Below are 55,971 nucleotides of genomic sequence, written 5' to 3'. Positions count from 1 at the left end.
GTGCGCATTGGGCCGAACCATCTCTTCCAGACCACCTTGCAGCCACCAGGTACCCACGACCATCAGCAACACCCAGAACAGCAGCATCATTCCCAGCCCGCTGCGGCGAAGCCTACGATTGGACATGGCTCACCTCATTCAATGGGTCTCAATTGGAAGAGCGTTCCTGTGGTTTCCATTCGCAGGCCGCCCGGCGTCCTCGGGTTTCATTCACTTGCGTACATATCAACATAGCCGTAATAAACAAGGCAGCACATAATAGGATGGAGGCTTGAAGACCGATAAATGCCTGTAATGTACCCAGCATGACAATACCGAACACACTCGCCAGCTTGTTGGCCAGGCCCCAAAAGCCAAAAAATTCTGCCGCTTTGGGTAAGGGCGTGAAAAGCCCCACCAGCACGCGGCTGGCAGATTGGCTCGACCCCAGGCTGGTACCCGCCAGGCAACCCACCACCAGAAATACATGTTGTGCTTCCAGTGTCAGGCCCAGGTAAGTATTCAGTAATACCGTGAGTTGTGGCGTGGCCCAGATAGCCAGGATGGAGCTCACCCATAACCCCAAGGTGATCTGATAGGTGAGTTTGGCCCCCAGGTGATCCTGTATCCAGCCGAAGCCAAGCGCTCCGGCGGCGGCGGTAATCTGCACGATAATGAACATCACGTTGCGAATAGCGCCATCCCACTGGATAACCTGGGCACCGTAGATAAACGCGAAGGAAATAATGATGTAAATGCCTGCCATGGAGAACAGCAGCGATACCAGGAATATTCCCAGATCCTGAAAATAGCGCAGGTCTTCCAAGGTCGTCCTGACCCGCTCCTTGGCGATCACCCGGTAGGGGACGCCCGGTGGTTGAGGCGTGCCACGCTCCTTAAGCCACATGAAAGTGGGAATGGCGGCCACCAGAAAAAAGCCGGCGGCAAACGGCCCGACCCAACGGATACGCTCGAAATTCTCGGCAGTGGTCTCGCCCAATGCCACCAGGGTAAAGCCTGCGGCAAACAACCCGCCAATGTAGCCCAGCGCCCAACCGAACCCTGAAATCTTGCCCATTGCCTCCGGTGGGCCGAGATCCGGCAGGAATGAGGCGATAAAGGCTTCTCCCATCGAATAGGCGTAATTCGACAGCACGATCAGCAAGAAGCCCAGCATCACATACCCCGGCGCGACAAAATACAGCATCGCCGTGGTAGCCACGGTCGCCAGGTAGCTAAGGAACAAAAAGCGTTTCTTCTCGGCACGATAATCCATCACCGCGCCGCACAATGGCGCGGTGAGCACCACCATCAACGAACTGAGCGCGAGCGCCAGGCTCCACAGAAAATTCGCAAAGCGATAATTGTCGCCACGCTCACCCACGATCACGGTAGTGAATAACTCGCCGAACACCACGGTAATGATCAGCAGCGTATACGCCTGGTTAGCAAAGTCGAACATTGCCCAGCCAAAGATTTCACGGCGTGAGGTCCGGCGCGGAAGGGAAGGCAGCTCTACCAATGACACGATAAGTAGTCTCTCAGGGGCAAGCGCAGAGCCTAACAGCTTGGGGTTTGAAGACGCCACGAAGAAAACACTGCAAAATATAAGGACACGCTAAAATGATAGGCTCGCTGTTTTTCCTTAAGCTTACAGCAGCCAATGAGCGACCACCGCTGCCAGTCCGACGATCAGTGCCGTTATCACGGCAACCGACACCACTCGGTCCAGCCAACGATCAAAGGTGGCCCATCGCGGTCGGCGTCGCGTGGCACCTTGGCGGTGCTGCCGGCTCATGAGACTTTCTTGTTCATGCTGAAGACCTTATTTGCTGAAGCAACGAAACTGCATTGTGCATCCCTTAGCATGATAATAAACAACGCAAAAGTGAACTCGCCACTCACAGTATGTTCGAATGGGTTGAGATTTCACTTTCGGAGCAGCGCAATGTCTCATTCCAATCGAGACCCGCGAAACAACGCCGCCTGGCAGGCAGCAAGTCAATGGCGAGCGCGGGCTAGCCGGACCCGCCCTAACGGGATTATGGATAGCCTCAAGCTGCTACTTATCTGGTTGGTTCTGGGTGCGCTGATGATCGTCGGCGTTATTCTGGGGCTATTCTTCCTGTTGGTTGGCTGGGCGATGATGCCCTTGGTGCGTTACCGGTTGAAAAAGCGCATGGAGCAGATGCGGGCCAACCAAGCCGAAGATATTGGCGGCGACACGTCTGCATACGATAAGAATCGTTCAGGCTCGCAGGACGTACTCGAAGGTAGCTATGAGGTGAAGGACCAGGTGAAAGACAACCCTAGAGACTCCTCGCGCTAACCTCTCAGCCGGGTGCGTACACCCAGGTGAACACTGCCGCCAAGGTCAATGGCATCACCACCAGACTACCCAAGTTGCCGATCAGCACCAACGATGCCACTTTTTGCGGTGAGAGGCGGTATTGTTCGGCCACCAGGTAATTGAGCACCGCCGGGGGCAGTGCGGAAAATACCAGCAGAACCGCCGTCTGGAGAGGGTTCAGTGGCAATAGCCAGATTAACGGCAACGCAATCACCAAGCCGGAAAGTGGGCATAACAGCGCTCCCAGCAAGCCGGTTCGCCAATCACTGAAATCAATCTCCAGCAACCGCACGCCAAGCGCAAACAACATTAACGGAATACAGACGCCTCCCAGCATGTGCATGGCTTCCAGCAACCAGGCGGGTAACGGCAAACCGCTGACGTTCACTCCCAGCCCGGCCAGGCTCGAAAACACGATCGGCATGCGCAGCATGCGCCATAGGGATGTGCGCGGGTCGAGCATGTAAAGCCCCACCGAAAAATGCAGCAGCATCTCCACGATGAACACCACCACCGCCGCAGGTAATGCCTCCGGACCGAAGGCCAGCACCAGCAACGGCACCCCCATGTTGCCGGAATTGTTGAACATCATCGGGGGCAAAAATACCTTGGGGTCGAGCTTCAGCCATTTAACCAACGGCCATAGCACAAGCCCCGCGCCCAGCACCACGACCACGGCCGCTGTCGCCAACCAGGCATAGTCCGCCAACGGCGCCTGACGGTCGGCCAGTACCGCAAATACCAACAGTGGAACGAACAGCTCCATATTGAGGGTGTTGAGGCTGCGAATGTCGGGGGTACGAAAGCGGCCATACAGGACGCCGCTGCCGGCGATCAAGAACACCGGCAGCAAGGTAGCCAGAATATGTCCGATCATGCCATCCCCCTGCGGCCCACCCAGGAGATGGGTCGCGGCTGTCTATCATCCATGTTGAGAAACCCTTGTCGATTCACGCAGAACACCGCTTGATTGACGCTCAGGCAGCGTCGGGCTCGAGAAAACGTTGCCATAGGGTGATGACGGCCTGACGGTGTGCCTCGAAGTCTCGCTTGTTGCCCTTGGCAAGTTCTCCGGTCAAGGCCGCGCGGTGAACCCGGCTGCGATAGGCCAGATAAGCCTCGCGCAGCCGCTCGGCTTCGTCATGATTCAGGTGGCCAGCGTCGGCCAACGTCTCCAGAATCCGGCTGTTATCGCTGTAGTTCAGCAGCGCCGGTGTTTCGTGAGCAAGGGAAAGCACGGCGTACTGGCAGAGAAACTCGATATCCACCATGCCGCCCGGGTCATGCTTGAGATCGAAAGTATCGCCGTCTTGTTGTTTGCTGGCCAGATGTTCCCGCATCTTATGGCGCATCTTGACCACTTCGTCGCGGAGCGTCTTTTCATCCCGCGCCTGCGCCAGAATATCGCCACGCAGCGCCGAGAAACGCTCGGCCAGGGCCGGGTCTCCCGCCACCACCCGGGCACGTACCAGCGCCTGATGCTCCCAGGTCCAGGCATGCTGGCGCTGGTAGTCGATAAACCCATCCAGAGATGTCACCAGTAGCCCGGCGTTTCCCGAAGGCCGCAACCGCATGTCCACTTCATACAGGCTTCCGGCCGGGGTGACAGCGGTTAAAAGATGAATGATGCGCTGGCCAAGCCGGGTGAAAAAGACCGGCGTATCGATCGACCGGGGGCCGTCGGTGCTGCCCTTGCCGTCGCTGTCGTGCAGAAACACCAGGTCCAGATCGGAGCGATACCCCAGCTCGATCCCCCCTAGCTTGCCGTAGCCCACAATCAGAAAAGCCGGCTCGCCTACCGCCGCCAGGCCCTCAGGCGTTCCGTACTTGCGGGTGACGTGCTTCCAGGCCATGGCCAGGACGGCATCGAGAATCACTTCCGCGATATAGGTCAGGTAATCGCTGACTTTCATCAGATGGCGGGTGCCGGCGATATCGGACGCGGCCACGTGCAGCACCTGAGCATGCTTGAACACGCGCAGCGCCTCCAGCTGGGCCTCTTCATCGTCTTCGGGAATGCGATTGAGCGACTGGCGCAATTCATCGGCCAACCGCGTCTTGTCCGCCGGGGTATAAAGCGTTTCCGGCGTCAGCAATTCATCCAGCAGCAGGGGGTAGCGTGCCAGTTGCTCGGCAATCCAGGGGCTGGGGCCGCACAGGTGCATCAAATGCTCGAGTGCCTGGGGGTTCTCCCGCAGCAGTGCCAGGTAGGCAGTGCGGCGTAATACCGCTTCTATCAGCGGCAGCACCCGTGCCAGCGCCAGGTCGGGAGTCTGGCTTTCGGACAATGCATCCAGCAACAACGGCATCAACGCATCCAGGCGTTCAAAGCCGATACGCTGCATGCTCTGTACCTGGCGCGAATGATAGAGTCCGTGCAGGCGTTTGAGCGACTTGGTGGGATCTTCGAACCCGGCCTGGGCCAGCAGCGCCTGGGCTTCCTCCTGATCCAGCTCCCCCCGCCAGACCAGGCGCCATTGGGCCAGGCTCAGGCCTTCACCGCTCACGCCGGTATCGTCGATTTCATCTTCCGGGTCGGCGATCACTGCATCGAAATGCCCGCGCACCCGCTCGCGCACCTCGTCGAGCTGGGCCATCAGCGACGGCCAGCCGTCATGGTCAAGGGCCAGCGCCACGCGTTCACGATCGTGTTCCTCCACCGGCAGGGTTTGAGTCTGGCGGTCTTCGAGTGCCTGGAGAGCATGCTCTAGATCGCGCAGAAAAGCGTAATCCGGCAATAACTCATCCACGACCTCTTGCGGCAACAAACCCAGTGCCGGGAGGCGTTTGAGTGCCGTTTGCAGGGAGGTGACCTGAAGTTCGGTGTCGCGTCCGCCGCGAATCAACTGGAAGGCCTGTACCACGAACTCGACTTCGCGAATGCCGCCCGGCCCGAGCTTGATATTGCTTTGCATGCCGCGCCGTCTCACTTCGCGGTTGATCATGCCCTTGAGTTCGCGCAGCGATTCGATCGCCCCGAAATCCAGGTACTTGCGATACACGAAGGGTCTCAAGCCGGCCAGGAGTTCCGCTCCTGCGTCACGGTTACCGGCTACCGGGCGCGCCTTGAGCATGGCGTAACGCTCCCATTCCCGACCCTGGTCCTGATAGTAGCTCGAGAGCATGGCGAAGCTGCCCACCAGAGGGCCCCCATCGCCCAGCGGGCGCAGGCGCATGTCCACGCGAAAGGCAAAACCGTCCGCCGTCACCGCATCCAGGGCGGTAATCAGGCGCTGGCCCAGTTTGGTAAAATATTCCTGATGATCCAGGGGCTTGCGTCCGCCCTGGGTCTCGCCTTTTTCGGGAAATGCGAAGATCAGATCAATGTCCGAGGAAAGGTTGAGCTCACCGGCGCCCAGCTTGCCCATTCCCAGGATGACCAGGCGCTGAGCGCTGCCGTCGTTACGCACTGCGGGGTATCCCCAGCGTGGCGCCAGGAAGGCTTCCAACCAACCCAGGGCGGCATCCAGACACACTTCGGCCAGGCGTGACACCGCCGCCGCGGTGTCCCACATCTCCATACCTTGCTTGCGATTGAGATCACGCCAGACGATACCCAGCATGCGCGCTCGGCGGAATTGACGAACCACCTTGTGCATGGCTTCTTCGTCAGCGGCACCTTCCAGCGTTTCGTCGAGCCATTGGCGTAGAGTATCGGCGGCGGGCGCCTCATCCAGCTCACCCACGGCATCCAGCTCGGCAAGCCAGCTCGGGTAACGCGCCAGGGTATCCAGGGCAAACGTGGAGATGCTCACCACCCGCGCCAGCGCCCGGCGACGGCTGTCACTCAATGCCTGCCAGCTTTCCGACGGTAGCTCCTGTTTATTCATGGAGGCCAGATTGTCCGCCTGCTCCAAGGACTCCTGCAAACGTTGCCAGGCTTGGGCTAGCGGTTCTTGCAGCGGAGTGGGAATTTCATCCCGTGGCAGAAAATCTTCGGCAAAGCCCATGTGTACCTCACGAATTCAAGAGTCAACGAAACGATGGAGAAAACAGCGCGAGGCTTCTCAGCCCCACATCTTTTGGCCCAACAGCAGCAACCAGACGAGCCCCGCCAGTAGTAGCGCCAGCATCACCGCCGCGGAGCTGATGTCCTTGGCCCGCCCGGAAAGTTCATGATGCTCGATACCGATACGGTCCACCACGCTTTCGATGGCGCTATTGAGCAGTTCCACAATCAGCACCAGCACAGCGCTGCCAATCAATAGAATCCAGCTTACCGGATCCTCGCCTACCCACCACGCCAGTGGCAACAACAGCAGGCAAATGCCGATTTCCTGACGAAAAGCGGTTTCGTGGCGAAAAGCGGCGCGTAACCCCCTGAGTGAATAATGCGTCGACTTGACCAGATGGCGCCAACCAGTATGTCTGGGTTTCATGAATGATCCTTGTGCGAGCGGCTAAAAAGCGTCTTCCTGTCAGATTAATGTGCCAGGATAAACGTCTCAAGATCCTGAGACAGGGGGTCGAGCACAAGCGACCAGTTTAGGTACGGTGTCGAACCAGTTCCATTGACCAGCACGCTGAACACGCCCCAACGCCCTGAAACGGTACGGAAATAGCCCCCCACCGCGCGCACCGCCACCGGCTGGTTCAAGGTGCCGGTCTTGAGCATGACATTATTCTGGAACACCTCCGGGCCGCGTCGGATAAAGCGCATCACCCCGTTGGAAGGCGACTGAAACGCCGCGACGAAGCTGGGAAACAGCGCCCCTTGATGAAACATGTTTTCGAACATGACATTGATGCCATGGGCGGAGGTACGGTTTTCCGTGGTCAGCCCACTACCACTGAGCAACTCCAGCGGCCCATGCCCCGGCAGGCTTGCCGCGAAGCTTTCCAAGGCCGCCCCAGCCTGATCCAGCTCTGCTCGGGGCGTCTCTACCAGGGAAAGCGCCAGCACATCGGCCATGAAATTATTGGAATAGTTCATGGTACGCAGCAGTAACTCCTGCAGTGGCAAGCCTTCGACCACTGCCAGGCTGGTGGCATTACTCGGTGGAGGCTCAGTGGTGGTACGCGCAGGTGCGGCCAGCCTTATTCCTGCCTGTTGCAGCATGGCGGCAAGGGTCTGGGCGGTCTGCAAGGCGGGGTCACTCGCCGCCCGGTAGATGTCCCTTGGATGGGCGTTGGTGGAAATCTGGCCGCTCACCCTCATCACATCCCCGCTCTCGCTGCTGATTCGTTCGGCATTGAGCTCTGTACCGCTGTTGTCCGGTCGGGTCACCACGCGATTGTCGATCCGCGTGAGTGGCACCGGGCTATCGCAACTGGTGACCCTTGCGAGCTCCCCCGGCGTGCCGGCCGGTGCCACATTGATACACCAGTTGCCGTAATTGACCCCCGCCGAGGACAACAGCGCACTGTAGGAATTGGCCACTCGCGACTGCGCCTCGCAGCGATCGGTGGTCAGGCAGTTAACCGGGCCGAAACGCCATTGGCTGATCACCAAAGCGCCATTCACATCACGCACACCGGTCTGTTGCAAACGCTGCACCAGACGCCACAGATTTTCCGTGGTCAGGTTCGGGTCGCCGCCGCCTTCGAACACCAGGTCGCCGTGCAAGATGCCATCAGCATCCACCACGCCGCTACTCACCAGGCGTGAGGTAAACCGATGCTGCGGACCGAAGCGCTCAAGCATCGCCGCCGCCAGGTAAGCCTTGGTCACCGAGGCTGGCGACAACTGGCGCAGGGGATCGATTTGGCCCAGCATTTTATCCGGCACAGCGCCCCCGCCCAGCAAACGCGCTTCGGCACTGATTGAAAAGCCCTTCTCGCTGAGTTGGCCCAACCGCGAAAAATCCGCTTGCAGGCTGTGGCTGACCAACAAAAAAGCCAGCGCACCACTGGCCATCAGGGTGCAGCGGGATAGTCGACCGGCAGCCCACTTGATTATTTTCACGTTACTTTCACCTTCTAATGCACTGTCATGTTGGAAAACAGCTGCAGGGTAACCACCCCCACCACAATAAAGCCAATGCCGATCACCGCCGGCAAGTCCGGCTTTTCGCCGTACACTACCATTCCCACCACTGTCACCAGCACAATGCCCAGCCCAGCCCAGATGGCATAGGCCAACCCCACCGGCAGGCTGCGCAGCACCAGGCTCAACAAATAAAAAGCCAGGCCATAGCCCACGACGACAACCAGAGTAGGCATCGGCTGGGTAAACCCCGACGAGGCCTTTAGCGCACTGGTGGCGACAACTTCCGCGATGATCGCCAGGATCAGGTAAACAAAGGCCATTTTCGCTCCAGCTCCACTACTGAGCGCCACAATGCCTGGCCACTCTGGTTGTATTTGGCTTCAAAGGGTGTCAGATAATCATCCCCCGGGTAAAACCGTTCGGTGGTTACCGCCTTGCCGGTTACCTGGGTAACCGCCTGGGCAAACTCTTCCACGTAAATCTGCCAGTTGGAGCGCAGTTCCAGGCGTCCGCCCAACGCCAGGAGCGTGGGAAATACCGGCTGCCCATGCCAGCGCATCTTCAGGTGTCCCGATTTGGGGTAAGGGTTGGGGTACAGCAGGTAATGGTAGGCAAGCGGCCATTCGGCCTGATACAGAAGGCGCCAGAAATCCACCAGGTCGGCCCTGACCAACAAGGCGTTGGAGGGCAAATGGCCATGCTCACGGCTCAGGCGGTCGGCGCTGCGGTCCACGCCGATTACCGCATGATCGGGAAATTGCTGCGCCAGGTGCCGTGTCGACACGCCCACCCCGCACCCGGCATCCACGATCAGCGGCAGTTCATGTCGCTGCGCGTACCACTGTTCAGCCAACACAAACGCTTGGCGGGTATGCTCGGCAATCGGTTTTTGCATCGGATGAGCTAGGGCGCGACTGACGCGGCGCGGCAAGTCCTGATGCGGCCCAGTTTGATTGGACACTACCTGGCGTGAATTGTGTTGCATCCCGGCCTCTTGGCGATATAAAGCCCGGATTCTACCAGTCTCACGGCGCTGCGGCATGACGCCGTCACATCGCCGGTGCTATCATCACAGGCCTGATACTGATAACCACCGTTCAACGAGGAACCCGGCTTGTCACACTTACCGGTGATTGTCGGCATGGGCGGCATCAATCCCGCCGGCAGAACCTCGGGCCACCAGGCCTTTCGCCGCACCGTGCTTGATGCCCTTCCCGCTGACCAACAGCGCCAGACGCTAGACGGCCTGGCGGCCCTGATGCGTCTTGTGAAAGCCACTGAAACTGGCTGGCAAGACGCCTCGGGCAACCGCGTCGAGGCGCCTTCGGAGCAGTTTCACGACCAGGTACTCAACCATACGCTGGTACGCCGCAACGAAGACCCGCGCTTTCAGGCACCGGGCCTGGCGACCAATCGACAGGCCAGCATGGGGTTCGACGCGCCTCTGCGTTTTCGCCTGCCCAGACGCCAATTGCCCGAGCATATTCCGCCTAGCTGGGAAGTGCGCCCCCTGGATGCCCGTCAGGTGGAAGTCACGGTGCCGGCCGGAAGCCTGGATGTGCTGCTGCCGGATGCCCAGACGTCCAAGGTATCCACCGCGGCACAACTGCCAAGCGGTTTCGACCCGGCCGGCCTTTATCGCAGCGTGCACCATCCACGCGGCTTGTCCATGGCAATCTTCGCTGCCAGTGACTGCCTGGGCGCCAGCGGCCTTCATTGGGAGAGCTTGCGCCAACGCCTCGACCCGGACCTGATCGCGGTATATGCCGGCAATTCCATCGGCCAGATGGATGACCAAGGGTGGGGTGGCCTGCTCAAGAACCTGGTCAGCGGCAATCGCGCCACCTCCAAGCAAATGCCACTGGGTTACGGCCAGATGCCGGCCGATTTTCTCAATGCCTATGTGCTGGGCAGTGTTGGCGGTACCGGTGCGGCCTTGGGCGCCTGCGCCAGCTTTCTGTATAACCTGCGCCTGGGAATCGACGATATTCGCGCCGGCCGGCGTCGCGTTGTCATGGTGGGCACCGCAGATGCACCGATCACCCCGGAAATCATCGAAGGTTTCCGCGCCATGGGCGCCCTGGCCGACGATCTCAGCTTGAAAGCGCTGGATGCGTTGACCCTGCTGACCGACAGCGACTACCAGCGCGCCTGCCGCCCTTTCGCTCGCAACTGTGGCTTCACCATGGCTGAGGCTAGCCAATTTGTATTACTGATGGATGACAGCCTGGCCATGGAAATCGGTGCCGATATCCTGGGCTCGGTGCCGGATGTATTCGTCAATGCCGATGGTTACAAGCGTTCGATCTCTGCACCGGGTATCGGCAATTACATTACCTTGGGCAAGGCCGTCTCCCTAGCACGCGACATCCTCGGAGAAAAAGCCTTGCGGGAACGCACTTTTGTGCATGCCCACGGCACCAGCACGCCGAAGAACCGCACCACCGAATCGCATGTATTCGACCAGGTGGCGCGCGCCAACGGGCTATTCGACTGGCCGTTGGTGGCGGTCAAGGCGTTTGTCGGCCATTCGCAAGGCTCGGCAGCAGGCGATCAGCTAACCAGTGCCTTGAGCAGCTTCGCTCATGGCCTGCTTCCCGGCATTCCCACCCTGGATGCCGTGGCCGACGATGTTCATGGCGAACGCCTGCGCCTGTTTGCTGAACCGCAAGCTTTCACGGCGGATGCCGCCTTCATCAATGCCAAGGGCTTTGGTGGCAACAACGCCACAGGCGTGGTGCTTTCGCCCCAGGTGACCGAAAAGCTGCTGCTTCAGCGTCATGGAAGCCGGGCACTAGCGGCATGGAAATCACGACGTGAAGCTGTCCGCGAGCAGGCCCAGGCCTACCTCGACCAAGCTGACCTTGGTCACTATCAGCCCCGCTATCAGTTTGGTGAAGCAGTGCTCGAAGGTCCCGAACTTACCGTTCACGCCGACAGCATCACGATTCCCGGCTATGCCCATTCGGTGTCTCTCAAGGTGCCCAACCCCTTTGGCCATGTTGAAGACGAAGGAGGCGAAAATTCATGAATACCGCGGTCTATCCCGGCACTTTCGACCCCATTACCCATGGCCATTTCGATTTGATAGAGCGGGCCGCCCGCATGTGGGACAGGGTAGTGGTGGCGATTGCCGCAAGTCCTGGGAAAAGTCCGACGCTCTCATTAGATACCCGTATCGAGCTGGCAAGAACGGTATGTGCCGACTTGCCCAACGTGGAAGTCATCGGCTTTTCCGGCCTTCTGACCACCTTGATGAAGGACCAGGATGCCACCATCATCCTGCGTGGCTTGCGCGCCGCCTCGGATTTTGAATACGAGCTGCAACTGGCCAACATGAACCGCGCCCAGAACCCGGAGTTGGAAAGCGTGTTTCTGACCCCGGCGGTGGAAAATTCCTACATTTCCTCGACGCTGGTGCGTGAAATTTCCAAGCTCGGCGGCGATATTGGCTCTCTGGTGCATCCTCAGGTCGCACAAGCGCTGCGCAACCACTACACTACGTGACTGTCGTCTTTACCTGACCAAAACACTCGGCTATTTGCTGACTGTGTCACGCTAGCCATTCGCGAGGTATGCCCATGGCCCTGATTATCACCGACGAGTGCATCAACTGCGACGTCTGCGAACCGGAATGCCCCAACGATGCCATTTCCGCCGGGGAGGAGATCTATGTGATCGATCCCAATCTGTGTACGGAATGCGTCGGCCATTACGACGAACCGCAGTGTCAGCAGGTCTGCCCCGTAGACTGCATCCCGCTCGACCCGAACCGCCCAGAAGACCACGACCAGCTGATGCAAAAATATAACCGCATCACCGCGGCCTGAATTCTTGTAAATATGGGCCTGTAGATAGCTCAGTGCTGACGCCCCGCCTGCCAACGGGGCGTTTTTGTTCCCCTTCGCCAGACGAGACATCGCCTTGCCGGTAACCACCTTTTCCCGCCCCCGCATCTGGACGCTGGCTTGGCCGATCATCATCTCCAACATTACCGTGCCCCTGTTAGGGCTGGTAGATACTGCCGTGGTCGGCCATTTGCCGGATTCAAGCTACCTGGCCGGGGTTACCTTGGGCGCGACACTGTTCAGCTTCCTTTACTGGGGATTTGGTTTCCTGCGTATGGGCACCACAGGCCTAGTGGCCCAGGCGGTCGGCCGCGAAAGCGATGACGATGTACGCAATCTGCTGGGACAGTCGTTACTGCTGGCGGGCGTCATCGGAGTGCTGTTGATCGTCTTCTCGCAGCCCCTGATTCAACTGGGATTATGGCTGTTGGGCGGCAGTGAAACTGCCACCACCTTGGCCCGCAACTATGCCCAGATCCGACTTCTTTCGGCACCTGCGGTGCTGGCCAACTATGCCATCATCGGCTGGTTTCTGGGTCAGCAGAATTCCCGGGTGATATTGATTCTGCTGGTACTCACCAACAGCGTGAACATTCTTCTCGACCTGCTGTTCGTGGTCGGGCTGGGCATGACCAGCAACGGCGTGGCCTGGGCCAGCGTTATCGCCGACTATACGGCGCTGGTAGCCGGGGGCTGGTTGATCGTTAGTCGGCTCAAGCGGCTGGAGGGGCGATTTCTGCGCGAACGTCTCGCCCGCTTGTCGGCTTACCGAGAGCTTTTTCAGGTCAATGCCAATCTCTTCGTGCGTACCTTGGGACTTCTGTTCGCCATGGCGTTCTTCACCGCTCAGGGGGCAAGCCAGGGCGATACCATCCTGGCAGCCAATGCGGTGTTGATGCAGTTCATCATGCTCATTTCCTATGCCCTGGATGGCTTTGCCCATGCAGCGGAGTCGCTGGTCGGACGTGCCTACGGCCGCCGTCACTGGCAGGAGTTTTCGGTCACCGTGCGCGCGGCGGCACGCTTTTCGCTGCTCACGGCGGTCGGGGCCGCCATCGCCTTCGCCTTGGGAGGCAATGCACTGATTGCCCTGCTCACCGGCTTGCCCGAGGTGCGCGCCACAGCAGCCATCTACTTACCCTGGATGGTAGCCATGCCGCTGATTGCGGTATGGAGCTATTTACTCGACGGAGTGTTCATCGGCGCGACCGCCGTACGTGAAATGCGTAACAGTATCTTCATCGGGCTGGCGGTCTACCTACCGGTCTGGTGGTTGACTGCAGGCCTTGGCAATCACGGCCTATGGCTCGCCTTCACACTTTTCACACTGGTGCGCTCGGTAGTATTGGTGAGTTATTACCTGCATTATCGTCGCTCGTGCTGGCGACCCAACGAAGCTGGGTTATAGGAGAGCTCTAAAAACTGAGCTAACGTTAGTCGAGCATGGCATCAACTACCCTGAAACCTCCACTAACCGGGTGAAACACCCTCTGATCATCCGTATATTAGCGACGCGTCTTCTATAACCCAATAAAAGTGAGCATTTCATGCTTAAAATGATCTCGAAACCTGCGGTCAAGTTGGTGGAGCGCTACCTGCCTGACCCTTATATCTTCGTGTTGCTACTTACCTTGGTTGCCGCCGTGGCGGCGATCGCCGTCGAGCGTCAAACGCCGCTCGCTGTATTACGTTTTTGGGGTGACGGCTTCTGGAACCTCTTGACCTTCTCGATGCAGATGCTGCTGGTGTTGATCACCGGCTTCATGCTCGCCAGCTCCCCGCCAATCAAGCGTATTCTTCAGCGCATTGCCGGCAAGGCCACCAATGCAGGTAACGCCATCTTGCTGGTGACGCTGGTGTCGCTGGCTGCCAGCTGGATCAACTGGGGGTTCGGTCTGGTGGTAGGTGCCCTGTTCGCCAAGGAACTGGCTCGCCTGGTACGTGTGGATTATCGCCTGCTGGTGGCGAGCGCCTATTCCGGCTTTGTGGTGTGGCATGGCGGGCTTGCAGGCTCCATTCCGCTGGTGATTGCGACCGACGGCCACTTCACCGCCGACCAGATCGGCATTATCAGCACCGGCTCGACCATCTTCGCCTTCTTCAACCTGGCCATCGTGGTGTGCTTGTTTATCGCCATCCCCCTGGTCAACCGGATGATGCTGCCCGACGAGAAAGATAGCGTCTATATCGACCCCAAGCTCCTCGACGACCAGATCGAAGTCCCAGGACGCGCTACTCGCCCGGCGGAAAAGCTTGAAAACAGCGTGCCGCTGGCATGGATGATCGGGATACCGGGGCTCTTGTTCCTGCTCGATCATTTTCTGCTGCGTGGCGGCGGCTTGAACTTGAACATCGTCAACTTTCTCTTCCTGTTCCTGGCCCTTGTGCTGCACCGTACCCCACGCAGCCTGCTCAATAGTCTCAACGAGGCGATCAAGGGCGGTGCCGGCATCGTCATCCAGTTCCCTTTTTACGCCGGCATCATGGCGATCATGGTTCAATCCGGCTTGGCCCAGAGCATGTCGGAATGGCTGATTTCCTTCGCTACCGAGACGTCACTGCCGTTCTGGTCGTTCTTGAGTGCCGGTATCGTCAATCTGTTCGTGCCTTCCGGTGGCGGCCAATGGGCGGTGCAAGCCCCGGTTATGCTCCCTGCCGCTGAAGCCTTGGGTGCCGATATCCCCCGCATCGCCATGGCAGTGGCTTGGGGCGATGCCTGGACCAACCTGCTGCAGCCTTTCTGGGCATTGCCGGTACTTGCTATTGCCGGCCTCAAGGCCAAGGACATCATGGGTTTCTGTCTGATTCAGCTATTCATTACCGGAGCGATTATCAGTATCGGTCTGACCTGGTTCTAAATTTCTTCTTTGCATGGTTACGCTCGTCTCAGGTGTTGTAACCTTGGACGAGCGTTTTGCTGAAATTATGAAAGTGATACCCCTCACGTCTGGAGCCCATGGCCGTGTATAACAATGACCTCCTATGTCAGCACGAACTGAGCATGACCGTATTGATGACGCCGGATATGGCTAATTTCAGCGGCAAGGTGCATGGTGGCGCCATTCTCAAGAAGCTCGATGAAGTTGCCTACGCCTGTGCCAGTCGCTACTCGGGCAGTTATGTGGTCACGCTTTCAGTGGACCAGGTATTGTTCAAGCAACCGATTCACGTTGGCGAGCTGGTCACCTTTCTGGCCTCGGTCAACCATGTGGGGCGCTCGTCGATGGAAATCGGCATCAAGGTGCTTGCTGAAGACATCCGTAACAAGGTGATACGCCATACCAATAGCTGTTATTTGAGCATGGTCGCTGTGGATGAGAATGGTACTCCTGCTGAAGTCCCTCCGCTCAAATTGGAAACATCGCTGCAAAAGCTACGTTTCGACAAGGCCACCCTTCGCAAGAAACTACGCAAACAGGCCGAAGTAGAGGCCCGCCGCACGCATGAACAGCATTATGAAACGCAGCGTCTTGCCAAGGAGTAGCCTTCTCCATAAACGCTAGCACCTGAAAAATGTAGTATCTGAAATAATATTGATCATTCCGGCTGCGGCCGGATATTTTGCTGAATACGGCAAACATCGCCATTCTGTTAAATGAGTTTGTTTCAATCACTCAAAGGCGAGACATGCATGGAACATTTCATCACCATCATCGACTTCGTTGCCTTGGGCGTAGAAGTGGCCGGGGTAGTGGTTATCGTGGCCGGTTTTATTTTCGCCACCTACCGCTTCCTGCGAAACCCCAAGGTAAAAGGCAGTACCCACCAGGCTTATCTTGGCTATCGCCATGCAGTGGGAAGGTCGCTTCTGATAGGCCTGGACTTTCTGATCGCAGGCGATCTAATCAAGACGGTGATCATCGCCAACACCGGTTCGCAAGTGGCGACGTTGGCAGCGGTCGTTCTGGTGCGTGCCTTCCTGGGTTTCACCTTGCATATCGAGATAGAAGGCCAGTTGCCGTGGCACGCCAGTAAAACCAAACCGGCTCACCACGACGATAACAAGCCTTCCCACACTCATCAGGAGTAATGCCAATGGCAGTTAACCACTCGCCTTGCGCTGCGCGCGAAAGTTCCTATTACCTGGACGAGAAGCATCCATGACGGCTCCAGCCACGTCGCGTAGGCTCCCCAAGAACGTGGAATATGTTCATCTGGCCTGGGATATGCTGATCCTGGCCGCGGTCGTGATCAACCTGTGCCTACTTCTGTTTGATTCATTATTTTTGTTGGATTACGTGAGTGATGGACTGGAACGTATGGCGCCTGATTTTCATGCCTTCTATGCCCAAAACATCCATGCCAATTTCATGCGTATCGACTTGGCATTCGTGGCCATTTTCGTTGCCGACGTACTGTTGGGCTGGGCAGTTGCCATCGTCGAACGGCGCTATCACCGTTGGTTTTTTTACCCCTTCGTTCACTGGTACGACGTCCTGGGCTGTATCCCCTTGGGCGGTTTTCGCCTGTTGCGTATCTTGCGGGTGGTATCGCTGCTCTATCGCTTACAGCGGCTGGGATGGATCCACGTCGAACAGTGGGGCATTTACGCCTTTCTTGCCAAGTATTACGAGATACTGCTGGAAGAACTTTCCGACCGTATCGCCCTGCGCCTGCTCGACGATGTGAAACATCAGGTGCAAGCCAGCGATTCTCTGACCGAACAGCTCATCGAACGTGTGGTGAGGCCTCGCAAACAGCAGCTCATCCATGAAATTGCCCAGCGACTTGAAGACATGGTGGGTGGCACCTATCAGCGCAATCGCCAGGACATCATGACCTACATCACTGAAGTGGTCGGGCGTACCCTGCGCGAGAGTCCGGAAATTCAGCGTCTGAGCCGCTTGCCCATGGGGCATCAAATCACCCAGGCAATGAATGAATCGTTGAGCGGTATCGCCCGCCGGCTGGTCGATGAAATAGCGCTCGGGATTCATTCTCGCGAGTTCAACGCCCTTGTCGAAGGCGTGGCGGACAACGGCTTCGACACCTGGCTGCGGGTCAATGACCATAGCGCCAAGGTATCCGAACAGGTGGTGGTTGAGGTACTGGAAATGCTCAAGGATCAGGTTCGCCGCCAGCGCTGGAAGGAACGCTACGACTGAAACCAGACCTTGCAGCTAGAGCGTTGCGATAGGCGGCCACCATCCAACCCTGAGCACTAAGCAAGGAAACGCACCTGAGTACAATGTTCATTTATCGGCGAAGCTAGCCACAGCGCAGTTGGATTATCTCGTCTCGCTCGTTGAGATGAATATTAAGGCGGTCGGGGCGATGGTCCATGGTAGCGGCCTCGCCTGGACGCAGCACCCGCACTTGATTGGCACCGCTTTGCTGCTTGATCCCTTGTGCATCGTTCTCGCTGAAGGTGCGGCCTATCTCGTCCTGTACCGCCTCGGTATCACATGGCTCCTGCTCTGCTGCGGCGCTCTCCTCAAGCGGGGCGGGCTTGGGTGCCGAAGGTGCCGGAGGCATTTGCGCTGTCGTGCAAGCAGTCAGTATCAGCGCCAACCCTGCTCCGGCGGTTTGTAACGCGACCTTGCGTGGAATGACCATCGGGCAGCTCCCTTTTCGAGACGTTAAAGGCAACGGGGCAAGCATTTCTGCTTACCCCGTCTTATCTTTTAATCAATTTTTGCCAGGCATATCGTATTACTCGGCCGCTTCTTCCAAAGCTTGTCCACCTTCTTGCACATCCTGTCCCGCCCCTTCAATGGTGTTGCAACCTGTCAGAACACCGGCGGACAACAATAAGATAAAGCTCATTGCGAGTAGCTTTTTCATTGTGATTCTCCTTAACCATAGAACAAGACATAAGGAAACTTATGTGCTTCAGCGTAACAGCATTTCGCGGTTTTGCTTAGCTTTCTCAACCGCTTTTATCCAGCCTACTCCCGTGTTGCAGCAAGCCTGCTATGATAAAAATCATCTTCTCGCGATAAGGAACCTCCATGAACGATCTGGAACTGGATGAACGCCTGCAAGCCGATACATTCCCCGTGACCGAGCTTCCGCTGTGTCGGGTATTACTGATGGATGATGTCCGCTTTCCATGGATTATCCTAGTACCCCGGCGCCCCGCTGTCAGGGAAGTCTTCGAGCTTTGTGAAGAGGATCAGCGCCAACTGTGGCGTGAAGCCACCGCCATCGGCGAAGTCATGAAGGCCGATTGTCACGGGGATAAACTCAATATCGCCACCCTGGGTAATGTCGTCGAGCAACTGCATGTGCATGTGGTCATACGGCGCAAGGATGACGCTGCCTGGCCCGCCCCGGTATGGGGGCAGGGTAGCGCGGAACCTTACGGCAAGAACGGACTGGCCGCCATGCGCGACCATCTACTGGCTCAGATCGAAGGATTGCAGCTCGACTCTCAACCGTCCTGACCGCTAAGCAGGCTAGTACGGGGCTGCGGCTCATTGAGCAAGGGCCCACCACCGGCGGGTTGCGTGACGCCCGCAACGCTCAAGGAAATTCCCAAGGCGGCAATGATTAGTCCGCCGCTCAAGGCGGCCCAGCCAGTGATCTGCTGAAGCCCTTGTTGACTGCTCTGACGTGCCAAGCGTTTTTGTGCCCAGCCCCGCGCCACCACACTGGCTAATGCCAAGGCGGAAACGGTCAGGGCAGTCCCCAGCGACATGACCAACACCGCCGCAACTCCCACCGCAAACTGCCCAAGCAAGCTTGCCGCCCCCAGCATCAGTACCGCTCCCGAGCAAGGCCGCATGCCGATGGCACCCACCGTCATCAGGGCGGTACGCCAGTCCAACGCCTGGGAAGGCTCGATATGGTGCGCCCCGCCACAGCAATGGCTATTGTCGTCGTGGTCGTGGTCGTGGTCGTGGTCGTGAGTATCAGCTGAGTGGCGATAGGCCCGGTGCAATTGCCTGACGGCACGCCAGCATAACCACAAGCCAAGCCCCGCTACCAACAGAAAACTTCCCTGCTCGACCCAGGCGACACTTCCCATGGCCTGGCGCGTCACCCAGCCGAGTCCATGTACCAGCACCATTACCAGGGCGATGGCGGTGACACCCTGAAGCAGGGAAGCAGCGAATGACAACCCCAGTGCTCTACGCACCGCACCGCCATGCGTGGCCAGGTATGTTGCCAGCACTGCCTTGCCGTGCCCCGGCCCTGCCGCATGAAAGACACCATAGCCGAAGCTCACTCCCAACAACGTCGTCCAAGCCGCACTTGAAGGCTCTCGGGAAAGCTCGGTGATAGCCAACGTCAAGCCACGGTGAAGTTCACGCTGCCAGGCCAGAAGCTGATAACTGGACGTCTGGAAACCACCTTGGGTCACCCAATAAACCAGCGTTCCCAGTACAGCCACCAGGACGATGAGCACGAGAGCTTGATGACGGTTCACGGACATGCCACCTCGCCGGTTTCCGCAAAGTGGCGCCCCAGCCCCGGTGTCGCCTGCTCATCGGCATCCAGCATGGCTGCCTTCATGACGCGTTCCGGATCAGGGTCGGCGGGAAGAATATCTAGCCGGCACTGCTGTTCACCGTTCAGGACCAGGGCGCTCTCCAACGGTTCACCTTGATCGGCTTCATGCACCACTTCCAGGTAATAGCTCGGGTCAAACACCTGGTAGCGCAGGACGCTTCCGGTTAGGGGCTGCGACGTCTGTAACGGCAGGATGAACATGAAACTGACCCGCCCGTCGCGCTCCATCACGGTATAATCGGTGACCTCACCCAACCCTTGCAGCTCGTCATTGAGATAAACCTCGGTGAAGTAGCCCTGGGTTGCCAGATTGTCGCGAATCTCATGCCCGAGTTGATCCAGGGCGGCATCCAGGTTGTCGCCTTCTACCTGCTGAAGTTCTTCGAGTACCACCAAGCTATAAAAAGGGTCCATCCGCCAGGTTTGACGCAGCCCTTCCACCCGGCCTTGTTCATCGGTCATCACCCGCACGCTCAGGTCTATCCACCCATGAGGGTGAGCGCTTACATTGGCGCTCAGCATGCCCAACAGCAATAACGCAGCGCCTTTCCACCCACCGACACGCAAAGGTCTTGTTAGCCTCATCTTACGATCAGCCTCACCTGGTTGTTTGTTAGTTAATCTCATTGCAGCGATAAAATTCAGTGAGCCAGCCCCATCTTGGCCTGAAGGCTGGCTAACCAAGGGTCAAGCAAGTAGGCGGGCAGAGGCTTTCCACCCCGTTGCGCCATTACCCGGATGAGGCTAGCATTCTCGCCTTGTTCGATCACCTGAAGTGTCACGCGATATTCCGGCCAGCGTGCCAACGACGCTTCCGCGCGCCCCAGTGCAAGGTCGGCATGCCGAATCACGTAGCCCTGTTCCACCAGCAGCTCAACCGCCTGACGCAATGTCGTTTCGGCGGGTGCCGAAAGTGTCATTTCACTCGGAGGCACAGGCGATGTGGCGGCACAGCCCGCCAACATGACCAGCAATAAACCACCCGCTAGCAGACGGCAACTCATGGCGCAGCTTCCTGTTTTTGAGAAGGCTCTTGAGAAAGCCCTTGGGAAGGCTCTTGAGAAAACGCTGCCATGGCTTGATCCAGACGCTGACAGAAACCAGCATCGCTGGCACTGCGCGCTTCGCGCAGCTCCCCAAGCTGATCGAAGCGGCGAATATCGCGTGACACCCGCACCTCATTTTCATCGACCAGTAGCGTTACCCGCTCCACTTCCGTGGGCTGCTGTCCGATACCTCCGTAGCCCAGCATGACCCCTGTGGAAAAGCCTCCCCGGCTGCCCAACCCGATACTTCCGAAAACCCGAGTGCCTCCTCCATACCAGCCATTGAGGTCTTGCCAGGGATCATAGGCCAGCAGTTCACTGCTACGGCTGGCACTGACCAGACCAAGGTCGGCATCCGACGCATCCAGCGAGAACCCCCATTCGGTCAACACTTCCACCCCGGCCGCCAAGGGGTCGGCGGCCTCGCTCACGAAATGGCAAGCCGGGTCCGGGCCGGGTTCTGCCTGCGGCAAGCGGTCCGGCACTACCTGGCAGCCTGCCAGCCCTAGCACCCCGACCATACTGAGTAGTTTCCACTGCATTGGGAATCCTCTGTAAAGCGGCTTGCCTGGTCCGGCGCCACCGGTTCGCGTTAAGCTCACCATGCTATGCCTCAGTGACAGCCGTTTGCGGAGATCGTGCCCATGAATATCCTGCTTTGTCCGGACAGTTACAAGGACGCCCTGAGTGCCCAGGCGGCTACTGCGGCCATGGCTCGCGGCGTGCTGCGGGCTGCCCCTGATGCCACAGTGGTTTCCTGCCCCCTGGCCGATGGTGGCGAGGGGAGCCTTGAGGCCTTGATTGCCGCCACTAGCGCCCAGCGACGCCTGACAACGGTACAAGATGCTCTGGGTCGCCCCATCGAGGCCGCCTGGGGCTGGCTTGCCGAGCAGCATACCGCCTTTATCGAGCTGGCTGAAGCCAATGGACTCCAGCACCTTGCGCCGCAAGAACGCGATGCCGGACACACATCTTCCTTCGGCACCGGCGAACTGATACGCGCAGCTCTCGATCAAGGTGCACAGCGGCTTTTGCTCTTGCTGGGCGGCAGTGCCACCAACGATGCCGGTGCCGGCATGCTTAGCGCCCTGGGGGCTCGTTTGCTGGATGACCAAGGACAGCCATTGCCTCTCGGAGGAAAGGCACTTGCCCACTTGGCGAGCCTGGATATTACCCAGCTGGACCCCAGGCTCTTTCAATTGAGCATGGAGGCAGCGGTGGATGTGGACAATCCCTTGCTGGGCGAACGTGGCGCGAGCGTGGTATTCGGCCCGCAAAAAGGCGCCACTGCACAGGATGTCGCCATTCTGGACCAGTCGCTCGAGCATTTTGCCACTATTTGCGCCACAACCTTGGGCAAGGATTACCGTGCGCTAGCCGGTGCCGGTGCCGCCGGCGGGATGGGCTTTGCCGCCCATGCCTTTCTACAGGCCAAATTGCGCCCGGGTATCGAGATGATCATGGCACAGACCCATTTTACCCAGCACCTATCCCGGGCGGACCTGGTGATTACCGGCGAAGGCCGCCTGGACGGCCAGAGCCTTTCCGGCAAGACACCCATCGGCGTGGCACGCCTGGCCCGGCAGCACGCCAAACCGGTGGTGGTACTGGCCGGAAGCCTGGGAGATAACTGGCATGCCTGTCTGGAAGAAGGGGTCACTGCCGCCTTTGCCCTGGCGGACGGTCCCATGTCTCTGGAACAGGCGCTACGCCATACCCCCGAACTCCTCGCCGACCGCTGCGAGAACGTGATTCGGCTGTGGCAGGCAAGCTCAGCACTTCGACCTTGAAAAACCTTCGACCTTGAAAAACCTTCGACCTTGAAAAATCAAGCCACCGTCAGCATTTAGGGTGAAAGAGACTAATGGCGCAGCGCTATCGCAACGATAAGTAGAAGTTACTTTTCCTCTTTCGCGCAGCGCTTTACCCTAAAGCGTGGGCGAGCGCTCAAAATGAGCGCACCAGACAAGGAGATATTCCATGACAGAGACCAACAGCATCGGTTTGCACGAAGGCAACGCCAGCCAGCTCGCTGAAAAGCTCAATCACCTTCTGGCGAACTATCAGATCTTTTACATGAACGTGCGTGGCTATCACTGGAACGTGAAAGGCTCCCACTTCTTCGAATTGCACACCAAGTTCGAAGAACTCTACACCGATCTGTTGACCAAGGTGGATGAAGTCGCCGAGCGCATCCTGACCCTGGGTCATACACCGGTACACGCCTACAGCGATTACGTGACGATGGCCGACATCCAGGAAGCCAAGGACGTACATGATGGCGAAGCCTGCGTGCGAGGCATTCTCAAGGGCTACCAGACCTTGATCGAACTACAGCGTGACGTTCTGTCGCTGGCGTCGGATGCCGATGACGAAGGCACCGCTTCCCAGGCCGGAGACTATATCCGCGAACAGGAAAAGACCGTCTGGATGCTCAACGCCTACCTGGGGTAGAGCTTTTTGAGATAGAGCTTCTTAGAAGATCGGCACCGTTCCAGCGATGCCGATCTTTTTGATTTCGCCGATCAAAGTACCTCGGCGTGCAGCAGCGCAGCCACCGCCTGCCGCAACTCAAGGGTTGCCGTGCGCCGTGCTTTGTCCAGCGCCCAGCCCTGGAAGGCCCAGCCCGCCAATTGCCGACAACGTTGCTGGTCCGCTGCGGCCAACGGCCGTTGGCACCCATGCAATACCAATGCCTGAATCGCCGGTCGCGCCAGGGCCGGTTCACGCTGGGCGAAGGCCACATCCTCAAGGTCCTGACGTATCGCCTCCGAGACGATGGGTTTCGGCAGGTCGGCGAGCAAGGCGGTCGCCACCGCGGCCGGCAAATTGGTCAGTTCAAAGGCGAGCAACCCAGGCAGGGCCGCATGGAAACGCTGGCGTAGCTGCTCAACCAAGGCGCTTCCTTGCGCAGTAAGCCCTTGCGCCACCATCAGCGCATGCTCTCCGGTAGTCGTATCCCGCTTCAAGCCCAGGCGCAGCGGAGTGAAACCTAGCGCACGCCAGAAGGCCAGCAGATCAGGGTCGGCACCAAAGGTGGCACCGTAAATTTCACGGCCTTGCGCTCGCGCCAGCGGAATATCCGCTTCGATCAATGCCCGGCCCAAGCCTTCACGGCGGCGCTCTGGGTGCGTGGCGATACGCGTCACTCGCCGCCAGCGCCGCATTACCGCCTCGCGAGAACCGGCATGGGCGGCAAGCGACTGCGCCAGCAAATGGCCTTGGGGGCGTCGTTCGCCCCGTGCTACCCGGTCCGCCATCTCACTATCGAATCCGCCCTCATCCCGGGTGACCAGCACCGCCTGTGGCAAAAAACCCTTCGCCTTGACTACCTGCAACCGCGTACCGGGGCCATCCAGCAACTGACGCAGATCGCTGGGCGTGGTGCGATAGTGCGCCTGCACCAGCAGGCCGAATACCGCTCGCAAGCGAGGCTCGTCGTGCGCCAGCTCCGCTCGCGCTAGCGAGACCACCTCAGCCGGTTGAGAGGATACCGGCCCCGGCTGGGCGTCGAGCAATAGAAGCGACGACGTGACTTCTTCCAAGGGGTCCCCGCTTGTCCAGCGCACCGGCGTCTGCATCTCGATTTGACGCCAATCGGGGGTACGTTGGTCCAGTTGGGCGCGAAAGCGCAACGCAAAACCACGCCCCGAGCCTTCATAGCCATGAATCGTGGTGGCAAAAGCGATGCGTGGAAAGGCTTCCAACCAAGTACCAAGCAAGGCAGCGGGAATCGCGGCGGCTTCATCGACCAGTAGATAGCTGCCCTTGCCGCCCAGGCTATTTTCCACCACCTGGCGCGTCAGGGCATCCGGCGCGACGAAGCGAACCTCACCGGCCCCGGGAAGCACAAAGCGTAAGCCATCACGCAGGCCTTGCGGACACAGCACTTGCAACCGGGCAAATACCGCTTCGACGGCACTCGGGCGAGGCGCGCTGAGCACCACCAATGCCACACCGGATTGCAGCAGGTGGGCGCTGGCAATTCCCAGGGCCGCACTCTTGCCGCGTCCACGGTCGGCGGTGATCACAAGCGGTCGGCGGCGACGCAGATGGGTCAGTTGCTGCACCACCGCTGCCTGGTCAGGCGTCACGCACTCAGTGGCTAGAGCTTGATCGCGTTCACCTAGCGTTGCAGGCTTCGACCTTGCCGAAAGCCGGGGCAAACGCGGATATTGGTGAGCCTGCCAATCCACCACCTGGTTGGAGCGATGCAGCTGCTGCGCCAAACGCTTCAGATAATTGGCTGATAACGAGTACCAGGCATGGGGGTAATCGGCAAATCGAGCATAGTCGGCATCCGGCGTTTCGCCCCAGTCAATCGGCGTCATCAGCACCAATAGCCCTCCGGCTTGCAGGGTGCCGGAAAGCGCACCCAGGGCGTCCGGGTCAAACCCATTGCCTTGGCTTACCGCGTCGATGATGACCAGCCCATGCTCGGCGCCTAGCCGCGTGCGTGCCTGGCGTGGGCTGATAGCTTCAATAACTGGCGCGGGGTCTCCCACCCAGAGAGGCGCTTGCCAGGAATGCGCTTGCCATAACGCCAGGGCGAGCCGATGGCAGTCAGCTGCATCGCCACGCAACCACACCAGATTACGCCAGCCTCGCCGTTCCAGCCGACATGCATGGCGAACCACCAGGCCGACGGCACGCTTTGAGATTTCGCTGGGAGAGAAATGCGGCATGCATGTTCCTTCAAATAGGCGTTTTATTTACAACTTTGGTATTAAAACCGCCTGCTTTTCAACGGTTTTCGATTCCTGCCCCGATGCCTGGAACACACCAATAAAAATCACAACACATTGAATTAAATAATAATTAAAATTAGCAACATTCACTAACCAAGAGTTTAAACACCTCTTACTGATATTGCGCCGCAACGGTTGAAATATGCTAGTTTGAAGCGGCAGTTGACCGATTAGGCAAGGCTTCGCCTGACGTGCACGTCAACTGCACCTTCCTGTTTCCCGATGATCAAGACCAACAATTTCACAAGCCAAACACCAGGAAATATGCCATGAAGAAGACAACCCAATTTGCCTTCACCGGCCTCGCTGCCGGTATCGCCCTTGCCGCCCTCTCCACAACCGCCCAGGCTCAGGAACGCTGGACCATGACTACCACCTGGCCGGACAACCTGGCGCTGATCGAAATCGATCGCCACTGGGCAGAGTTGGTCAACAAGCTGGCCGGTGACGAGCTGGAAATCAACTTCCGTGCCGGCGGCACTCTGGTGCCCGGCACCGAGGTGTTTGATGCCACCCAAACCGGCAGCATTGAAGCCGCGGGTGATTGGCCCGGTTACTGGGCCGGCCGCAGCCCGGCCTTTTCTCCGCTGGCCACTACCACCAGCCTGTTCAACGGCGTGGATTACCTGAACTGGATTCAACAATGGGGTGGTTTCGACCTCTATCAGGAAGTCTACGGCAACTACAACATGGTCTACCTGCCGTACGGGATCACCAATAACGAATCCGGTTTCATGGGACGTACCCCCATCGAAAGTCTGGCCGACCTCGACGGCAAGCGCATCCGCCTTTCCGGACGTGATCAAGGGCGCGTTCTGGAAGAACTCGGCGGCTCACAGGTCACCCTCGCCGGCGGTGAAGTCTATCAGGCCATCGAGCGCGGCGTGATCGATGCCGGTGAATTTTCCACACCGGGCGTCGACTACGAAGCCGGCTTTGCTGAAGTGGCTGAATACTGGGCCACGCCGGGCTGGCACCAGTCCGCCAGTGTCTTCGGTGTGATGATCAACAAGGATGCCTGGGACGCACTTTCCGAAGAGACTCAAGACAAGCTGAAGATCGCTGCCGAAGCCACCATGGCCTGGTCGCTTGCCTGGTCCGAACGGGGTTCCACCGAAGGCACCATCAAGTTCCAGGAAGCCGGTGTCGAAATCAACCAGTTCTCTGACGATGACCTGGCACGCATTCAGGACATCACCAATGAAGTGATCGTTCGCGGTGCCTGTGAAGATCCGATGCATGCCAAGGTTTATCATTCCATGGTCAGTTACATGGAGCATTATGCTAACTGGCGTGATATTTCCGCGCCGTTCAACATGAGCCGTACCATCGACAACCTGCCCTCACTGGAAGAAATCGAAGCCTGCCTGTAAGGCGCTCAACGCCGCCTCGATGCCTGGCATCGGGGCGGTTTTTTCGTATTGATTGCGGAGTTCCTCCATGAATGCAATTGCCAAGGCGATCGATACGCTCAATGAAGTGTTCGGGCGAATCATTGCGCCGCTGATTGCGATTATCGCACTCATAGTCCTTTACGATATTGCATTGCGCTTCTTCACCGGTCGCCCCAGCGACTGGGCTTTCGACGTCACCAAGATGCTGTTCGGGGCGCATTTCATGCTGATGGCGGCCTACGGACTGCGCCACCATGCTCACGTCGAGGTCGACGTGGTCAAACGGTTACTCTCACGCAAAAAGCAAGCGATTTTAGACATCATCGGCTACCTGATCTTCTTCGTGCCCTTCATGTGGATGCTGATAAGTCTCGGCTGGAGTTTCTTCATGCGTTCGTTCAGCCGTGGTGAAACCACCTATGGCATGGTCGCGATCCCGGTTTACCCGATTAAAGGCGTCATCTTCGTGGCGGCGGTACTGATCCTGCTGCAAGGCATCGCGATCTTAATCCGGGCTATTCAGCAACTGCGGGAGGAACGGGCATGAATTTAAGTCCGGAAATGCTCACCCTGGTGATGTTCGCCGGGTTGATGGTGGGGCTGTTCATGGGCCATCCCCTGGCGTTTGTGCTAGGCGGTGTCGCGGTGATCGGCGCCCTTGTGGGTCCTGGCCTGAATGTGATGGGCACCCTGATCAACAACATCTATGGCAATGCCATGGATAACTACGTGCTGGTGGCGATCCCGCTGTTCGTGTTGATGGCGCGGTTTCTGAACGACTCGGGTGTGACCGAGAAGATGTTCGATGCCATGCGCCTGTTGCTCGCCAACCTGCGGGGCGGCTTGGCATTGACGGTGGTCATCGTGTCGGTGCTGCTGGCCGCAACCACCGGCATCGTGGGCGCCTCGATAGCCGTGATGGGCATGATCGCCCTGGTGCCGATGCTCAAGTATGGCTACAACAAGGAGCTGAGTGCCGGGGTAATCATGGCCAGCGGCTGTCTGGGCATCCTGATTCCGCCCAGCATCATGCTGATCCTGATGGCCAGCTACTCGCCGGTCTCGGTAGGGGCGCTATTTGCGGGGGCCTTGGTGCCGGGGTTGATGCTGGGGGTGATGTACGCGCTCTATGTGCTGATCATCTGCTACATCAAGCCCGAGTACGGCCCGAAGGTGCCGGCGGAAGAACGCGCCCAGACCAGCACCGGCGAACTGCTGATCATGCTGTTCAAGTATGTTCTGCCGCCCATGGCATTGATCCTCGGGGTATTGGGAGCCTTGTTCACCGGGGTGGCCACGGCCACGGAAGCCTCGGCCATCGGGGTATTCATCGCCTTTCTGCTGTTCATGATCTTTGGCGACCGCAAACTCAAGACCTGCTACAACACCCTGATCGATGCCAGCAAGACCACCACCATGGTCATGCTGGTCCTAGTCGGGGCCACGGCCTTCACCGGGGTGTTCTCCCGCGGTGGTGGCATGAGCGTAATCAGCGACCTGGTGCTGGCCATGCCCGGTGGCACCACCGGGGCCTTGATCCTGATGCTGTTTCTGGTGTTCATCCTGGGCATGTTCCTCGACTGGACCGGCATCGTGCTGCTCAGCTTCCCGATCATGTTGCCCATCGTCGAGGCCATGGGGATCGATATGCTGTGGTTCGTGGTGATGGTCGCGGTGGTGCTGCAGACCTCGTTTTTGACACCGCCGTTCGGCTACGCCCTGTTCTATCTCAAAGGGGTGGCACCGCCCGGGGTGGAAATCGTCGATCTGTACAAGGCGGTGATTCCGTTCGTGGCCTTGATCATCCTGGCATGCCTGTTGATGGCCTTCTTCCCCTGGTTGATTACCGGTTTGCCGGCCATCTTGCTGGGTTGATTGTTTTCTTTGGGTTGGCCCCATCCGAGTTGATGAGCAGGGATTAATAACCACAATGCCCGCCGCTGAAAAGCGGCGGGCATTGTGGTTCATGGTCCAGGTTGCGTTCATAGGCCTGACACAGGCTGCAGGCATAGACACTGAGTGATACTATTCTCATCCGCCATCCAATTACATTCAGCTGGTTTTCGCCCTACCTACCGGAAGGAGTTATCGCTTGGCCCGTTCAGCCGCTCTACGACGCCCATCACTTACTCGACGATTATCCCTGCGCTTCAATGCCTGGAGCGCTTTGACCATTGTCATTGCCATGATCGTAGCCCTGCCGGTGATAACGGTACTTGCGCATATTTTCATGCCCACCGATGGGATCTGGCAGCACCTCGCCAGTACCGTCCTGGGTCGCTATCTGAGCAATACCCTTTTTCTGGTGGTAACGGTGGGCATGGGCACTTTCGTGATCGGTACCGGCACCGCCTGGCTGGTGGTGATGTGCCGTTTTCCAGGGCGTCGACTTTTCGAATGGGCCTTATTGCTGCCGTTAGCGGTGCCGACCTATGTCATTGCTTATGCCTACACCGATTTTCTGCAGTATGCCGGGCCGTTGCAAAGCTGGTTGCGAGCGGTCTTCGAATGGGGTCGGGACGATTACTACTTTCCCAATATCCGTTCGCTGGGGGGTGCGGCCACGCTGATCACGCTAGTGCTTTATCCGTATGTCTATATGCTGGCGCGGGTCGCTTTTCTCGAACAATCGGTCTGCGTTCTGGATGTGGGACGAACCTTGGGACGCGGCCCTTGGCGGCTATTCAGCAGCGTCGCATTGCCCTTGGCGCGCCCGGCGATTGTCGGCGGGGTTTCGCTGGTACTGATGGAGACACTCAACGAATTCGGCGCGGTGCAATACTTTGGCGTGGATACCTTTACCACCGGGATCTATCGCACCTGGTTCGGCATGGGCGAACAAGTAGCTGCCGCCCAGCTGGCCGCCTGCCTGCTGGCGTTCATCATTGTACTTGTGCTATTGGAGCGCTGGTCGCGAGGCAAGCGGCGTTACTTTCATACATCAAGCCGCTATCAGCAACTACCTGAATACCAGCTCGACGGTTGGCGCAGCCTTGCCGCTTTTAGCGCCTGCAGCTTGCCAATATTGATCGGCTTTCTGATCCCCAGTGGCCTTCTGGGTCACCTTGCCGTGCGCCAGGGTGACAGACTGTTTGGCACACAGTTTCTTGAATTTGCCGCTAACAGCCTGGTGTTGGCAACAGTAGCCGCAGCAGTGGCCGTCGGCTTAGCGCTTATCCTGAGCTATGGGGTACGCCTTCATCCCGGCCCGGTAACGCGCAGTGCCACTCGCATTGCGGCCATGGGGTATGCCGTGCCCGGCTCGGTCGTCGCGGTAGGCATCTTGATCCCTTTCGCTTGGCTGGATGATCAGCTCAATAGTTTCTTGCGTGAGCATTATGGCATCATTGCCGGGCTGGTATTCAGTGGCTCCGCCTTTATTCTGGTGTATGCCTACGTAGTGCGCTTTTTGGCCGTCTCGTTCAATACACTGGAAGCCAGTCTGGGCAAGGTAACTCCCAGTATGGATGCGGCCTCACGAACCTTGGGCCAAACGCCGGGTGGCACCCTGCGCCGAGTGCATACCCCCATCATGCGCGGCAGTCTATTGGCCGCCGGAATTTTGGTATTCGTCGATGTCATGAAGGAGCTGCCGGCAACGATTATTCTGCGGCCTTTCAACTTCGATACATTGGCGGTGCGTGCTCACAACCTGGCCGCGGATGAACGGCTTGCCGAAGCCTCCACCGCCTCATTGACCATTGTGGCGGTGGGTATCATTCCGGTCATTCTGCTGAGTGTGGCCATGCGCCGCTCACGCCCTGGAAGCGGCCAGGTCGAGAGGAAAGATAAACACCTGTGAAGGATCCAGTTGAATCGAAACCGGCTGTCCTTCTGCGGGAAGAAAAACCCCGGGCATCCGGGCATGCAGGTGCGCCTCATGGCCCTGTATATCGTGGGCACAGATATGTAACAAACTGGTGCGACCCAGCAATTTGGCCATGATGATGTGGCTACGCCGATGCAGCGCCGGCTCGTCAAGCTCGATTATATTTAGCGCTTCGGGGCGGATCATCACTTGCACGCGACAGCCTTCTTCTAACCCCGGGGCCGCCACCGACCCGACCGGGGTTTCCACCGCTCCATTCTTCACTTCGCCTTCCAGATCATTGACGTCGCCGAAGAAGGACACCACGAAAGGATGCTGGGGCGCACAGTAAAGCTCGCGGGGCGTTCCCATCTGCAGGACATGCCCTTCGTGCATCAGGGCGATGCGGTCGGCCATGAACATGGCTTCTTCGGGGTCGTGAGTCACCAACAGCGCACCCGCTCCTACCTTCTTTAACAAGTGCAGCGTATCGTCGCGGATGCGATCGCGCAGCCGCGCATCCAGACTTGAAAACGGCTCATCCAGCAGCATCAACTGCGGCTCCGGCGCCAATGCCCGGGCCAACGCAATACGCTGCTGCTGCCCCCCTGAAAGGGTGTGCGGATAGGTGGAGGCAAACTGCTTCATGCCCAGCTGCTCGAGTAGCTCCATACCGCGCCGACGACGCTCACGCCCGGGCATGGACTTGAGGCCGAAGGTAATGTTCTCGAGCACAGTAAGGTGAGGAAATAACGCTGAATCCTGGAATGCCAAACCCACGTTGCGCTTTTCCGGCGGCACATGCGCCATACCGGGAGCACTGATAGTGGTGCCATTGAAGGCCATGCTGCCCTGTTGCAGCACCTCAAGACCAGCAACGATACGTAACAAAGTGGTCTTGCCACACCCCGAAGGGCCGAGTAGGCAAACCACCTCCCCCGGCTGCATTTCCAGACTGATGTCTTCCAGGGCAACGTGCTGGCCATAAGCATGACGAATGTTGTGCATGGCGAGTACCGGCGCCTGGCCTGACGCAAGATGCTCGACAGCGGAGAGATTCAGTTGGCTATTCATAGTGAAATCGGCTCGACTGTACGAGAGAAATGTTGCTTTCCATGGTAACGCGAAACGTTCGTAAATACGTTGCAATTGTACTCCCATTTACATTTACACAACACAGAGCGCTTTTAGGGGTCCCCGCTTATTAGCTGAGCGAAAACTGACTCATATCATTTTCGTGCGCAGGACATAGTTGACAAGATAGGAGACAAAGCGCTTCAATAGCAAAATCGAATGCAACGTATTATCATTCAACATTCAATACCCACAACCAAGAGGCTTACAATGTTCACGCACTCTCGTCTCGTCCTGCCGTTCGCCGCCCTGCTCACCGGCGCTGCTTTTGCCACCAATGCATCCGCCGAGGAAGTGAACCTCTACTCCGCGCGCCACTACGACTCTGATCAAGCATTGTATGATGCGTTCACCGAAGAAACTGGCATCGAGGTCAACATTCTCGAAGGCGATTCCGACCAACTTATCGAACGTATTCTGCGCGAAGGCGCGGCTAGCCCCGCTGATGTGATGATGACCGTGGATGCTGGCCGCTTGTGGCGCGCCGAACAGGAAGGCATTTTCGAAGGCATCGAATCCGAGGTTCTCAACGAGCGTCTGCCTGAAGCCATGCGTCACCCGGAAGGCAAATGGTTTGGTTTCAGCCAGCGCGCTCGCGTTATCTTCTATAACCGCGATGCCATCGATCCCAGCGAAATCACTCGCTACGAAGATCTCGCCGATCCCAAATTCGAAGGCCAGGTCTGCATTCGTTCCTCAAACAATATCTACAATCAGTCGCTCCTCGCCTCCATGATCGCGCACCATGGTGAAGAAGGTGCCCAAGAATGGGCGCAAGGCGTGGTCGACAACATGGCTCGCCAGCCGCAAGGTGGCGACACGGACCAGATTCGTGGCGTGGCCAGCGGCGAGTGCGACCTGGCGGTTGCCAACCACTACTATTACGTACGCCTGCTGGAACCCGACAACGAGGCTGACCGTGAAGCTGCTGAGAAAGTCGGCATCATCTTCCCCAACCAGGATGGCCGCGGCACTCACATTAACGTTGGCGGTGCCGGTGTAGTGAAAGATGCACCGCATCATGACAATGCTGTTCGCTTCCTGGAGTTTCTGGCATCCGACGACGCTCAGGAAATCTTCGCTGCCGGCAACAATGAATTCCCGGTCGTAGAAGGCGTGGAAAAAGCTGAGGTACTGGAATCCTGGGGCGACTTCAAGCGAGATGAGCTGAATATCAGCATCCTGGGTGAAAACAATCCTGAAGCCGTGCGTATTTTCGACCGTGTCGGCTGGCGCTAAGCGCTAGACCTTACCGGTTCGTCAAAAGGCCCGCAGAGCAATCTGCGGGCCTTTTGTTTGGAACAAGCGCGCTTGAGAAACAGGCCCTTTTGAGACAGCCCTAGTGCGCCTCATCCCAGTTGGCGCCACTTTGCGCTTCCACCAGCAGGGGAACGCTTAGCTGAGCGGCGTGCTGCATGCGTGTTTTGACTTCGTCGATAAAGTCCGCGACTTGAGCATCAGCCACTTCAAACACCAGCTCATCGTGAACCTGCATGACCATCAGGGCTTGAATGTTTTCTTTTGCGAGCCAGGCATGAATGTCGATCATGGCGCGCTTGATGATATCCGCAGCGGTGCCTTGCATGGGAGCGTTAATCGCCATACGTTCGGCACCTAGGCGACGATTACGGTTCTGGGCGTGAATTTCCGGCAGATACAGGCGGCGGCCGGACACGGTTTCCACGAAACCATCCGCTGCCGCCTGAGCTCGAATCCGGTCCATGTAGCGCGCCACACCGGGATAACGGTCGAAATAGCGGTCAATGTAGGTCTGGGCCTGGTTGCGCTCGATGTGTAACTGACGCGATAACCCCCAGGCACTCATGCCATAGATCAGCCCGAAATTGATGGCCTTGGCGCTGCGGCGCTGGTCACCGCTGACCTTGTCCAGTGCCACACCGAACACTTCCGCGGCGGTTGCGCTGTGAATATCGCGCCCCTCGGCAAAGGCATCGAGCAACCCCTTGTCTTCGGAAAGATGCGCCATGATGCGCAGCTCTATCTGAGAATAATCCGCGGCCACTATCTGGTAGCCGGGGCGCGCCACGAAGGCCTGACGAATCTTGCGACCCTCTTCGCTGCGAATGGGTATGTTCTGCAGATTAGGGTCCGAGGACGACAAACGCCCTGTCGCGGTGATCGCCTGGTGATAGCTGGTATGCACCCGGCCGGTGGCCTTGTTGATCAAACGCGGCAGCTTATCGGTATAGGTCGATTTCAGCTTGGCCAAGCCGCGATGCTCCATGATCACCTTGGGCAGAGGGTAATCCAGCGCCAGCTCTTCGAGTACCGCTTCGGCCGTGGAAGGCGCTCCCTTGGGGGTTTTCTTGTTGGCGGGAATTTTCAGTTCCTCAAACAGGATCTGGGCCAACTGCTTGGGCGAGCCCAGGTTGAATTCACGCCCTGCCAACTCATGGGCCTTGAGTTCCAGCTCACGAATACGTTCGGTCAACTGCAGGCTCTGCTCATGCAAGCGCTCGGTATCCAGGGCCACCCCGTTGCGCTCGATACGCGAGAGTACCTTGATCAACGGCAACTCCAGATCATCGAGCACCTGCGCAAGGCGCCCTTGCGCTTCCAGGCGGGGACGCAATTCGTGCTGAAGCCGCAGGGTGATATCCACATCCTCGCAGGCATAAGGCACCGCCTGTTCCAGAGCGACCTGATTGAAGGTGAGCTGCTTGGCACCCTTGCCGGCAACCTCTTCGAATGTGGTGGTCTTTTCGCCCAGATACTGCAGGGCGAGAGAATCCATGTCATGTCGCGTGGCGGTGGAATTGAGCACGTAAGAGGCCAGCATGGTATCGGCGAATGGCCCGACCACGTCAATGGCGTAATTGGCCAACACCGAAATGTCGTACTTGAGGTTTTGACCGATCTTGGTTCTGGCGGGACTTTCCCATAACGGTTTGAGCGCGGCTAGCACCGCCTGGCGATCAAGCTGGGTGGGCACGTCCAGGTAATCATGCGCCAGCGGAATATAAGCTGCCTCACCGGCTTCAAGCGCCAGCCCCACCCCGACAATTTCCGCTTCCATGTAATTGAGGCTGGTAGTTTCCAAATCGAAGCAGAAGCTATCCGCGGCCTCCAGACGCGCAAGCCAGGTATCCAATTTGCGCTGAGTCACGATCACCTGATCGAGGCGCTGACTGGACGTGGAACTCGTGCCAGCATTGGGCGTTGCGCTACCCCCCTCCTTGGCTACCCCCGGCACCGGCTTGCCGCCCGCCACATCATCCACGCCTTCATCCTTGCCTTCCAGCAACTCGCCAAGCCAGGCCTTGAATTCCAGCTCGCGGTAACGCTTCATCAGTGCTTCCCGATCCGGGTGCGCAATGTCAAGATCATCCAGCCCCACCGGCAAGTCGCAATCGGTCTTGATGGTAGCAAGCTGATACGACAGGAATGCCTGGTCGCGATGGGCCTCGAGCTTCTTGGGAAGGGTCTTGGCACCTCGAAAGTCCAACGTCTTGACCTTTTCCAGGTCGGCGTAGATGGCTTCCAGCCCGCCGCCGATACCCTGCAACAAACCCAGCGCCGTCTTCCCCCCCACACCGGGCACGCCGGGAATGTTGTCGACCTTATCCCCCATCAAGGCCAGGTAATCGATGATCAGCTCTGGCGGCAGGCCGAATTTTTCCTTTACTCCGGCCACGTCCAATGTTTCGTTCTTCATGGTGTTGACCAAGGTAATATGCTCATTGACCAACTGTGCCATGTCCTTGTCACCGGTGGAGATCACCGCCTCGCGCCCGGCCTGGGTGGCTTGGTGGGCAAGAGTCCCGATAACGTCGTCGGCCTCGACCCCTTCGATACATAAAAGCGGCAAGCCCAGTGCCTTGACGCAGGCATGCAGGGGCTCAACTTGGCTACGCAGGTCATCCGGCATCGGTGGACGGTGTGCCTTGTAGTCGGCATAGAGATCATCGCGGAATGTCTTGCCGGGAGCATCGAACACCACGGCCATGGGACTGTTCGGGTAGTCCTTGATCAAGCGCTTGAGCATATTGAGCACACCTTTGACAGCACCGGTCGGCTGGCCGTCGGAGGTCATCAGCGGTGGCAAGGCATGAAAGGCGCGGTATAGATAGGATGAGCCATCAACAAGAACGATAGGGACGCTGGCCATAAACAAGATCCGTCAATACAGGGAGAATAATGCGCTCATGATACGCGCTGATGTCACAGCCTGCAGCGTCAACCGTCATCTGAATCCCTGCATCGAGATGCAACACAGTGCTGCCAACTCAAGGAGCTAGCCGCTACAATAGCCGGCTTAGCAACCTGGGCGAGATTCTCATGGCTGTATTCACTCCGCTTGGCGACGCACAGGTCGCAGCGTTTCTGGAAAGCTTCGACGTCGGCACTCTGACAACGCTTAAAGGCGTGGCCGGCGGTACGGAAAATTCCACGTTTTTTGTCACCACTGACCGTCGTGAACTGGTGCTTACCCTGTTCGAACAGGGCGAGCACGAGGAACTGCCATTTTTCGTGGACCTGCTCGACTACCTCGACGAGCACCGGCTGCCGGTTCCCGGCACCATCCATGACCGTGAAGGCATTGCCTTGCATAGCCTGGCCGGAAAACCAGCGCTACTGTTCCCGCGGCTTCCGGGGCGTCATCCTGAGGCACCCAACCTGAACCAATGTCAGGCACTGGGCGATACGCTGGGACGCATGCATGTCATCTCTCAGCATTTTCCCGGCCATCGCCCGAACCCTCGCGACTTGCACTGGATGCGTGCCATGCATCATAAGGTGCTGATCTACTTGAGCCCGGACGACCAGAACCTGATGAAAGATGAGGTCGACGCCTTCGAGAGCGCTTTTATCGAGCATCCGGTGCTGCCCCAGGGCGCGCTGCACGGCGATCTATTCCGGGATAACACCCTGTTCGAAGGCGACAAACTCGGCGGCATCATCGATTTTTATAATGGCTGTACCGGCGACCTCCTGTTCGATCTGGCCATTGTCATCAATGACTGGGCGACCCAGGACGATGGACACCTGAATGAGGAACGCCACGATGCCATCTTACAGGCTTATCAGGCACGTCGGCCGCTGAACGCGGATGAGCGGGCAGTGTGGCCGGTGATGCTGCGCATGACGGCATTGCGTTACTGGCTTTCGCGGCTGCTGGTGGTGTACGTCGATCCTCCGGCGCATGATCTGACCCCCCACGACCCCGAGCGCTTTCGCACCATCCTGAAGACGCGCCTGGCCCACGGCGCCCTTCCCCTTCCCGAGGCACCTTCATGAGTTTCATGGCATCCGCTTCCGGCCCTGCACAACGCGCCCGCCGCACCTGGAATATCGACCAATGGGGCAGCGGCTATTTCGATGTCAACGACCAGGGCGATGCCCTGGTGCGGCCCCTGGGTAGCGACATCCAAGGCCCAGCATTGCCATTGGCCGCCTTGGTGAAACAGCTCAAGGCCGCCGGCTTGCGCTTGCCGGTTCTGGTGCGCTTCAGCGATATCCTGCATGACCGTGTCGAGCAACTCTGTGCGGCCTTCGATAGCGCCATGGCGGATACCGACTATCAGGGAGGTTATACCGCCGTCTATCCGATCAAGGTCAACCAGCAGCGCCGGGTGGTGGAAGAAATTCTGGCCACTACCGAGCGCGGTAAGGGCCGAGTCGGTCTGGAGGCGGGTAGTAAGCCGGAGTTGCTGGCGGTATTGGCACTTTCCAGCGAAGGCTCCTCCTTGATCGTGTGCAACGGTTACAAGGATCGCGAATATATCCGCCTGGCCTTGCTGGGGGAAAAGCTCGGCCACCGGGTATATCTGGTCGTGGAAAAGCTCTCCGAACTGGAGATGATCCTGGAAGAAGGGCAACGCCTGGGCGTCACGCCGCGTATCGGACTGCGGGCACGCCTGGCCTCGGTTGGCAAGGGTAAATGGCAGAATACCGGCGGCGAGAAATCCAAGTTCGGCCTTACCGCCGCCCAGATTCTCAAGGTGGTGGAAACCCTACGCGAACAGGATGCCTTGGGTAGCCTGCAGTTGGTGCATTTTCATCTGGGGTCGCAGATTGCCAATATCCGCGATATCCAACGCGGCCTGCGCGAATGCGCGCGTTTCTATCAGAACCTGCTCGCCTTGGGCGCACCCATCGACAGCGTCGACGTAGGGGGTGGCTTGGGTATCGACTACGAAGGCACGCGTTCGCGCAGCTTTTGTTCAGCCAACTATTCGATGCGGGAATATGCGCGAAATGTGGTGACCGCTTTTGCCCAGCTGTGCCGCGAAGAAAATCTGCCGCATCCCCATTTGATCAGCGAGTCCGGCCGGGCCTTGACGGCCCATCATGCGGTGTTGATCACCAATGTTATCGGTGAAGAGCGCATTGCCGAGTCTCCGCCTGAAAAGCGCCTGGCCGACGATATTCACGTCGCCGAGCTGTGGCAAGTTTACGAGCGTCTGGCCGACGATCAGGAACCTCGCGTCCTGGCGGAAGCCTGGCACGACCTGCTGCAAACCGTCAGTGAGCTACAGGAACGCTTCGTGATGGGCCTGAGCGATATTTCCGCTCGCGCCGAAGGCGAAGGCGTCTACCTCGCCGCCTGTGTGCGACTGCGCGCCAAACTCGATACGCGTAACCGTGCCCATCGTGAAATTGCCGACGAGCTCGCCGAAAAGCTCGCCGACAAGCTATTCGTCAACTTCTCACTGTTTCAGTCGGTGCCCGATGTGTGGGGAATCGAACAGATATTTCCGGTACTACCGTTGACCGGGCTGGATAAGGAGCCCACCCGGCGCGCGGTGATTCAGGACATCACCTGTGATTCCGACGGGAGAATCGATAGCTACGTCGATGGCCAAGGGGTGGAAAGCACCCTTCCGCTACCCGAATGGAAAAACGCTGACGAGCGCTTGCTCGGATTTTTTCTGGTCGGGGCTTACCAGGAAATTCTCGGCGACCTGCATAACCTCTTCGGCGATACCGATTCCATTGATGCCGCCCTTGATAATAATGGCGACTGGGTACTCTCCAACCCCTTGGCTGGGGATACCGTGGCCGATGTCTTGGCCTACGTGAATTTCGATGCCGAAGCACTCAAGGCCAAGCTTGCCCAACAGCTCGCTGCAAGCCGGTTGCCTGACACCGAGCAGGCTCGCCTGCTCGCCGACTTGGGTGAGAGCCTCGAGGGTTACACCTACCTGGAGTGAAACGCCTTATTCGATCACTCTTGTGGCCACGTCAAGTCCTCCGGTCAAGGATAGACGCAACTCGGCACCCCGCGGCAACTCACCGACACCCGCCGGGGTGCCGGTGAGAATGACATCACCGGGCTGCAGGGTGAAGTGGCGGCTCATTTCGGCCACCAGTATCGGCACTGAAAACAGCATGTCCGAGCCTTCCCCGTGCTGGCGTTCTTCGCCATTGATTTCCAAGCTGAAGGCCAAGGCATTCCAGTTGGGCACCCGCGACAGCGGCAAGAAGGCAGACAGCGGGCAGGCACCGTCAAATCCTTTGGCGACTTCCCAGGGATGTCCCTTTTCCTTCAACTGGCTCTGCTTGTCCCGCAAGGTAAGGTCGAGGGCCAAGCCAATCCCGACAATCGCTCGCTCGGCTTCGTCACTACTGGCCTGGGTCAATGTTTCGCCTATCAACAGCGCCAACTCAACTTCGTAATGCACGCTCCCGCGTGCAAACGGTGGGTCCAGCGTTTCCGTTAGATCCACCGCACTGGTTGACGGCTTGATGAACAAAAGCGGCTCGGTGGGTATCGGATTGTTCAATTCCTTGGCGTGGTCGGAGTAATTGCGACCCACGCAGACGATTTTGCCCAAGGCGTGGGGGAACACCTGGCCATCGGTAAACTGTGGAACAAAGTCCATGGTGGGTAGCCTCCTTATCATTATACGGCCGCGCTCATGACGACGGACGCAACAGTCTACCCCACCTGAGACAAGGTTCCACAGCCCGGCAGGTAATTCGACACCACCGATGTATCAGGCGCGCCAGCTCTCGCCCGGTTCATGCGCCAGAAAGCGTGGCCGCGGTTGATTAGCGGCAAAGGGTTTCTGACAGCGGTTATCCAGCCGGTTGTAAACAAAGAATGCATTACTCCGCGGGTCCGGGGACATATTGGCATTGGAAGCATGCAGGATGTTGCAATCAAACAATAACAATCCGCCCGCGTCTCCCGTCGCCGCATCGATTCCCCCTCCTGCCTCAATCAGCTGGGCAAGCGCTTCATTGCTTGGCACCCCGGCTTGCTGATTTTTGAGGGAATTACGGAAGTTGTCTTGCGGCGTTTCGCCCAGGCATGGCACGAATACCTTGTGCGAGCCAGGAACCAGCATCAAAGGGCCGTTGAAGTGATGGTTATCGGTAAGAATCAGGGAAGCACTTACCGCATGCATGGCCGGCATGCCATCTTCGGCGTGCCAGGTTTCAAAGTCCGAATGCCAGCTAAATCCTTTACCCGCAAACCCCGGCTTGTAGTTGATCCGGGACTGATGCACATACGCCTCGCCGCCGAGTATCTGCTCCACTCTATCCGTCAAACGCTTGTCACGCGCCAACTGGCTCAACCGCTCCGAGAGAAAATGTACCGCAAACAGGGAGCGAATTTCCTTGCCTTGCGGCTCGGTAACACTGAAATCACGCCCCGGGTAATCCTCATGGCGCATTAAATACCGTAACTCTTCACGCAGGCCTTCAAGCTCTTTCCCACTGACGAAATTGGGCAAAAATAGAAAGCCTTTCTCTTCAAACTCATCCAGCTGCGCCTGAGTGAAGGGACCGGGAAGATCACGCCCCTTGACCACCTTTTCGCGACGCTTTAACCAGAGCGATTCAGGCGGGCGAGAAAGCCGCGTGGGATAAGGGTCCGGCGAGCGCACGTCGGTGTTCTGCCAAGCCGGCAAATCGGACGTTTCCGTGTACTGTTTCTGGGTGGAAAATTTCAATGATGTCTTTGGCAATGGCATCTTGCTCAACTCCTTGTCGGTTTGTCATACATCCGCCAATTAGTTGTTTCTAAAAACAATGCCACGCAAGGCCTACGACACTTTCTCTCTGACGCTTTACCTTACGTTGTCCTGTTTTCATCAAGCATCCAAAAAGCCTGGGCTCAACGAATTTCATCGACAGGCAATGTAGCTGCATGAACTCAGCAACAGCTAATGGAGATGCGTAGAGTCTTCTGTGACTCAGCTACTACGCTAGGGAGCTTTCGCCTAAAAAACATTAACTCACGTTATGAGATGCGCCAGGAACGAGGAATTTCAGCTAAAGATGTTCTAACCAAACGAGCGGAGAAAGTAATATTTATTCCGTCCGGCCATGCTTGGAATGCTGCCTTCAATCAATGTGTAGACACTTTGTAGACAGACACAAAAAAACCGCCATCAAGGGCGGTTATTTTTTCTTCTGTAACTCATTGAGTTATCAGATTTTTTCTTGGTGCCGACACCAGGAGTCGAACCCGGGACCTACTGATTACAAGTCAGTTGCTCTACCAACTGAGCTATGTCGGCTTTTGCGCTTTACAAAGCCAGAACGTCACACAGTTCCAACTCTAAATTCTGTGTTGACGATGGCTGGGGTACCAGGATTCGAACCTGGGAATGCCGCTACCAAAAAGCGGTGCCTTACCACTTGGCGATACCCCAGCAGTGTGGTGGCCAGAGACGGAATCGAACCGCCGACACGGGGATTTTCAATCCCCTGCTCTACCGACTGAGCTATCTGGCCGCTGCCAACGGTGCGTATTAAACTAAAAATCCGGTTCTTCGTCAACACTTTTGTGCAACTTTACTCCTGTCCTGCGTTCCGTTCATTTCTCGCGCGGGACGTAACCCTCCGCCTGATCGGTTTCTTGATTATCAAGAAACCGCTCCATCTGTTCCATCAGATAGGCTCGCGCTTCGGGCTCAAGCATGTTGAGATGCTTTTCATTGATCAGGCGTGTCTGCAAGGCCTGCCATTCATCCCAAGCCTTCTTGGAGACGGTGGCTTGGATCTCCTGACCTTTCTTGCCCGGTAAGGGCGGAAACGGCAATGCTTCCAAATCTTGTTGATACTTACGGCAAAATACCGTTTGGCTCATGAATCTCTCCTTGCTGTTTATGCGGCGCGACGTCTCAGGCATGGCCCGGCAATAGGTTAAGGGCAAACGGTAGCTGGCGCTCAAGCAGCGCTTTTACCGGTGCCGCCAACCCTAGTTCCGGCGGTCGTTCCAGGTCGTACCAGACACCGCCTTCTCTTACTTCATTCAGCGTATCGCACTCCGCCGGTCGCGGGGTAATTTCCAGACGGAAATGACTGAAGGTATGGGTAAACATTGGCTCCGCGGAGCCGAGCGACGGATTGATCGTGTGCTGTAAAAGCCAGTCCCACAGCTGGGATTCCTCCTCGAACTGAGGCAAGCTCCAGAGTCCTCCCCATAATCCCGCAGGCGGCCTCTGCTCCAGCCATATGCGGCCCCTGGCATCCTGTAACACCAACATCAGAGTCTGGCGTACCGGCAATGCCTTCTTAGGTTTGGAAACCGGAAAACGATGGGTTTCATGGCGAGCATAGGCGAGGCACTCTTGCTGAAAAGGGCAACGCCCGCACTCAGGCTGGCTACGCCGGCACAGGGTGGCCCCGAAATCCATCATCGCCTGGGTGTAATCGGCAACTCGGCTTTGGGGGGTATAGTAGTCCGCCAACGCCCATAACCGGCGCTCCACCGCAGGTTTGCCCGGCCAGCCCTCCACCGCATGTAGCCGGCTAAGCGAACGTTTGACATTGCCATCCAGAATCACCGCACGCCGCCCGGCACTCTGAGCAATAATCGCACCGGCAGTTGATCGACCTATACCTGGGAGAGCTGTCAATGTCTCGACGCTTTCCAGGGGCATCTCACCGTCATGTTGCGCAACAACAATGCGTGCCGCCCGATGCAAATTACGCGCGCGTGCGTAATAACCCAGCCCCGTCCATAGGTGCAGCACTTCGTCCTGATCGGCCTTCGCTAACATCTCCAAGGTGGGAAAGCGCGCCATGAAACGTTCGAAATAGCCAATCACGGTGGTGACCTGGGTTTGCTGCAGCATGATTTCCGACACCCAGACCCGGTAGGCTGTGCGTGGTTGTTGCCAAGGTAGGTCATGCCTGCCGTATTGTTCGAACCAGTGCAGCAACCGTTGCTGAAATGTAGCAGGCGCCATGATTGGCGCCGGTTCCTGAGCCATGTTGTCTCCTCGCGTTATGGCGCCACTCTCGAAAACCCACGGCAATAAAAAAGCGCCGGCCTTCAAGCCGGCACGAACCTTATTTTTCAGGCGCTCACTTTTTCAGATGCTCACTTTGTTTCAGTTATTCAGTTAAACAAGCGCCGTAAACCGTCACGAATTTCTTCAGCGGCTCCTTCACCCAAGTTCTCGTCCAAGCGCTCAAGCGCGTCGTCCATACGTCCTTCAACCTCCTCATTGATCCGCTCACCGGCCTCAGCACGTAGAAGCTCCGTCAGCGAGTCTTGAAAGGCATTTCGATCAAACCTGCACCATTGATCGCGCGCTTCATTGACATGCCCTTCACAGCGCACGGGTAACGTGAGACGTTCAAGCTGAGGGCTGACACGGCAAGCGGCATCAGCGGTATCCACAATACGGGTATTGGCACGGGCATCGAAACGCAGGCTATTGAGATCGAACTCTCCTTCTCCCTGTACTTGAATCCCCGGCAAGGCAATCGACAGGTCTTTACTTTGTATCAAGCCGTTGCTCACATCGAAAGTGGCATCAAAACGTTCAAAACGCGTGTCGCTATGCCATTCACGAGCGGTGCCTTCGCCTTCAAGCTGAGCCACGAGCTCGCATAATTCCTGCGAGACGTTGATATCGAGTATCGCACCGTCGCTAAGCCGGGCATCAATCGTGCCGTTTAAATGGCGCACCAGTGAATCGCGGGTATTGCCCCTTGAGGTAAGGTCCCCTTCCAGTTCTACACGACCCCGTATAGGAGAAGCCCCTTCACTGAGGGCTTCAAGCAAGGCGTCCACCTGTACTCTTGAAACGTTGGGCTGCAATGCCCACTGCAAAATAGTCTCTCGGCTATCCAGACGCCCGGTAGCGCTCAACTGACCACCGTAAAAATCAGCATTGAATGCACTCAATCGATGCAGCCCCGGCTCACCGTCCATGGCCAGTTCGGTCTGGGCAAAGTCCAGCCCACCCAACATCAACTGGTCGATGGAAAGCGCCCCTTCCAAGGTCAACCCGGACAGCCAACGCTGCGGCAATAACTCGGAGGGGTTGGAAGGAGTATTGGCGTGGGCTGTCGACACACCCACCACACGGCTGGCCTGGGAGTTATCATTGGTAGGTGGCAGGTAACTGTCCAGGTTCAACTCATCGCCTTCCAAATCGAAGGCCAGACGTTCGCCTTCTAGACCTACCTCTAAACGGCCGATATACGTCCCGTTATCCACTACCAAGGAAAGTCCGCTGAAGGCTAGTTGTTGCATGTCACCTTCGATGGGACTCGTCAATGCCACATCAGACAGCGCTGCTTCGTTGGCGGTTTTCAGCTCGATACCCGCACGCTTTAACCATGGACGCAGATTAAAGGGTGCCATGTTGAGCTGGCCGTGATAACGCGGGGCTTGGCGCACTTCTTCCAGGTTGAGATGACCACTCAGACGCAAACCGTCGGGGCCGGTCAATTGGAGGTTCTTGAGCCGCGCGGTCTCTGCCTGCCAATCCCCTTCCAAACCATAAGCCAGGGAAAGCGTCAGCGCTCCCTGCCAATTTTCAGGATGGCGCAAGCTCGCTTCGATGTTGCCCTCACGAACGCTGAGCTGCTGTGAGGACAAGTTGGCCACAATCTCTGCGGCCCGAAAATCAACCTGTTGGACTTCGCTCTCTTCCTGGCGTCGTGAGCGCGTAGTCAGGGTAGTGTTCTCCAGCACGTAGCGCCGCTCGTCAAGTGCCAGCTTGAGACGCGTTTCCAGGTTTACTTCAGTTGTAAGGTCTGGGCTACGCTCAAGCTTTTCGGCATCCAGCCGGTTGTGCGACGTCAAAGTGAACATGGCTTTCAGAGGAAACGCCCGCACTGGATTGACGTTGCTTCCGGAAATATTCACCTGTTGAAAATGCAGAAGTCTATTCGTCATCTCATCGCGAAAGCGAATATCTGCCTTTCTGACTTCGACACTGGCAATATTGAGTACCACTGTCAGGTTACCGGCATCTGTATTGGGACCGGCACTCGCGGGAGCAAGCACGGTTTCAGCGTCTTCTTCACTCTCAGCAAGCCGTTCGATCAAGGGCTCCCAGTTACCTTCACCTTCGGCGTCACGCTCCAGATTCAGGCGCAACCCTTCAAGGGTCAGGCCATCCACTGCGATTTCCCCGCGTAACAAGGGGGCAAAAGCCAGGCTCACCTCAGCACGATTAATCGCTGCAAAAGCCTCTTCGTCATTCTCCTGTTCGGGCAACCATGCCTGGGCATTTTCTACACTGACCCCGATGCGCGGATAAAACGACCAGGAAAGCGGTCCTTCCAACGCCAGTTCCAACCCGGTATGTTCTTGCACCACCGCGGTGAGCCGTGGTTTGAAATCTTCAGGGTCTAAAAATGTCGTAACGTAAACCACTGCACCAACGGCTACAATGGCTAGCATTCCCACTGCCGCCAGCAAGATTCTCAATAATCGCTTCATTAACCTTTTACCCTTTTCCTTGTGGATCCAGCTCGACATAATCACTAGCAATCGGTTGGCCCGACTCTTGCTCGGCCGCATTGAGGTCTGAAATACGAGGAATAGGCCGATAGCCCAACCTGGAAAGTAGCACCCGGTCCGCCAAGGGCAAGGAGTGGGTGGCAATACGCAACACCTTGCCTTCACTCGCCGCCTGCTCAGCCAAGAGGGCCATCAGGCGCGAACCCACGCCTCTTCGTCGCGTAATCTTGCGGACACAGAGGTCCGTCAGCCATAAAGCGTCGGCTTCAGCGGTAATAGCCACGGCACCTAGAAGCCGGTCATTGAAATGCGCGCAGGCGAAGCAATGACCGTCCTTCAAATGGCGTTCAATGAAGGATTCAACATGACACGCCATCCGGTCCGGCGGTGCATCACGATAGATTCGGACAATATCCAGTCGAATCTGGGCATCAGCCTCCCAGCTCATCTGGTCGACATACTGAAGCGTCACCGGCATGGTGCATTCCTCTTGGCCAAAAGCAGCTTTGCTGCCATTTTTGTCGCTGGCGGGGGCGGACTCACTCGCTGCATTGTAGCGGATGGGCAGGCCGATTCACTATAATGTCCGCTTTGCCGATAGACTTCACCTTGCTCGCCCGGCCGGCACCTACACTACGGTACGCTGGCCGACCCCTTGAAGGCGCTTCGGCGCAGGAGATGTAACATGTCAGAGCGTATCGCCACGGTAAGCCGTGATACCCAGGAAACCCGGATCACCGTCACCGTCAACCTTGACGGAGAAGGCCGCTTGAATTGTGAAACCGGTGTTCCCTTTCTGGATCACATGCTCGACCAGGTGGCACGCCACGGCCTGATCGACCTGGATATCCACGCCATGGGAGATCTGCATATCGATGATCACCATACCGTGGAAGATCTGGGCATCACCTTGGGGCAGGCCTTTGCCGAAGCCATCGGCGACAAGCGCGGCATTTACCGCTATGGCCATGCCTACGTGCCGCTCGACGAAGCGCTTTCCCGAGTGGTTATCGACTTTTCCGGCCGCCCCGGCCTATACATGAACGTCGATTTCACACGTGCCACGATCGGACGTCTGGACACTCAACTGTTCTGGGAGTTCTTTCAAGGTTTCGTCAATCATGCGCGCGTCACGCTGCATATCGACAACCTGAAAGGCTTCAATGCCCATCATCAGGCCGAAACCATCTTCAAGGCATTCGGGCGGGCGCTACGCATGGCAGTTGCACCGGATGCGCGTATGGCGGGGCAAATGCCTTCCACCAAGGGGAGTCTGTAATGTCAGCCGCCACACTATCAATCAGGAGCGCCATATGACCATTGCCGTGATCGATTATGGAATGGGCAACCTGCATTCCGTCGCCAAGGCGCTTGAGCATGTTACTCATGAAAATGTCATCATTACCCGCGACCCACGCTGTATTCTAGGCGCCACCCGTCTGGTGCTGCCCGGCCAGGGCGCCATGCGTGACTGTATCGGAGAATTGGAGCGCACGGAACTACGCGGGTTGGTGGAAGATATTCTAAAGCGTCAAGCCAAGCCGTTGCTGGGCATTTGCGTGGGTCAGCAAATGTTGCTGGAGCATAGCGAAGAGAATGGCGGCATTCCCTGCCTGGGCTTTTACGCGGGTGAGGTCAGACGTTTTCCCACCGATATGCGCGATGACCTCGGGCAACGCCTGAAGGTACCGCACATGGGGTGGAATCTGGTTCACCAGAACCAGCCCCACCCACTATGGGAAGGGATCGATTCCCAGGAGCACTTTTATTTCGTGCACAGTTACTATGCCGACCTGACCGACGAAACCAAGATTTTCGGAACCACGGGGTACGGTAAGGTCAGTGCTCATGTGGCGATTGGCCATGAAGCGACCTTCGCCGTGCAATTCCACCCCGAAAAAAGCTCCCGCGCCGGCCTGAAATTGCTGGAAAACTTTGTCAACTGGGCGCCCTGAACGGCGCTAGACCCATTGGGCACCCGAGAGGATTTATTCATGTTGGTTATTCCCGCGATTGATCTCAAGGACGGCCAGTGCGTCCGGCTCAAGCAAGGCCGTATGGAAGACGCTACCGCCTACGGCGATGATCCGGTCGCGATGGCGGCTCGCTGGGTGGAAGCTGGTGCTCGACGCCTGCATCTGGTCGATCTCAACGGCGCCTTTGAAGGCAAGCCGGTCAACGGCGAGGCGGTGACCGCCATTGCCCGCGCCTACCCGGACTTGCCCATCCAGATCGGTGGCGGCATTCGCACCGCCGCCACTATCGAGCATTACCTTAATGCCGGCGTTTCCTACGTCATTATCGGCACCAAGGCCGTCAAGGAGCCGGCATTCGTCGGCGAAATGTGTCGCGCCTTCCCCGGCCATGTCATCGTAGGTCTGGATGCCAAGGATGGTTTTGTGGCCACCGACGGCTGGGCCGAGGTCTCCACGGTCAAGGCCACGGAGCTTGCCAAGCGTTTCGCCGATGACGGTGTCTCCAGCATCGTCTACACCGATATCGCTCGCGACGGCATGATGGGCGGTGTCAACGTCGAAGCGACCGCCGAGCTTGCTCGAATGGGAGGATTGCCGGTAATCGCCTCCGGCGGAGTGACCAATCTTGATGACATCCGCGCGCTGAGCGCCGTGGCCAAGGATGGAATTCTCGGCGCCATTACCGGGCGAGCGATCTACGAAGGTACGCTGGACGTGGCCGAAGCCCAGCGCCTAAGCGATCAACTTACCCAATCAGGGGGCGTTTCATGAGCCTGGCCAAACGTATCATTCCCTGCCTGGACGTCGATGCTGGTCGCGTGGTCAAGGGTGTCAATTTCATCGGTATCCGCGATGCCGGTGACCCGGTGGAAATCGCCCAGCGCTACAATCAGCAAGGGGCCGATGAGATCACCTTCCTCGACATTACCGCCAGCCATGAAGACCGCGATACCACGGTGGAAATGGTCGAACGCATTGCCGGGGAAGTGTTTATTCCTCTTACTGTAGGCGGTGGCATTCGCAGCTGTGACGATATTCGTACCATGCTCAACGCCGGTGCCGACAAGGTCTCGATCAATACCGCAGCGGTGAATAACCCCGAATTCGTGCGCGAGGCCGCTGATCGCTTCGGTAGTCAATGCATTGTCGTGGCTATCGACGCCAAGCGTGTTTCCCTTGAAGGGGAACCCCCACGCTGGGAAATCTTCACCCATGGCGGCCGTCGCCCGACCGGCTTGGATGCCGTGGAATGGGCCAAGAAGATGGTCGAATACGGTGCCGGTGAACTATTGTTGACCAGCATGGATCGTGACGGCACCAAGATGGGGTTTGATCTTGGTGTCACGCATGCCATCAGTGAAGCGGTGACGGTACCGGTGATTGCTTCCGGCGGGGTGGGCAACCTGGATCACTTGGTCGAAGGCGTTACCAAAGGCGGCGCGGATGCGGTGCTCGCCGCGAGTATCTTCCACTTCGGTGAGTACACTATTCCCGAAGCCAAACGCTACATGGCCGAACGCGGCATCGAGATGCGGCTCTGAGACTCAACAATTAATCCAGTGAAAGTCCCAGATTACTGATTCCGCCATTGCGTCCTAGCTCGCGTGCTTCTTTTAATACCGCTTTATCCAACGGTTCGCTTACGACTTCCAATACGGCGTCCTGGAAGTCGTTCTCGTCGGCCATCAACGGATGATCCCGAATAATCAACGCCAACGCCTGAGCATCGACCTCGCCTTCGGTGAGCTCTATAAACGCGCGTACGCCCGCACGTGATGTACGGCTAACATCCAGCACGGCCTCTGGAGATTCGCCTTGTAGCGTGTCCAGCAGTGCCGAAACAGATACCACGGCATCCAGAGCACGTCGAGCGCCAAAACTATCATCCCCTTCGGGCGGCTCGCATTCGGCTAGCTTTTCCGCTTGGCGGGCAAAGTCGATGCTGGCATTAGGTACATTCAGCCGCTCCCAAACCAAACTCAGCACGGCTTGCAGCGTATGACCATCGCCCTGCCCCGTGGTTTGCTCATACAGGGCGTAATTGGGCAGCAAACGCTCGCATAGCGCCGCCATAAAGGCTTGCTGGGCTGGCAATGGGAGCTCTTGCAGCCGCTGATAAAATCCTTGGGGTTTGGAAACCATGCTGAATTCCTGAAGCTTCTTATACGAAATTTTGGTGAAAAGTAGTCGGTACGTTATCGTCAATACAGGCGGTTGGGTGATCCCCAATGCTTAAATGAGTATACGGCCGGCGAGGAGATTACCATGCATATTCATCTACTACAGCACGGCCCTGACCATGGCCCCGCCCGTTTAACCGACTGGCTAACCAGTATGGGGCATAGTTACACCGTATTTCATCTCTATGCGGGAGAATTGACACCCCGCCCAGGCGAGTGCGACGCGCTGATCGTTCTCGATGGGCCGGAGGAGCTCCTCAGCCATCCACCCACATGGTTTAAGGCGGAAGATAAACTTATCAATCGTTATCTGGATGGGCAAAAACCCTTGTTGGGTATCGGCTTGGGCGCCCATTGGATTGCCCGCGCGTTGGGCGCTGTGGTGGCTCCCGGCACTTATGCAGAAACGGGCTGGCATACGGTCGAGTTGGCTGATGAAAGTCCTTTCGATCTACCTGAGCGTTTTCAAGCCTTCATGTGGCATCGTTATGTCTTCAGTCTACCTGACAATGCACTTCCCCTAGGGGGTAGCGAAGCAGCACCAGTGCAGGGATTTAGCTGGGATGCAGGGCGCGTGGTCGGCTTGTTATGTCATCTGGAAATCACCCAGCTCAGTATTCGCGAGCGTATTACCCACCTTTCTTTTCCGGAAGGCAGTGATACGAGTGCTTTTGTACAAACGCCTCAAGAGATTCTCGCCGAGCCTAGGCGCTTCGACCAGCTCGCACCCTTGCTGGACCGTTTACTCAGCCAATGGCTACGCGCGAGCTGAGTAAACGCAACCTACTGTCTGGCAGCACTCCACTCGCGCGCCACCGCCAGACAGCTGTCCCAATCGCCAACATGCACCACGGGGGGCGCATCCTCGTGTTTATTCAGCTGATAGCGATACATGGGGTCGTAATATTCCGTGAGGAGTGGTGCAAGCCAGGCTTCATGCGCTTGACGGTTACCTCGTTCATGCTCACGGAAGGCCAGTTGTTGAAGGCGCTGCAAGCGTGCCAAGCGTGCGCTGCCGAGACGCTTTTTCAAGCGTCCCAATGCCGTTATCAAGTGCTTGCGCATCAATGTCCAACCCAGCCAAGGCCCGTATTGGCCGGCATAGATGTCCCAAAGCTCATCGATATAGTCCCGATGAATCTGCGCCAACCGCCAATCCAGCGGCATTTCCACGCGCACACGCGGCGCTTGCTGCATGGCCCGCCAGAACGTCAGGGGTACATTGGCAGTGCCAATCTGACGGGATTCGTCTTCAAGCACGAGGGGGCCGGGTAGCGACAGTAATCGCCGGGCCATGGCATGTTCGAAATCGATCTGGGAGGGGGGAGAAAAGGGGTGACGACCAAACGCCGAACCTTTGTGACGTGCGAAGGCCTCCAGGTCCAGACTATTGGCGAGACGCTCGATCAAGACGGTCTTGGCGCAGCCGGTAAGCCCTCCCACTATTAACATCGGCTGTTCTGCCGCGGCATCAATACGGGCACACAGAGCTTGACGCATCGCTTTCCAACCGCCCCGAATGCGCGGACGCGTCACTCCGGCATCCTGTAACCATTGCTGGGCCACCTGTGAGCGTAGCCCACCGCGAAAGCAATAGATGACCGCATCCGGATGCGCTTTTACATAAGCTTTCCATGCTTCAACACGGGCTTCCTTGAGCTGCCCGCTGACCAACCGCTCGCCTAGAACAAGCGCCGCCTGCTGGCCTCGCTGTTTATACTCGATGCCGACACGTTGGCGTTCCTCGTCGTCCATCAGGGGTAAATTAACGGCACCCGGTAAGTTTCCTTGGGAAAACTCCACCGGTGCCCTCACGTCAATCAAGGGACGTGCTTCCCGCAACAACTCAAGTGCCGGCTCGACCAATGGCAAACTCACCCGCGTACCTTTATCAATGCCTCACCTTCCTGGGCGACCATCTTGCCGAACGGCTGCAACTCAAGACCGAATTTTCGGCCGATGCGCTCTACATCGTCCTCCCAAGCAGGATCCACACTGACCAATAGACCGCCGGAAGTCTGGGGGTCACACAGCCATTGCCAATGGGTCTCATCCATGGCAGGTAGGGCGTTACCCAAGGCATTGCGATTGCGCAAACTGCCCCCGGGCACTGCGCCTTGGCGGCGATAGGCCTCCGCTTCGGCAAGCCGGGGAAGGCGACGAAAATCAATTTGCGCCGCAACATGACTGGCCTTGCACACTTCCGCCAAATGCCCCGCTAAGCCGAATCCCGTCACATCGGTCATGGCATTGACGCCTTTGACTTTGGCAAGCTCAACACCAATGGTGTTGGGTTTCAGCATGGTTTCACGCGCCAAGCCATGGTGCCCAGGTTCAAGCAGGCCCTTTTTTTCGGCCGTGGTCAGCATACCGACACCCAGTGGCTTGGTCAGAAATAAAAGATCTCCCGCCTTGGCGCCGCTATTAAGCTTGAGGTGCTCAAGATCCACCAAACCGTTGACCGCGAGTCCAAACATCGGCTCGGGAGCATCGATCGAATGGCCACCAGCCAGTGCCACACCCAGCTCGCTGCATACGGACTGCGCTCCCGCCACGACATCCCCTGCGATATCAGCCCCGAGTTTTTCGATCGGCCAACCTAGAATTCCTAAGGCCATGATCGGCGTTCCGCCCATGGCGTAGACGTCGCTAATGGCATTGGTCGCAGCGATACGACCGAAATCAAAAGGATCATCGACAATCGGCATAAAGAAATCCGTCGTGGCAATCATTCCACGACCATCACCCAAGTCATAGACTGCCGCATCTTCACGGCCTTGATTACCCACTATCAGGCGCTTATGCGAGGCGCCAGGGCCAGCTTTGGCCAGAATACCATCGAGCACGTCAGGCGCTATCTTGCAGCCGCAACCGGCGCCGTGGCTATACTGAGTCAAGCGGATAGTGCTCATGGTGTCTCTCCTTGGCTTACTAATAAAATATCTGCGAGGCTGCAACTCTCCCAAAGCGGTTAAAGCGCTTCGAGGGCATCGCTTAATTTATCCACGGCAATGACTTCCATGCCCGCTGGCGGTCGCTTGGGTGCGTTACCTCGCGGCACGATTGCACGTTGAAAACCATGCTTGGCCGCCTCAGTGATACGCTCCTGGCCGCTGGGGACTGGGCGAATCTCCCCCGATAGACCGACTTCGCCAAACACCACCAGCTCACGAGGAAGCGGTCGGTTCTGCAAGCTTGAAACCACTGCCAGCAATACTGCCAGGTCCGCACTGGTCTCCAGCACCTTAACGCCACCTACGACATTGAGAAAGACGTCCTGGTCGCCGGTAAATAAGCCGCCATGGCGATGAAGTACCGCCAGCAGCATGGCCAGCCGATTATGGTCCAGCCCAACAGCAACGCGGCGTGGGTTACCCAATGCCGAGTCGTCCAGCAATGCCTGAACCTCCACCAGAAGTGGGCGCGTACCCTCCCAGACCACCATTACCAAGCTGCCGGAAGCCAGTTCTTCGCTGCGTGAAAGAAAGATGGCACTGGGATTCTTGACCTCTTTCAACCCTTGTTCAAGCATAGCAAAGACGCCCAGCTCATTGACCGCACCAAAACGATTCTTCTGGCCACGCAGAGTGCGAAAGCGTGAATCCGCACCTCCTTCCAGCAACAAGGACGCATCGATCATGTGCTCAAGCACCTTGGGACCGGCCAGGGAGCCATCTTTGGTCACATGCCCGACCAGCAGCAGCACGGTATTGCTCTGCTTGGCGAAGCGGGTCAAGGCTGCGGCGGACTCACGTACCTGAGCCACACCACCGGGAGCGGAACTGATATCTTCCAGGTGCATCGTCTGGATAGAGTCGATCACCAGAATCTCGGGATGTTCGCGCTCGGCCACTGCCAGAATGGTTTCCACGCTGGTTTCCGCCAGCATCTTAAGCCCTTGGGTGGGCAATTGCAGACGCTGCGCGCGCATCGCGACTTGAGATAAAGATTCTTCCCCGGTGACATATAAAACACGTCGCTGCTGCGCCAGTTTACAGGCCGTTTGCAGCAACAGCGTAGACTTGCCTGCCCCGGGGTTACCCCCTAGCAGTACCGCTGAACCAGGCACCAGTCCCCCACCCAAGACGCGGTCAAACTCTTCAAAGGTGGATGAAAGCCTTGGCACTTCGCTGAGGTCGACACTTCCCAGGTCCACCACTTCCCGGGAGAGATCCCCCGCATAACCATTTCGGCCTGAGGCGCTCGCGGCGCCTCCTCCTGGACGCGCACTCGCCAGGCGGACCTCACTTAAAGTATTCCACTCCCGGCAACTATTGCATTGACCTTGCCATTTTCGATATTCCGCGCCGCACTCGGTACAGACAAAGGCGCTTTTGGCTTTAACCACAGAATTCTCGCCTCCTCATCAGCCCCAGGTAATAGATTACCTACAAAAAAGGCGGCACTCAGGCCGCCTCATTCATGCATTACGAGTGAATTACTGGCGTTGCAATCGCAACATTTCACCGTTCTGAAAGCGTCGACGTTCGGGGTCGATCAACTCAAGTGTCTGCTCATCAATACGCAGGAAGTAATAGGTCTGGCCATCTCCGTCCGGTGTCAGCTCATAAACAGTGGCATCCGGATCAGAGGGAGTCCCTGTCAAGACTTCCCAATTACCTTCATAATTTTCAGCGGGAGGCGATTCAGGATGGTTGCGATAATCCGCCTGCAGCGTAAAGGTACGCTCTTCCAAGGCCCCGTATTCCTCACCCATCATGGTAACATCAAGCTCAATGCCATCGCAGTTACGACACGGCAAGGTGCCTTGGTAGTTGACTTGCGCCGACTCGGCAACTGCTGTGTCAGGCTGATCGGTAGGGCCAGTGGCACAACCAGCTAGCAGGGCTAACATGGCCGAACCGACCAACAGACTCCGAAGTTGCATAGGGGTGTCTCCTTATGGTGTTAAATATTATTCGTTACGTGATACGTAACTCACAGTTAGGACAGCATAACTGCTACAAGGTGCAACGCACAGCCTCCATGTTTCATTCGCTCCTGTCGATATTAGCCTGCTTGCGCTTGGATAAGCTTCAGGCGACCATATCTACCAATCAGCTTTTTCACTCGGGACAATTTATGAGCAAACTTTGGAGCCCGGAACTCTGGGCGCTTACTCCTTATGTTCCCGGCGAGCAGCCGCGTGATCATGTGGTCAAATTGAACACTAACGAGAACCCATACCCTCCGGCTCCCGGAGTGGAAGCAGCGCTGCGCAACTACCCTGCCGATCATCTTCGTCTGTACCCTGACCCAACATCGTTAGCATTGCGTCAAGCCCTGGCTCGGGTGCATGCAGTGGAACCAGCCCAAGTCTTTGTTGGCAATGGATCGGATGAAGTGCTGGCTTTTGCATTCCAGGCTTTTTTTCGCCATGGCAAGCCAGTCGATGTGCCATCGATTACTTACAGCTTCTATCCCGTTTATGCCAAACTTTACGCAATCGAACTGAGAGCACACCCACTCACTGCTTCCTGGGAAGTCAATCTCTCGGCTCTTGCGGCCGACAGCAAGCGCAGTGGTATTATTTTTGCCAATCCCAATGCACCGACAGGCCATGCTCATTCCCTTGAAGCCATCTCTGCCTTACTCGAGCAAGTCACTGACAATGTGGTACTTGTCGATGAAGCCTACGTGGATTTCGGTGCAGAAAGTGCAGTAGCGCTGGTTTCACGCTATCCAAACCTATTGGTTACGGGCACCTTCTCCAAGTCACGCAGTCTCGCAGGATTGCGCCTAGGCTACGCCATCGGCTCACCTGAATTGATCGAAGGCTTGCAGCGCGTAAAGGATTCATTCAATTCCTATCCAGTAGATAGCCTGGCAAGCGCTGTAGGCATTGCAGCCCTTGAAGATGACGTGCACTTTGCCGCTTGCCGTGAACGCGTCATGACGACCAGGGAACGTACACGCCAACGTCTGGAAGCATTGGGGTTTGAGGTATTGCCTTCAAAAGCGAACTTCGTTCTCACCCGACATCCAGAGATGGAAGGTGCTCAATTATTTGCCGGACTTCGTGAACGAGGCATTCTGGTACGCCATTTTAATACACCTGAACTTAGCGATTTCTTGCGTATAACTATTGGAACAGAGGATGAAATGGATAGCCTGATGGAGGCACTCGAGGTACTTTGTGCATGAAGGTTCTGGAGATTTTTGACTAATCCAAAGCCAGAGGGCGGTTTTTTAATCGCCCGCCTCTATACTTTGGTAATACAGCGTTATTGTTTACCGCCCGCACTACAAACGCCTCTCGGCCTGCCTGCGTGCCGAGAGGTTGGGCCTGTTTTCCGGGCACAAAAAAAATCCCCCGGGGCACTTGGCCCCGGGGGATTTTTTTCAAATAGGTGCCTGACGATGACCTACTCTCGCATGGGGAGACCCCACACTACCATCGGCGCGGAACGGTTTCACGACTGAGTTCGGCAAGGGAT

At 57.5% G+C, this 55,971-nt stretch carries 54 protein-coding genes, 3 tRNA genes and 1 rRNA gene (1 of these 58 only partly in view); 25 read left to right on the top strand and 33 right to left on the bottom strand.

Annotated elements, in window-relative coordinates; translation table 11 throughout:
* The 3 genes from GPM19_RS10755 to GPM19_RS15265 all read right to left on the bottom strand — a co-directional run.
* On the bottom strand, positions 1-126 hold the beginning of the coding sequence (locus GPM19_RS10755; protein WP_160419044.1) for a retropepsin-like aspartic protease family protein. 390 nt of this gene lie to the left of the window's left edge; 126 of the gene's 516 nt are visible here — the first part of the coding sequence; its start codon is at positions 124-126; its stop codon lies beyond the left edge, outside the window.
* Positions 127-148: 22 nt separating this feature from the next.
* Positions 149-1,501 carry an MFS transporter gene (locus GPM19_RS10750; RefSeq protein WP_371829365.1) on the bottom strand — a complete coding sequence of 451 codons (1,353 nt, stop codon included), beginning with the start codon at positions 1,499-1,501 and terminating at the stop codon, positions 149-151.
* Between the two features lie 129 nt (positions 1,502-1,630).
* A complete protein-coding gene (locus tag GPM19_RS15265; RefSeq protein WP_202114803.1) occupies positions 1,631-1,777 on the bottom strand; it encodes a hypothetical protein in 147 nt (48 codons plus the stop codon).
* Positions 1,778-1,927: 150 nt separating this feature from the next.
* Here GPM19_RS15265 and GPM19_RS10745 point away from each other — a divergent pair, with 150 nt between their 5' ends.
* The gene (locus tag GPM19_RS10745) at positions 1,928-2,308 is read left to right on the top strand and encodes a hypothetical protein (protein WP_160419043.1); all 381 of its coding nucleotides are present in this window, start codon (positions 1,928-1,930) and stop codon (positions 2,306-2,308) included.
* Between the two features lie 4 nt (positions 2,309-2,312).
* Here the strand turns inward: GPM19_RS10745 and GPM19_RS10740 are convergent, their stop codons facing one another.
* From GPM19_RS10740 to trmB, 6 genes are all read right to left on the bottom strand, one after another.
* Positions 2,313-3,206 carry an AEC family transporter gene (locus GPM19_RS10740; RefSeq protein WP_160419042.1) on the bottom strand — a complete coding sequence of 298 codons (894 nt, stop codon included), beginning with the start codon at positions 3,204-3,206 and terminating at the stop codon, positions 2,313-2,315.
* 100 nt (positions 3,207-3,306) lie between these two features.
* Complete coding sequence (glnE, locus tag GPM19_RS10735; RefSeq protein WP_160419041.1) at positions 3,307-6,279, bottom strand: bifunctional [glutamate--ammonia ligase]-adenylyl-L-tyrosine phosphorylase/[glutamate--ammonia-ligase] adenylyltransferase; 2,973 nt, start codon at positions 6,277-6,279, stop codon at positions 3,307-3,309.
* Between the two features lie 57 nt (positions 6,280-6,336).
* Complete coding sequence (locus GPM19_RS10730; RefSeq protein ID WP_160419040.1) at positions 6,337-6,708, bottom strand: diacylglycerol kinase; 372 nt, start codon at positions 6,706-6,708, stop codon at positions 6,337-6,339.
* A gap of 44 nt (positions 6,709-6,752) precedes the next feature.
* Entirely contained in the window at positions 6,753-8,186 is a 1,434-nt protein-coding gene (dacB, locus tag GPM19_RS10725; RefSeq protein ID WP_160419188.1) for a D-alanyl-D-alanine carboxypeptidase/D-alanyl-D-alanine endopeptidase, read from the bottom strand.
* Positions 8,187-8,248: 62 nt separating this feature from the next.
* A complete protein-coding gene (locus GPM19_RS10720) occupies positions 8,249-8,578 on the bottom strand; it encodes a DMT family transporter (protein WP_160419039.1) in 330 nt (109 codons plus the stop codon).
* Positions 8,560-9,243, bottom strand: a complete 684-nt coding sequence (gene trmB / locus GPM19_RS10715) for a tRNA (guanine(46)-N(7))-methyltransferase TrmB (RefSeq protein ID WP_160419038.1) — start codon at positions 9,241-9,243, stop codon at positions 8,560-8,562. Before trmB ends, GPM19_RS10720 begins: the two co-directional genes overlap by 19 nt.
* A gap of 156 nt (positions 9,244-9,399) precedes the next feature.
* Between trmB and GPM19_RS10710 the strand changes: the two genes are divergently transcribed.
* From GPM19_RS10710 to GPM19_RS10675, 8 genes are all read left to right on the top strand, one after another.
* Entirely contained in the window at positions 9,400-11,289 is a 1,890-nt protein-coding gene (locus GPM19_RS10710; protein ID WP_160419187.1) for a beta-ketoacyl synthase, read from the top strand.
* Positions 11,286-11,765: a pantetheine-phosphate adenylyltransferase gene (coaD, locus tag GPM19_RS10705; protein ID WP_160419037.1), complete on the top strand. Its 480-nt coding sequence runs from the start codon at positions 11,286-11,288 to the stop codon at positions 11,763-11,765. Before GPM19_RS10710 ends, coaD begins: the two co-directional genes overlap by 4 nt.
* 74 nt (positions 11,766-11,839) lie before the next feature.
* Positions 11,840-12,088 carry a YfhL family 4Fe-4S dicluster ferredoxin gene (locus GPM19_RS10700; RefSeq protein WP_160419036.1) on the top strand — a complete coding sequence of 83 codons (249 nt, stop codon included), beginning with the start codon at positions 11,840-11,842 and terminating at the stop codon, positions 12,086-12,088.
* Positions 12,089-12,182: 94 nt separating this feature from the next.
* Positions 12,183-13,514 (top strand): MATE family efflux transporter, encoded by a 1,332-nt coding sequence (locus GPM19_RS10695; RefSeq protein WP_160419035.1) that lies wholly within the window; start codon positions 12,183-12,185, stop codon positions 13,512-13,514.
* 139 nt (positions 13,515-13,653) lie between these two features.
* Positions 13,654-14,964: a short-chain fatty acid transporter gene (locus GPM19_RS10690; protein ID WP_160419034.1), complete on the top strand. Its 1,311-nt coding sequence runs from the start codon at positions 13,654-13,656 to the stop codon at positions 14,962-14,964.
* A 143-nt stretch (positions 14,965-15,107) separates the two neighbouring features.
* On the top strand, positions 15,108-15,590 hold the full coding sequence (locus GPM19_RS10685) for an acyl-CoA thioesterase (RefSeq protein WP_227842363.1): 483 nt from the start codon (positions 15,108-15,110) through the stop codon (positions 15,588-15,590).
* 147 nt (positions 15,591-15,737) lie between these two features.
* Positions 15,738-16,136, top strand: a complete 399-nt coding sequence (locus GPM19_RS10680; RefSeq protein ID WP_160419032.1) for a DUF1622 domain-containing protein — start codon at positions 15,738-15,740, stop codon at positions 16,134-16,136.
* 70 nt (positions 16,137-16,206) lie between these two features.
* Positions 16,207-17,211: an ion transporter gene (locus tag GPM19_RS10675; protein ID WP_160419031.1), complete on the top strand. Its 1,005-nt coding sequence runs from the start codon at positions 16,207-16,209 to the stop codon at positions 17,209-17,211.
* Positions 17,212-17,314: 103 nt separating this feature from the next.
* Here the strand turns inward: GPM19_RS10675 and GPM19_RS10670 are convergent, their stop codons facing one another.
* Entirely contained in the window at positions 17,315-17,662 is a 348-nt protein-coding gene (locus GPM19_RS10670; protein ID WP_160419030.1) for an I78 family peptidase inhibitor, read from the bottom strand.
* A gap of 96 nt (positions 17,663-17,758) precedes the next feature.
* Positions 17,759-17,890, bottom strand: a complete 132-nt coding sequence (locus GPM19_RS10665) for an entericidin A/B family lipoprotein (RefSeq protein ID WP_160419029.1) — start codon at positions 17,888-17,890, stop codon at positions 17,759-17,761.
* Positions 17,891-18,057: 167 nt separating this feature from the next.
* Here GPM19_RS10665 and GPM19_RS10660 point away from each other — a divergent pair, with 167 nt between their 5' ends.
* On the top strand, positions 18,058-18,492 hold the full coding sequence (locus GPM19_RS10660) for an HIT domain-containing protein (RefSeq protein WP_160419028.1): 435 nt from the start codon (positions 18,058-18,060) through the stop codon (positions 18,490-18,492).
* Here GPM19_RS10660 and GPM19_RS10655 read toward each other — a convergent pair.
* The 4 genes from GPM19_RS10655 to GPM19_RS10640 are packed head-to-tail and all read right to left on the bottom strand — an operon-like array spanning position 18,480 to position 21,149.
* Positions 18,480-19,484, bottom strand: a complete 1,005-nt coding sequence (locus GPM19_RS10655) for a nickel/cobalt transporter (protein WP_160419027.1) — start codon at positions 19,482-19,484, stop codon at positions 18,480-18,482. The two genes, GPM19_RS10660 and GPM19_RS10655, sit on opposite strands and share 13 nt — an antisense overlap.
* Positions 19,475-20,146, bottom strand: a complete 672-nt coding sequence (locus GPM19_RS10650) for a DUF1007 family protein (RefSeq protein ID WP_227842362.1) — start codon at positions 20,144-20,146, stop codon at positions 19,475-19,477. Before GPM19_RS10650 ends, GPM19_RS10655 begins: the two co-directional genes overlap by 10 nt.
* A 56-nt stretch (positions 20,147-20,202) precedes the next feature.
* On the bottom strand, positions 20,203-20,565 hold the full coding sequence (locus tag GPM19_RS10645; RefSeq protein ID WP_160419025.1) for a hypothetical protein: 363 nt from the start codon (positions 20,563-20,565) through the stop codon (positions 20,203-20,205).
* Positions 20,562-21,149: a hypothetical protein gene (locus GPM19_RS10640; protein ID WP_202114802.1), complete on the bottom strand. Its 588-nt coding sequence runs from the start codon at positions 21,147-21,149 to the stop codon at positions 20,562-20,564. Before GPM19_RS10640 ends, GPM19_RS10645 begins: the two co-directional genes overlap by 4 nt.
* 102 nt (positions 21,150-21,251) lie before the next feature.
* Between GPM19_RS10640 and GPM19_RS10635 the strand changes: the two genes are divergently transcribed.
* Both GPM19_RS10635 and GPM19_RS10630 read left to right on the top strand, forming a co-directional pair.
* Positions 21,252-22,397, top strand: coding sequence for a glycerate kinase (locus GPM19_RS10635; RefSeq protein WP_160419024.1), 1,146 nt, complete (start codon positions 21,252-21,254; stop codon positions 22,395-22,397).
* Between the two features lie 190 nt (positions 22,398-22,587).
* A complete protein-coding gene (locus GPM19_RS10630) occupies positions 22,588-23,061 on the top strand; it encodes a Dps family protein (RefSeq protein ID WP_160419023.1) in 474 nt (157 codons plus the stop codon).
* A 71-nt stretch (positions 23,062-23,132) separates the two neighbouring features.
* On the opposite strand, the gene GPM19_RS10625 is transcribed toward GPM19_RS10630, so the two are convergent.
* Complete coding sequence (locus tag GPM19_RS10625) at positions 23,133-25,292, bottom strand: tRNA(Met) cytidine acetyltransferase TmcA (protein ID WP_160419022.1); 2,160 nt, start codon at positions 25,290-25,292, stop codon at positions 23,133-23,135.
* A 332-nt stretch (positions 25,293-25,624) separates the two neighbouring features.
* On the opposite strand from GPM19_RS10625, the gene dctP reads away from it, so the two are divergent.
* The 4 genes from dctP to GPM19_RS10605 all read left to right on the top strand — a co-directional run bounded on the left by dctP (position 25,625) and on the right by GPM19_RS10605 (position 30,551).
* On the top strand, positions 25,625-26,728 hold the full coding sequence (gene dctP / locus GPM19_RS10620; protein WP_160419021.1) for a TRAP transporter substrate-binding protein DctP: 1,104 nt from the start codon (positions 25,625-25,627) through the stop codon (positions 26,726-26,728).
* A 67-nt stretch (positions 26,729-26,795) separates the two neighbouring features.
* The gene (locus tag GPM19_RS10615) at positions 26,796-27,296 is read left to right on the top strand and encodes a TRAP transporter small permease subunit (protein WP_160419020.1); all 501 of its coding nucleotides are present in this window, start codon (positions 26,796-26,798) and stop codon (positions 27,294-27,296) included.
* Entirely contained in the window at positions 27,293-28,624 is a 1,332-nt protein-coding gene (locus GPM19_RS10610) for a TRAP transporter large permease (RefSeq protein WP_160419019.1), read from the top strand. The genes GPM19_RS10615 and GPM19_RS10610 overlap by 4 nt, the downstream gene beginning before the upstream one ends.
* 310 nt (positions 28,625-28,934) lie before the next feature.
* On the top strand, positions 28,935-30,551 hold the full coding sequence (locus GPM19_RS10605; protein WP_160419186.1) for an ABC transporter permease: 1,617 nt from the start codon (positions 28,935-28,937) through the stop codon (positions 30,549-30,551).
* On the opposite strand, the gene GPM19_RS10600 is transcribed toward GPM19_RS10605, so the two are convergent.
* Positions 30,504-31,631: an ABC transporter ATP-binding protein gene (locus GPM19_RS10600; protein ID WP_160419018.1), complete on the bottom strand. Its 1,128-nt coding sequence runs from the start codon at positions 31,629-31,631 to the stop codon at positions 30,504-30,506. The two genes, GPM19_RS10605 and GPM19_RS10600, sit on opposite strands and share 48 nt — an antisense overlap.
* A gap of 270 nt (positions 31,632-31,901) precedes the next feature.
* Here GPM19_RS10600 and GPM19_RS10595 point away from each other — a divergent pair, with 270 nt between their 5' ends.
* Complete coding sequence (locus GPM19_RS10595) at positions 31,902-32,930, top strand: Fe(3+) ABC transporter substrate-binding protein (RefSeq protein ID WP_160419017.1); 1,029 nt, start codon at positions 31,902-31,904, stop codon at positions 32,928-32,930.
* Between the two features lie 100 nt (positions 32,931-33,030).
* Here the strand turns inward: GPM19_RS10595 and polA are convergent, their stop codons facing one another.
* Positions 33,031-35,820, bottom strand: a complete 2,790-nt coding sequence (gene polA, locus GPM19_RS10590; RefSeq protein ID WP_160419016.1) for a DNA polymerase I — start codon at positions 35,818-35,820, stop codon at positions 33,031-33,033.
* Between the two features lie 170 nt (positions 35,821-35,990).
* On the opposite strand from polA, the gene GPM19_RS10585 reads away from it, so the two are divergent.
* The gene (locus GPM19_RS10585; RefSeq protein ID WP_160419015.1) at positions 35,991-36,950 is read left to right on the top strand and encodes a homoserine kinase; all 960 of its coding nucleotides are present in this window, start codon (positions 35,991-35,993) and stop codon (positions 36,948-36,950) included.
* Positions 36,947-38,866 carry a biosynthetic arginine decarboxylase gene (gene speA, locus GPM19_RS10580; protein WP_160419014.1) on the top strand — a complete coding sequence of 640 codons (1,920 nt, stop codon included), beginning with the start codon at positions 36,947-36,949 and terminating at the stop codon, positions 38,864-38,866. The genes GPM19_RS10585 and speA overlap by 4 nt, the downstream gene beginning before the upstream one ends.
* A gap of 6 nt (positions 38,867-38,872) precedes the next feature.
* On the opposite strand, the gene GPM19_RS10575 is transcribed toward speA, so the two are convergent.
* The 9 genes from GPM19_RS10575 to GPM19_RS10535 form a co-directional block, all read right to left on the bottom strand.
* Positions 38,873-39,538, bottom strand: a complete 666-nt coding sequence (locus GPM19_RS10575; protein ID WP_160419013.1) for a fumarylacetoacetate hydrolase family protein — start codon at positions 39,536-39,538, stop codon at positions 38,873-38,875.
* Between the two features lie 114 nt (positions 39,539-39,652).
* Positions 39,653-40,636, bottom strand: coding sequence for an ectoine hydroxylase (gene thpD, locus GPM19_RS10570; protein WP_160419012.1), 984 nt, complete (start codon positions 40,634-40,636; stop codon positions 39,653-39,655).
* Between the two features lie 473 nt (positions 40,637-41,109).
* Positions 41,110-41,185 (bottom strand) — tRNA-Thr (locus GPM19_RS10565).
* A 60-nt stretch (positions 41,186-41,245) separates the two neighbouring features.
* A tRNA-Gln gene (locus GPM19_RS10560) sits at positions 41,246-41,320 on the bottom strand.
* A 6-nt stretch (positions 41,321-41,326) separates the two neighbouring features.
* Positions 41,327-41,402, bottom strand: a tRNA-Phe gene (locus GPM19_RS10555).
* A gap of 82 nt (positions 41,403-41,484) precedes the next feature.
* Positions 41,485-41,757, bottom strand: coding sequence for an oxidative damage protection protein (locus tag GPM19_RS10550; RefSeq protein ID WP_160419011.1), 273 nt, complete (start codon positions 41,755-41,757; stop codon positions 41,485-41,487).
* 34 nt (positions 41,758-41,791) lie between these two features.
* On the bottom strand, positions 41,792-42,886 hold the full coding sequence (gene mutY, locus GPM19_RS10545; RefSeq protein ID WP_160419010.1) for an A/G-specific adenine glycosylase: 1,095 nt from the start codon (positions 42,884-42,886) through the stop codon (positions 41,792-41,794).
* Between the two features lie 128 nt (positions 42,887-43,014).
* Positions 43,015-45,357 carry an AsmA family protein gene (locus GPM19_RS10540; RefSeq protein WP_160419009.1) on the bottom strand — a complete coding sequence of 781 codons (2,343 nt, stop codon included), beginning with the start codon at positions 45,355-45,357 and terminating at the stop codon, positions 43,015-43,017.
* Between the two features lie 7 nt (positions 45,358-45,364).
* Positions 45,365-45,856 carry an acetyl-CoA sensor PanZ family protein gene (locus tag GPM19_RS10535; RefSeq protein ID WP_160419008.1) on the bottom strand — a complete coding sequence of 164 codons (492 nt, stop codon included), beginning with the start codon at positions 45,854-45,856 and terminating at the stop codon, positions 45,365-45,367.
* Between the two features lie 207 nt (positions 45,857-46,063).
* Here GPM19_RS10535 and hisB point away from each other — a divergent pair, with 207 nt between their 5' ends.
* From hisB to hisF, 4 genes are read left to right on the top strand one after another with little or no spacing between them, the layout of a single operon-like run.
* On the top strand, positions 46,064-46,657 hold the full coding sequence (gene hisB, locus GPM19_RS10530) for an imidazoleglycerol-phosphate dehydratase HisB (protein ID WP_160419007.1): 594 nt from the start codon (positions 46,064-46,066) through the stop codon (positions 46,655-46,657).
* A 34-nt stretch (positions 46,658-46,691) separates the two neighbouring features.
* A complete protein-coding gene (gene hisH / locus GPM19_RS10525) occupies positions 46,692-47,333 on the top strand; it encodes an imidazole glycerol phosphate synthase subunit HisH (RefSeq protein WP_160419006.1) in 642 nt (213 codons plus the stop codon).
* 39 nt (positions 47,334-47,372) lie between these two features.
* Positions 47,373-48,125, top strand: coding sequence for a 1-(5-phosphoribosyl)-5-[(5-phosphoribosylamino)methylideneamino]imidazole-4-carboxamide isomerase (gene hisA, locus GPM19_RS10520; protein ID WP_160419005.1), 753 nt, complete (start codon positions 47,373-47,375; stop codon positions 48,123-48,125).
* Positions 48,122-48,895, top strand: coding sequence for an imidazole glycerol phosphate synthase subunit HisF (gene hisF / locus GPM19_RS10515; protein WP_160419004.1), 774 nt, complete (start codon positions 48,122-48,124; stop codon positions 48,893-48,895). The genes hisA and hisF overlap by 4 nt, the downstream gene beginning before the upstream one ends.
* 10 nt (positions 48,896-48,905) lie before the next feature.
* Here hisF and GPM19_RS10510 read toward each other — a convergent pair whose 3' ends face one another.
* Positions 48,906-49,496, bottom strand: a complete 591-nt coding sequence (locus GPM19_RS10510) for a YjaG family protein (protein ID WP_160419003.1) — start codon at positions 49,494-49,496, stop codon at positions 48,906-48,908.
* Between the two features lie 123 nt (positions 49,497-49,619).
* Here GPM19_RS10510 and GPM19_RS10505 point away from each other — a divergent pair, with 123 nt between their 5' ends.
* Complete coding sequence (locus GPM19_RS10505; protein WP_160419002.1) at positions 49,620-50,306, top strand: type 1 glutamine amidotransferase; 687 nt, start codon at positions 49,620-49,622, stop codon at positions 50,304-50,306.
* Positions 50,307-50,317: 11 nt separating this feature from the next.
* Here GPM19_RS10505 and mnmH read toward each other — a convergent pair whose 3' ends face one another.
* The 4 genes from mnmH to GPM19_RS10485 all read right to left on the bottom strand — a co-directional run bounded on the left by mnmH (position 50,318) and on the right by GPM19_RS10485 (position 54,422).
* Entirely contained in the window at positions 50,318-51,412 is a 1,095-nt protein-coding gene (gene mnmH / locus GPM19_RS10500) for a tRNA 2-selenouridine(34) synthase MnmH (protein WP_160419001.1), read from the bottom strand.
* Positions 51,409-52,446 (bottom strand): selenide, water dikinase SelD, encoded by a 1,038-nt coding sequence (selD, locus tag GPM19_RS10495; RefSeq protein WP_160419000.1) that lies wholly within the window; start codon positions 52,444-52,446, stop codon positions 51,409-51,411. The genes mnmH and selD overlap by 4 nt, the downstream gene beginning before the upstream one ends.
* A gap of 59 nt (positions 52,447-52,505) precedes the next feature.
* Entirely contained in the window at positions 52,506-53,882 is a 1,377-nt protein-coding gene (gene radA / locus GPM19_RS10490; RefSeq protein ID WP_160418999.1) for a DNA repair protein RadA, read from the bottom strand.
* 90 nt (positions 53,883-53,972) lie between these two features.
* A complete protein-coding gene (locus tag GPM19_RS10485) occupies positions 53,973-54,422 on the bottom strand; it encodes a copper resistance protein NlpE N-terminal domain-containing protein (RefSeq protein ID WP_160418998.1) in 450 nt (149 codons plus the stop codon).
* Between the two features lie 194 nt (positions 54,423-54,616).
* On the opposite strand from GPM19_RS10485, the gene hisC reads away from it, so the two are divergent.
* Positions 54,617-55,678, top strand: a complete 1,062-nt coding sequence (hisC, locus tag GPM19_RS10480) for a histidinol-phosphate transaminase (RefSeq protein WP_160419185.1) — start codon at positions 54,617-54,619, stop codon at positions 55,676-55,678.
* A gap of 208 nt (positions 55,679-55,886) precedes the next feature.
* Here the strand turns inward: hisC and rrf are convergent.
* A 5S ribosomal RNA gene (gene rrf / locus GPM19_RS15740) occupies positions 55,887-55,971 on the bottom strand; the annotation flags it as partial.

It is taken from the genome of Vreelandella zhuhanensis, from assembly GCF_009793355.1.
In the GTDB taxonomy this organism is placed as follows: domain Bacteria; phylum Pseudomonadota; class Gammaproteobacteria; order Pseudomonadales; family Halomonadaceae; genus Vreelandella; species Vreelandella zhuhanensis.
The sequence above is the reverse complement of the archived record's forward strand: the minus strand, read 5'-3'. Positions and strand labels throughout refer to the sequence as shown.

What these genes read in the sequence shown, in the direction of transcription:
- GPM19_RS15265 (WP_202114803.1), bottom strand. Translation starts at nt 1,777, where the DNA reads ATGAGCCGGCAGCACCGCCAAGGTGCCACGCGACGCCGACCGCGATGG.
- GPM19_RS10745 (WP_160419043.1), top strand. Translation starts at nt 1,928, where the DNA reads ATGTCTCATTCCAATCGAGACCCGCGAAACAACGCCGCCTGGCAGGCA.
- GPM19_RS10740 (WP_160419042.1), bottom strand. Translation starts at nt 3,206, where the DNA reads ATGATCGGACATATTCTGGCTACCTTGCTGCCGGTGTTCTTGATCGCC.
- glnE (WP_160419041.1), bottom strand. Translation starts at nt 6,279, where the DNA reads ATGGGCTTTGCCGAAGATTTTCTGCCACGGGATGAAATTCCCACTCCG.
- GPM19_RS10730 (WP_160419040.1), bottom strand. Translation starts at nt 6,708, where the DNA reads ATGAAACCCAGACATACTGGTTGGCGCCATCTGGTCAAGTCGACGCAT.
- dacB (WP_160419188.1), bottom strand. Translation starts at nt 8,186, where the DNA reads ATGGCCAGTGGTGCGCTGGCTTTTTTGTTGGTCAGCCACAGCCTGCAA.
- GPM19_RS10720 (WP_160419039.1), bottom strand. Translation starts at nt 8,578, where the DNA reads ATGGCCTTTGTTTACCTGATCCTGGCGATCATCGCGGAAGTTGTCGCC.
- trmB (WP_160419038.1), bottom strand. Translation starts at nt 9,243, where the DNA reads ATGCAACACAATTCACGCCAGGTAGTGTCCAATCAAACTGGGCCGCAT.
- GPM19_RS10710 (WP_160419187.1), top strand. Translation starts at nt 9,400, where the DNA reads ATGGGCGGCATCAATCCCGCCGGCAGAACCTCGGGCCACCAGGCCTTT.
- coaD (WP_160419037.1), top strand. Translation starts at nt 11,286, where the DNA reads ATGAATACCGCGGTCTATCCCGGCACTTTCGACCCCATTACCCATGGC.
- GPM19_RS10700 (WP_160419036.1), top strand. Translation starts at nt 11,840, where the DNA reads ATGGCCCTGATTATCACCGACGAGTGCATCAACTGCGACGTCTGCGAA.
- GPM19_RS10690 (WP_160419034.1), top strand. Translation starts at nt 13,654, where the DNA reads ATGCTTAAAATGATCTCGAAACCTGCGGTCAAGTTGGTGGAGCGCTAC.
- GPM19_RS10685 (WP_227842363.1), top strand. Translation starts at nt 15,108, where the DNA reads ATGACCGTATTGATGACGCCGGATATGGCTAATTTCAGCGGCAAGGTG.
- GPM19_RS10680 (WP_160419032.1), top strand. Translation starts at nt 15,738, where the DNA reads ATGGAACATTTCATCACCATCATCGACTTCGTTGCCTTGGGCGTAGAA.
- GPM19_RS10675 (WP_160419031.1), top strand. Translation starts at nt 16,207, where the DNA reads ATGACGGCTCCAGCCACGTCGCGTAGGCTCCCCAAGAACGTGGAATAT.
- GPM19_RS10670 (WP_160419030.1), bottom strand. Translation starts at nt 17,662, where the DNA reads ATGGTCATTCCACGCAAGGTCGCGTTACAAACCGCCGGAGCAGGGTTG.
- GPM19_RS10665 (WP_160419029.1), bottom strand. Translation starts at nt 17,890, where the DNA reads ATGAAAAAGCTACTCGCAATGAGCTTTATCTTATTGTTGTCCGCCGGT.
- GPM19_RS10660 (WP_160419028.1), top strand. Translation starts at nt 18,058, where the DNA reads ATGAACGATCTGGAACTGGATGAACGCCTGCAAGCCGATACATTCCCC.
- GPM19_RS10655 (WP_160419027.1), bottom strand. Translation starts at nt 19,484, where the DNA reads ATGTCCGTGAACCGTCATCAAGCTCTCGTGCTCATCGTCCTGGTGGCT.
- GPM19_RS10650 (WP_227842362.1), bottom strand. Translation starts at nt 20,146, where the DNA reads ATGAGGCTAACAAGACCTTTGCGTGTCGGTGGGTGGAAAGGCGCTGCG.
- GPM19_RS10645 (WP_160419025.1), bottom strand. Translation starts at nt 20,565, where the DNA reads ATGAGTTGCCGTCTGCTAGCGGGTGGTTTATTGCTGGTCATGTTGGCG.
- GPM19_RS10640 (WP_202114802.1), bottom strand. Translation starts at nt 21,149, where the DNA reads ATGCAGTGGAAACTACTCAGTATGGTCGGGGTGCTAGGGCTGGCAGGC.
- GPM19_RS10635 (WP_160419024.1), top strand. Translation starts at nt 21,252, where the DNA reads ATGAATATCCTGCTTTGTCCGGACAGTTACAAGGACGCCCTGAGTGCC.
- GPM19_RS10630 (WP_160419023.1), top strand. Translation starts at nt 22,588, where the DNA reads ATGACAGAGACCAACAGCATCGGTTTGCACGAAGGCAACGCCAGCCAG.
- GPM19_RS10625 (WP_160419022.1), bottom strand. Translation starts at nt 25,292, where the DNA reads ATGCCGCATTTCTCTCCCAGCGAAATCTCAAAGCGTGCCGTCGGCCTG.
- dctP (WP_160419021.1), top strand. Translation starts at nt 25,625, where the DNA reads ATGAAGAAGACAACCCAATTTGCCTTCACCGGCCTCGCTGCCGGTATC.
- GPM19_RS10615 (WP_160419020.1), top strand. Translation starts at nt 26,796, where the DNA reads ATGAATGCAATTGCCAAGGCGATCGATACGCTCAATGAAGTGTTCGGG.
- GPM19_RS10610 (WP_160419019.1), top strand. Translation starts at nt 27,293, where the DNA reads ATGAATTTAAGTCCGGAAATGCTCACCCTGGTGATGTTCGCCGGGTTG.
- GPM19_RS10605 (WP_160419186.1), top strand. Translation starts at nt 28,935, where the DNA reads ATGATCGTAGCCCTGCCGGTGATAACGGTACTTGCGCATATTTTCATG.
- GPM19_RS10600 (WP_160419018.1), bottom strand. Translation starts at nt 31,631, where the DNA reads ATGAATAGCCAACTGAATCTCTCCGCTGTCGAGCATCTTGCGTCAGGC.
- GPM19_RS10595 (WP_160419017.1), top strand. Translation starts at nt 31,902, where the DNA reads ATGTTCACGCACTCTCGTCTCGTCCTGCCGTTCGCCGCCCTGCTCACC.
- polA (WP_160419016.1), bottom strand. Translation starts at nt 35,820, where the DNA reads ATGGCCAGCGTCCCTATCGTTCTTGTTGATGGCTCATCCTATCTATAC.
- GPM19_RS10585 (WP_160419015.1), top strand. Translation starts at nt 35,991, where the DNA reads ATGGCTGTATTCACTCCGCTTGGCGACGCACAGGTCGCAGCGTTTCTG.
- speA (WP_160419014.1), top strand. Translation starts at nt 36,947, where the DNA reads ATGAGTTTCATGGCATCCGCTTCCGGCCCTGCACAACGCGCCCGCCGC.
- GPM19_RS10575 (WP_160419013.1), bottom strand. Translation starts at nt 39,538, where the DNA reads ATGGACTTTGTTCCACAGTTTACCGATGGCCAGGTGTTCCCCCACGCC.
- thpD (WP_160419012.1), bottom strand. Translation starts at nt 40,636, where the DNA reads ATGCCATTGCCAAAGACATCATTGAAATTTTCCACCCAGAAACAGTAC.
- GPM19_RS10550 (WP_160419011.1), bottom strand. Translation starts at nt 41,757, where the DNA reads ATGAGCCAAACGGTATTTTGCCGTAAGTATCAACAAGATTTGGAAGCA.
- mutY (WP_160419010.1), bottom strand. Translation starts at nt 42,886, where the DNA reads ATGGCTCAGGAACCGGCGCCAATCATGGCGCCTGCTACATTTCAGCAA.
- GPM19_RS10540 (WP_160419009.1), bottom strand. Translation starts at nt 45,357, where the DNA reads ATGAAGCGATTATTGAGAATCTTGCTGGCGGCAGTGGGAATGCTAGCC.
- GPM19_RS10535 (WP_160419008.1), bottom strand. Translation starts at nt 45,856, where the DNA reads ATGCCGGTGACGCTTCAGTATGTCGACCAGATGAGCTGGGAGGCTGAT.
- hisB (WP_160419007.1), top strand. Translation starts at nt 46,064, where the DNA reads ATGTCAGAGCGTATCGCCACGGTAAGCCGTGATACCCAGGAAACCCGG.
- hisH (WP_160419006.1), top strand. Translation starts at nt 46,692, where the DNA reads ATGACCATTGCCGTGATCGATTATGGAATGGGCAACCTGCATTCCGTC.
- hisA (WP_160419005.1), top strand. Translation starts at nt 47,373, where the DNA reads ATGTTGGTTATTCCCGCGATTGATCTCAAGGACGGCCAGTGCGTCCGG.
- hisF (WP_160419004.1), top strand. Translation starts at nt 48,122, where the DNA reads ATGAGCCTGGCCAAACGTATCATTCCCTGCCTGGACGTCGATGCTGGT.
- GPM19_RS10510 (WP_160419003.1), bottom strand. Translation starts at nt 49,496, where the DNA reads ATGGTTTCCAAACCCCAAGGATTTTATCAGCGGCTGCAAGAGCTCCCA.
- GPM19_RS10505 (WP_160419002.1), top strand. Translation starts at nt 49,620, where the DNA reads ATGCATATTCATCTACTACAGCACGGCCCTGACCATGGCCCCGCCCGT.
- selD (WP_160419000.1), bottom strand. Translation starts at nt 52,446, where the DNA reads ATGAGCACTATCCGCTTGACTCAGTATAGCCACGGCGCCGGTTGCGGC.
- GPM19_RS10485 (WP_160418998.1), bottom strand. Translation starts at nt 54,422, where the DNA reads ATGCAACTTCGGAGTCTGTTGGTCGGTTCGGCCATGTTAGCCCTGCTA.
- hisC (WP_160419185.1), top strand. Translation starts at nt 54,617, where the DNA reads ATGAGCAAACTTTGGAGCCCGGAACTCTGGGCGCTTACTCCTTATGTT.